A 45,718-nucleotide genomic window follows, 5' to 3' on the forward strand; every position below is an offset into this window, starting at 1 on the left:
TGCGCCGGGAGGCCAGTCAGGCTGCGGTCGCTCACAAGCGGGCGCCCAGCGAAGTAAGTTTCAAGTTTGCCTGTCAGTACATTGCCAGTCATCTGGTGGTCATGGCCGGGGCCGTGTCGCCATCACATACGCCGAGGCGCCTGGAGGAACTGCGTGGCAGCATTGGTGTGCTCTTCATAACAAAACGCCCTAGGCCAGCGAGGCCCAGAGTGGTGAAGATGTCAAAAACCCGGTATCCGGTTAACCGCAAGGCTGCTCCGCTTAAGTGAACAGCATTGCGCAACTGAGCAGGCATTTTTGTTAGTCAACACAGGTCCCTTAGGGGGCGTAGGCTCACTCCCACTCTATTATCAATTGAACAGAAAAGTCCTTATAATACAGGAAATTCATAGATAAAACAGTCAAAAAACCATGAAAAGTGCCATGATAGAACCAAAGCCCGCTCAAGAATCCGAGCTTGCCTCTCTCATGGCAGAGGCAGCCGATAGCTGACGCTTTAGGATGGCCCACTCATCCGCATCACCGTCACGAACAACCTCGGCCAGCAGCTCAATCGCGTACGACGGATCAACCCGGAAAAGCTCTGCCATTGCCTCATCGTGACTACCGTCTTTCATGAATCGCCCCTAGTTTATAGATACCCTCAGCCTCAAGAATAGCCTACTCAGACCACGACAAAACCGTCCGACTCTGGCCGGTACTGCATGCATATATGACTGATAGAAACCGGCCAAAAACTGCCTGTCGGCCGGCTGCAAGCGAGTGCCTCTGAGCGCCTAGCTAAAAAGGACCTCGTAAGGCATCATCGCTCGGACGAGATGCCTTCATCAAAGGCTGAAATGCTTGCCCTCTGATTAGCCAAATTTGTCTAAATACACATAGGATGTGAAATGACATTAGTGGTAGCCCATCTTACTTGGCTCAAGCAAATCAATACTTATAAATCAGCTTGTGGGCGGCCTATCCCAGTCTATAAGCTTGAACATGATGCTTTGGACAGCGAAATTATGTCAGCATGGGCAAAGCACTTCAGAAACCATTACTGCCAAGATGAAGAACTCCAGTTTCTTAAAAACCCATTAAAAACAAACTCTGAATACTTATTGACTGAAAAATTCCCACATCAGTCAGTTGCTCCCGGCCCGAGCACACGAGCAGGTGATTTCGCTGAGATATTGGTAGCCGATTACCTCGAATATATCCAAAGCTATCAGGTTCCCCGGACGCGATATGATCGCAAGGGTATAGCCAATGAATCAACCAAAGGCTCTGATGTTATTGCTTTCAAGAAAACACCAGATGTTATTAGTGACAATGATGAGTTGTTGATTTTCGAAGTTAAAGCCAAGGCAAGTGAAAACACCAAGCTAAATGTCCTTCAGGATGCAATTGATCATTCAGTCAAAGATGAAATGCGCTTAGCAGAATCTTTGAACGCGATGCGACAAAAATTATTCGACAGAAAAGATTTCGACGGATTGCAAATGGTCGATCGTTTTCAAAGAGAGCCAGATCATCCCTGCAAGCGTAGGTACGGAGCCGCGGCAGTCTATACAGAGTCATCAATGCACGAAACCGTAGTGGCTACGTCGACTACTAACAACCACCCCAATTCAGAAAAATTGGAATTGCTGATCATAAGCGGAAGCCAATTGATGACACTTATTCACGAGCTTTACCGGAGAGCCGCAGATGAAGCTTGAAGTTAAAGCACGCGTCATTCTTGACGTTACTCGCGCCAAAGCAAAGCAGTACGAGTTCGGGATCGATGAAAAGCACCATATTGAACTCCCCCAAGACCCTAAGCGGCTACTTGTATTTACCGTAGGTATCCTTGGTGAGTTAGCCGCCCTTGAGTCCAGAGAGGACGATAAGCGACACGAATACAGGCTAATACTCAAAGAGCAGTTGGTACTAGCGGGGCAGTATTTTGAGTCGATGAGTACAGCCAGACTGACTCCTGAAACAGACGAATATCTAAGAATTTTAAGCTCCGCCTCTTATTATCTGGCGGACATGCCAGGCAGCTCATTAGTATTGGCTCGTTCGATATCAGACACTCCTAACGACTTAACCAATAGCAAGTTGGAGCGGCTTCTGACTTGGTTGTTAAAGTCGGAACTTAACAGAAATTTTAGCCTATCCCCAACTGGCGCCTATAATCATCAGATACGAAGTGTTGCCTTAGCCTATCGAGCTTTTACAAACTTGGATGCTGACCTTTTAGATGTAGAAGATGAGCTTTCAAACATTCGTAGATTGGTCTATTCCAGTGGAACAGATCGCGAATTGTTGCTCGTAGACACCATCGTGGCATTGATAAAGAGGAAGATTGATAACTCTTCGCTTGTATGCCTCCCGAAATATTCCGGCCTGTCGGTAGATCATTGGAAACAAACACTTGCTAATGATCGTTTTATTAAAGAGTTTTGGCCTGGGCAGCGTCTCGTTGGGGAACTAGGAGTGTTGAGAGGTGCTTCAGCAGTCATGCAGATGCCCACTAGCGCAGGAAAGACTAAATCAGCGGAATTGATAATTCGGAGCGCCTTCCTTTCAGGACGAGCAAAACTCGCAATCATAGTGGCCCCGTTTCGAGCGCTGTGCCGTGAAATCACTCAGGGATTCATGCATACTTTTGAATATGACTCGGTTAATGTCAATGAGCTTAGAGATATTACCAATGTTGATGATGACGAGCAGGAATTTCTAAAATTTCTCTTGGGCGAAGCTTATAAAGGAAGGTACGACCATACCATAATCGTCTCCACACCTGAGAAGCTAGTATATTTACTACGCCATGAGCCATCGCTTGCTGAAAAAATCGATCTTCTTATATTCGATGAAGGACACCAGTTTGACAGCGGAAAACGCGGGGTCACTTACGAGCTTCTTATCGCTTCCCTAAAAGAGACTATTCCATCCAATACTCAGAAAGTGCTGATTTCTGCTGTAATGTCTAACGCGGAAACTATTGGGGAGTGGCTTAACGGCGAGTCCAGCGTAAACATTCAAGGTAGCAACTGGCTCCCATCCATAAAGAGCGTGGCGTTCCTCAGCTGGATTACAGACATGGGTCAACTGAGCTATCTCGGACGAGATAACAAATACGACAGCGGACTCTATGTACCTAAAATTATTCAACAGGTAAATCTTGGCCGTCGCGGACTCGAGAAAAAAGATTTTATATTTCCAATCAGAGAGAAGACCCAAACAATTTCATGTTATCTCGGCTTAAAACTCTGCCATCAAGGGCCTGTAGCTATTTTTTGTGGGGACAAAAGGTCTATTGTCACTCTATGCAAAACAGTGGTCAAAGTTTACGACCGTGGTCTGTCGACTCCAAAACCCAGCGAAATATCCGATGAGAAGGAACTGTCGAAAATCGCATTCCTGTCAAAGCTACACTTTTCAGACAAACACATTTTTTCGGAAGCGATCCCTCTAGGAGTTCTGCCACACAGCTCAGCCGTGCCAAATGGTTTGAGAATAGCTATCGAATGGGCAATGGATAAAAAAGCTGCCCATCTCGTGATATGTACCTCAACCCTGGCACAAGGTGTAAATCTTCCAATTAAGTATTTGCTTGTATCAAGCGTAATGCAGGCAGGACGGCGGATCTCCACGAGAGAGTTTCAAAATTTGATCGGGCGCGCTGGACGATCAGGGTATCACACGGAGGGGGGTATAATCTTCACCGATCCCAAAGTCTACGATGGTCGCCACAATTGGAAAGGAAGGTTTAAGTGGAATGACACTCTCAAATTGTTAGACTTCAACAATTCGGAAGCTTGCCTAAGCAGCCTAATTGACATTATAAAGCCTTTCACATTTGAACAAGCCAAAGATGACCTTCTAGAGTTTGTTCAAAGGCCTGCGGCTCGGCGGACTGAATGGTGGCAATGGGGACTCGCGAGTAAAAATGATGTAACTGAACTCATGAAAGAAATGGATACAAAAGAACAAACACTCAATGCAATAGAAAGTTATTTTCTATCAATGCTTAAGGATGACGACTCTCTACTTAAACTAGAAGTATTCTTAGATCTCGCCAAAGAAACTCTAGCCTACTACCTTGCTGAGGACGATGAGAAGGCGCAATTACTAGCAATTTTCGCAATAATCCATACACGCCTACAATCCGTGCCGTCTGAAAAATTTCCATACTACGGAAAAACTTTACTCGGCCTCGACCAACTTAGGTTTATTGAGAACTGGATTGATGAAAACTTATGGGATCTTGAGCTCAGTGAATCACCGCAAGAGTTACTCAATGTTTGCTGGCCACTAATAGCAAAATTTTCCATCAGCAAAGTTATTTCCAATATACGCCCAGAAAACCATGCTGTAGAAATTGCGAAGCGTTGGTGCAATGGCGATAGCTACCACAGTATATTGACCTACGCAAAAAAAAGCGCCATAAAGGTGCAAGCCAAAACACAAATTCGCACCATCACTCAAGAGCATATTGTGGATTTTTGCTCTGCCCTTTCCTATGATGGGATGCTCTTAGTTGGTGGATTAGCCGATATAGTCGAAGGGAAATCTATAGGCGACGTAATTTTAACCAATGCCAGATCGCTTCAAAATCAGCTGAAGCTCGGTTTATCAGACGAATTTCATATGTGGCTGTATGGCCAAGGATACTCGGACAGAGAAGTATCGAAGCATATTGCAGAAAATTTGGAAAAAGTTATGAGCGCAAACAATACTTTTGATTTTAAGATACTTAAAGCAAATCAAGGGCTTTTGGCTGATATACTATCTAACCTGCCCACTGTTTTCTCCGAGGTAAAGGTTCGCTAAGATTCTATCGCTGTGACTTTGGCTTACTAAAAAATTAAGAGTTTTAGAGTTTTAGATAGTAGTTGTTCATAGTGACTGCGCTTTGGGGTTGCCGAACGTCCGCTTCTGGCCGTTTTTAGCCCATGGTGAGCGACAGCTTTGCTTTGCCCGCTGCCTATCACAATAGGGCAGCAGTTAGCGGATATTTGCCTATCGTGACCGTCAGCTATGGGTTTATAGCGGTCACCAGCGGCTGGCAGCTTTCAACCATAGTAGTCTCCTGCCCTTGCCGCCTGTTGATCTATAAATTTAGTATCTGGCAAAATCTGGATAGGAGAAAAGCTCGCCACTCCTAGATCTTTCAAGCCATTTGAGTGATGAATCAACTTGATATCTATCAACAACAGCTTCAGCCAAAACATTATGACCTAACGCATAAAGCGAAGTTACCATGCTGGACATTGCATTTGTTTTATCATAAATATGCATAAAGCTTTCTTTCACACTTTGAATGCCAAGTCTAAAATCTCCATTAATTTCCCGGAGCGTATTTTCATATAGCTCTTCGTAAAACTCTATGTATAACCTGTCGCGCGCAAAATAAAACAAAGTATGCAATCCTGCGAGATATTCAGGCGTCAGCCTCGTCTCAAATTCACTCCAAACTAAACTCCTAGTGCTGACTCTTTCCTTTATGCTATCAAGCATTGACTCCGTTCGATCCCAGTAATCTAGACCAAGGCTTGGTGCTTCTGGGATTAAGCTCTTGGCATTCTGAGGTGCCCACTGATCAAAGAAGAAAAATAGCTGATCTGGGATTATGCCTTTAAGTGGTAACGGGTCGCCTATCAGAGAAGAAAGAAAATAATGCGATTTTATTTTTTCAACAGCTTTCGACAGATCTCTGCTACCAATACCGTACTTACACATAATCTGTTGTTTGATATCTTTAAATCCTGGTGTTGCCCATTCAGATTTCGGAGGTAGATCTCTGGCCAGTCTATAAATCATTGGGCGTGAAAGCCTTGATATAAAAGTTCCTTGAGCATATTCATCCTTAAGCCACAGATTCAAATTATGTAGTTTATCCAAGTTGCTTTCTAGCTGCCCAAATTTTTCTTTTAAACGAAAAAAATTAATAGATGCGACGTCAGTCAGGTGTTTTTTGCTTTCATTGCTTAAAGGGTAACGAAACGTCTGCCCGGTGGCGTCTACCTCTGCAATATCCGAGATGGTTTCGGCAATTAGGTTGTTAATATCTTCATAACGGCCATCCAGAATCTCAGAGTTAAGCTTGAAAAAGCTCCAAATGTTTCCAATATCATGCGACCCGGATAAATCGAACGAAAATTCGTATTTTTTCGCTTTGGCTACGAACGACAGTTCCTGAATTGCTCCTTTCAGCCTTAACTCCACCGAATGGCGCATATTAAAACAAACGGGATATACTAGATCATCAATTTCCATATCCATTTTCTTGGAAAGAACTTGATCAATCAGTAAGTTAGCAGCGGTGGAAAAACCTTTGGAATACTCAAAATATCCTGGGCTGCCGTTGTCTCCTACGCAGGCATTTGCCCATGTAGGCTCCGAACCACAGAAAGTTGAATTTTTATTTCCGACCATGATTAAACCCTATTTTTACTTAGGCGAGTTTGGACAGTGCTCAGCTAATGATTTTGCCAAAAGCAGCTAGCCGCGACTATGATTCCGTTCAGTGCTTGCGATGGTCATCAGCGTAGCTGACTTTGCCCTGTAGCGGTCACCCGTGAGGGGCAGCTATTGGCCGATAGCCGCCTCTTACTGGCGTCCGCTATTCGCCAAAACCAGCTGTTAATAAGTTCACCCTTTATCTATAGCGTCCTGGCGGATGCCACGCGTCAATTGCTCGACTAGATTAAGCGCTTCAGCCACAGCCTCGCGCTTGATTACCAACCGCTGCCCAGATTTATACCGTGTGTCACCGGTTTTTCGGATGTAATCATCATCAACAACACCCTGCGTGTGCGCGAGCAGATGACGCTGCTGGAAGACAGTTGTCAGTTGTTCCATCTCGACGACCGTAAGATGCTTGTCGTAACCGCCTCCTGTTGCGGCCGCCCAGAGAGCTGAACCCTCGGCAAGATTCTGAAATGCGTTGCGCCGGGTCTTCGCTGTCGGCGCTACGCGCGCGTGAAGCGCTTCTGTAACCCTCTGAAATGCCGTCACCGCGTTCTGCAAAGCGCTCTAAACGATCAGACGGCACGTGTTCTCAGCAGTATCCGCGTCTGCTATAGCAACTCTGATGGCGTTAACTGCTTCAAGCGACTGCCGGATGCCCTGTGCCGTGAGGTCGAAGACAAGTTCCGCAGCGTTTGTCCCGCAAGATGGACAGAAATACGCCGCCCCGACAACGGCATACCGACATCTGCATTCGCCACAGGTGATCTTGAGACGCATGGGCGCTGCCGCTGCATAGGGGATCGGAACATTTTGAGGCCTGCTGTCCACTTTCATGCTCATGGAGATGAATCCACCGCTAGGCTGCCTCTGATTAAATCTCTGCGCATCAACGCGAAGCGCCCCCCCTATAGCCGCTTGAACATTCGCTAGAGCAGCGTCCCGCACATGATTCAGTTGTTCCTGGGCCCACCAACTCTGAGCATCAGCGGTATGGCCGCAGAACGGGCAAAAGACCTCCTCGTCCCTAACTTTGTCCTCCCAATCTGCCATCAGAACCTTGAACTGAGCTAGGCATTCTGGGGCGGGACACTCGCGATCAAAGTAGTTCTCATCGTCTGCGGAAATGGCGACAGTAGATTTTTCTTCGCCAAGCTTTTTTAATGCACGGATTGTTTCTTCGAACATCGCCAGCCTCCCAGCAGCGGCACCGTGAGTAAGCAGTCGCAGTACCGATCCGATCCATGTACTGGTACATCAGCGGAATTTCATCAGGCGTCAACGCCCGGTCGCGTGGCTCGAATTTAGCGATGCTGGCAGGCCTTACTAGATCCGCGGGGTTTTCAACCTTCTGACCACGCTCAACGGCCCAACGAAAGACCTGCAGCACGATCTCACGCGAATGGACAGCGGTTGCAGGCGCACCCCGCTCCACTATCGCGTCGGTCAGTGCTCGCAGATCCTCATGAGTGATTTCAGCGAGCTTCTGATTGCCAAACTTCGGCTTCAATTCGCGCTCATAGACTGACCGGCGCATATCTCGTGTCGAGTCCGCCATCTGATAGCCGCGCAGCCATTTTTCAGCCCAATCATCAAAGGTCTCTGCGCCCTTCGTGCGAGCCTTCGCACGCGCTTTCTCCTTTGCCGGAGACTTGCCAGTGGCGATTATCTTCTTCGCCTCCCCTAGCAGCTCGCGGGCCTCTGCCAGCGTGATCCCCCCTAAGCCATAACGACCGAAGGTGCTGGTCTCCTGCCGGCCGTTGATGGAGTAGTTGTAGCGAAAGCAGATCAAGCCGGCCGGGGTGACGACTACGTACAAACCGTCACGGTCAATCACCTTGTAGAGCTTGTCCTGGGGCTTGAGATTTCGAAGCTTGGTATCGGTGAGCATGGCTTCCACTATTCCCATAAAGAAGTACCATGCCCTGAAAAGCGCGGAAAATTGGGTCTATCCCCAGTAAAACCGGGACTTTACTCGATACCATGCCAGCACTGGGAGAATGAACATGATATCGAGCACCAAGCATGGCATTTGGCTCAGTCAATACCCCGTACCATGCCACATAAACACGGTGCTTGGCGATGCACAAAACTGCCGGAATTTGCCAGACCCAAAAAGCCAAAAGCCCGCAATTACGCGGGCTCCAGGGCGTTTATTGCTAGATCGTGCCCGGCAATGCCGGACGCCCAATCATTCCCACTCAATAGTAGCCGGCGGCTTGCTGCTCACGTCGTACGTCACCCGCGAAATCCCCTCAATCTCGTTGATGATCCGCCCACTGACTTTTTCCAGCAGTTCATACGGCAAATGTGCCCAGCGGGCGGTCATGAAGTCGATGGTTTCTACCGCGCGCAGCGCCACGACCCAGGCGTAACGGCGGCCGTCGCCGACCACGCCTACGGATTTCACGGGCTGGAACACCACGAACGCCTGGCTGACTTTGTGGTACCAGTCGGCGTTGCGCAGTTCTTCGATAAAGATATGGTCGGCCTGGCGCAGCAGGTCGGCGTATTCCTTTTTCACCTCACCGAGGATGCGCACGCCCAGGCCTGGGCCTGGGAAGGGGTGGCGGTAGACCATGTCGTAGGGCAGGCCGAGTTCCAGGCCAAGGCGGCGGACCTCGTCCTTGAACAGCTCGCGCAGGGGTTCTACCAGCTTGAGGTTCATTTCCTCCGGCAGGCCGCCCACGTTGTGGTGGGACTTGATCACGTGCGCCTTGCCGCTTTTGGCGCCAGCGGACTCGATTACATCGGGGTAGATGGTGCCTTGGGCCAGGAACTGAATATTGTGCAACTGGCTCGCCTGGGCGTCGAACACGTCGATAAAGGTGCGGCCGATGATCTTGCGCTTTTTCTCTGGGTCCGCTTCGCCGGCCAGGTTGTCCAGGAACTGCTGTTCGGCGTTGGCGCGGATGACCTTCACACCCATGTTCTCGGCGAACATGGCCATCACCTGCTCACCTTCGTGCAGGCGCAGCAGGCCGTTGTCTACAAATACGCAGGTGAGCTGGTCACCGATGGCCTTATGTAGCAAGGCCGCGACTACTGAAGAATCCACGCCGCCGGAGAGGCCCAGCAGTACGTTGGCATCGCCTACCTGGGCGCGCACGTGTTCAATGGCGTCGTCGGCGATGCGTGAAGGGGTCCACAGGGCTTCACAGCCGCAGATGTCCAGCACGAAGCGCGAGAGGATGCGCCCGCCTTGCTTGGTGTGGGTGACTTCTGGGTGGAACTGCACGCCGTAGTAGCCACGCTCGTCGTCGGCCATGCCGGCGATGGGGCAGCTTGGGGTGCTGGCCAGCACGTGGAAGCTGGGCGGGATTTCGGTGACCTTGTCGCCGTGGCTCATCCACACGTCCAGGCCCAATACGCCGTCGGCGTCGATATGGTCTTCGATCCCGCCGAGCAAGCGGCTTTTGCCGACCACGTCTACGCGAGCGTAGCCGAATTCACGCAGGCTGGAGCCCTCTACCCGGCCGCCGAGCTGTTCGGCCATGGTTTGCATGCCGTAGCAGATACCGAACAGCGGCACGCCCAGGTCGAACACGGCCTGGGGCGCGCGTGGGCTGTTGGCCATGTGTACGGATTCCGGGCCACCGGCGAGGATGATCCCACGCGGCGCGAATTCGCGGATCGCTTCATCGCTCATGTCAAACGGATGCAGCTCGCAATACACGCCGATTTCCCGCACGCGGCGGGCGATCAGCTGAGTGTACTGGGAACCGAAATCGAGGATCAGGATACGGTGGGCGTGAATATCGAGGGCCATGGGGAAACCTTGGAGGGCAGCTGCAAGCCATAAGCCGCAAGCTGCAAGTAGTGTGAATAGCGGCAGGCAGCCCTGCTCGGACCACTTGCCGCTTGAAGCTTATGGCTTGAAGCTGTCAGCCTTAGCCGACCCTGTAGTTGGGCGCTTCCTTGGTGATCTGCACGTCATGCACGTGGGACTCGGCCATGCCGGCACCGGTGATGCGTACGAATTCCGGCTTGGTGCGCATCTCGTGGATGTTGGCGCTGCCAGTGTAGCCCATGGAAGACCGCAGGCCGCCCATCAACTGATGGATGATGGCTGACAGTACGCCCTTGTAGGGCACGCGGCCTTCGATGCCTTCAGGGACCAGCTTCTCGGCGCCTTCGGAGGAATCCTGGAAGTAGCGGTCCGAAGAGCCTTGTGCCTGCGCCATGGCGCCCAGGGAGCCCATGCCACGGTAGGCCTTATAGGAGCGGCCCTGGAACAGCTCCACTTCGCCCGGGGCTTCTTCGGTACCGGCGAACATCGAGCCCATCATCACGCAATAGGCGCCGGCTACAATAGCCTTGGAGAGGTCACCGGAGAAACGGATGCCGCCGTCGGCGATCAGGGGAACGTCAGTGCCTTTCAGGGCTTCGGCCACGTTGGCCACGGCGCTGATTTGCGGCACGCCAACCCCTGCGACGATACGGGTGGTGCAGATGGAGCCCGGGCCGATACCGACCTTCACGCCATCAGCGCCTGCCTCTACCAACGCGCGAGCGGCGGCGCCGGTGGCGATGTTGCCGCCGATCACCTGCACCTGTGGGAAGGTTTGCTTGACCCAGCGAACGCGATCGATCACGCCCTTGGAATGGCCGTGGGCGGTGTCCACCACCACGACGTCCACGCCAGCGGCGACCAAGGCGGCAACACGGTCACCGGTGTCTTTGCCGGTACCGACCGCGGCGCCCACGCGCAAGCGACCCTGGTCGTCCTTGCTGGCCAGCGGATAGGCCTTGGCTTTCTCGATGTCCTTGACGGTCATCATGCCCTTGAGCTGGAAGTCGCCATCGACGATCAGGACCTTCTCCAGGCGGTGCTTGTGCAGCAGCTGGCGAACTTCTTCCTTGGTGGCGCCTTCACGCACGGTCACCAAGCGATCGCGCGGGGTCATCACTTCGCGCACCGGGATGTCCAGGCGGTTTTCGAAGCGCACATCGCGGGAAGTGACGATACCGACCAGGTCCCCATCATGCAGCACGGGTACGCCAGAGATATTGTGCAGGCGGGTAAGCTCGAACAGGTCACGTACCGTGGCGTCGGCCTCGATGGTGATCGGGTCCTTTACCACGCCGGCCTCGAACTTCTTGACCTTGCGCACTTCCGCGGCCTGTTGTTCGACGGTCATGTTCTTGTGGATGATACCGATGCCACCTTCTTGGGCCATGGCAATGGCCAAACGGGCCTCGGTCACCGTGTCCATGGCAGCGGACACCAGAGGGATATTCAGTTCGATGCCACGGGTCAAACGGGTCTTGAGGCTGACTTCATTGGGCAGTACCTCGGAATAACCGGGGACCAACAGAATGTCATCGAAAGTCAGGGCTTCTTGGCTGATACGCAGCATCGCGGGGGCTCCCGGGCGGGAAAATGGAAGCGCGTCATGATACCTGTTTATCCCCACAGGCTCAATGCGCGCATGCTTTACAGTTGCACGTCGACCAAGCGCACCGGCCAATCCAGCCGCTGCGCGAAGGCCTCTACGAAGGCCTCGGTAAACCCGGCTTCGCTCCAGCCTTCGAAGATAAACCCCAGGTTGGAGAAGCCACAGGGTTGCAGGAACAGAAAGCCGTTGATGTCGTCCTCGAAGCCGCACAAGGGGCAAGTGAAGTTATCGGTCACGCCGGGGTACCACTCATCCAGGCTCTCGAACAATGGCTCCCCCACTTCGCGCCGGCATTTGGGGCAACCGGCCTCTTCGAGAAAGCCTTTTTGCGGCGTATAGATGCAGCGCTTGGTTACGATACGTACACCGTTGAAGCGCTCCTTGAAGGGTAGCAGCTCCGGGCGCTTGACCACGCGCCGGGCACCTTCGGTGATGGCATAGCCCATGCCGTTGCCGCCTCGGCAGCAGGTGGTGGCCTGACCGTCAACGATGTTTTTATGCACCAGCCAGCGCAGCATCAGGCTAGCGGCGCCTTCGTTGCCGGGAACGGAAGAGAGTTGTGGAACCAGAATGCTTTGCGAAGCCATGTGAACGCCATACAACGACGGAACGGTTGGTGATTCTACCATCAGCAGCCGCGACAGCCGACCTGCTTGGCATTATCATCGGCTTATGAATACCGACCCCTTTGCCAGGCTAGGCCTGGACCGCCAAGTCCTCACCGTTTCCCAACTCAACGGGCGCGCCCGGGTGTTGCTGGAGGATGTGTTCAGCAGCGTCTGGGTGGAAGGCGAGATCTCCAACCTCGCGCGCCCGGCCTCGGGCCATTTGTACTTCACCTTGAAAGACGCCAGCGCCCAAGTGCGTTGCGCGCTGTTCCGGCAGAACACTACGCGGGTGCGCCAGGCGCTGCGCGATGGGCTCGCGGTCAAGGTGCGTGGCAAGGTGTCATTGTTCGAAGGCCGAGGCGATTACCAGCTGATACTCGATACCGTGGAGCCTGCAGGGGATGGCGCGCTACGCCTGGCGTTTGAGGCGCTGAAAGATAAGCTTAGCGCCGAGGGCCTGTTCAGCGCCGAGCGTAAGCAAGCCTTGCCAGCGCACCCTCGCCGCATCGGCATTGTGACCTCCCCAGGCGGGGCGGTTATTCGGGACATCATCAGTGTATTCCGCCGCCGGGCACCCCAAGTTCAGCTCACGGTCATCCCCACCGCCGTGCAAGGGCGCGAGGCCATTGGGCAGATTGTAAAAGCCCTAAGCTTGGCGGACCGGCACGGCTTCGATGCAATCATCCTCGCGCGGGGCGGCGGCTCGCTGGAGGACCTCTGGTGTTTTAACGAAGAAGCCGTGGCACGGGCGATTGACGCCTGCGTCACACCAGTGGTCAGCGCCGTAGGGCATGAAACCGATGTCTCCATCAGTGACTTTGTAGCGGACGTGCGTGCCCCAACGCCCACGGCTGCCGCCGAACTGCTGGCGCCGGACAGCAACGACCTGCAACGCCAATTGGCCAGCCTCAAACGCCGCCTGTTACTGCGCATGCAGCACCGCCTGGCCCATGATCGCCTGCAGTTGGAAGGCCTTACCCGCCGCTTGCGCCACCCTGGCGAAAAGCTGCGCCAGCAGGCGCAACGGCTTGATGACCTGGACATGCGCCTGCGCCGCGCCTTCACCGCCGCGCTGGCGCACCGCCGCCAACGCCTGACGCACCTGGATGCGCGCCTGGCCGCGCAGCACCCCGGGCGCACCCTGGCCCTGCTGGGCCAACGCCTGGAGCAATTGCGCCAGCGGCTTCCCAAGGCGATCCAGGCCCGGCTGCATCGGGATCGCCTTCGCCTGCAAGCGCAGGCCCAAGCGCTCAATATCATCAGCCCGCTGGCCACCTTGGGGCGCGGCTACAGCATTTTGCTAGACGCTCGCGGACAGGCGATCCGCGGCGCTAGCCAGGCCCAGCCCGGCCAGCGGTTGACGGCAAGGCTGGGCGAAGGGGAATTGACCGTGCGGGTGGAAGACAACAGCCACACACCCGTGACCCTGCCCTTGTTCGATTGATCTACGGTGGCGACGGGCTTCATAACCGTGTCGCCCCGGGCGCGGGTAACCCCGCCGCTACGCGGGCGGGGCCGAACAATAAAGCCTGGGCATGGCGATAGCGCCCAACGCGCGGGCATGCTCCCCGACCCTCATCACTTGCAGGTAGTAATCGCTGTCCGGCTCATGAAAATACTCCAGCGCCCACTTGGCCGGCATGGTATCCCCCATTCCGCGGGCGACCTTGTCTATGCGTTTTTTCAGGTAAGGGCCGGCCTGGCCATAGGCGAACTCGGCTACGCGATGGAACGTGCGCGCCTGTAATGGCATGCCCTGCGTAAGGGTTTCCACGCGCCCATTGAGCCGTTCCAGGCCGCGCCCGTTGGGATGGTAGTACTGGCTGAGCCGGGCGAACACCCGGATTTGCTGGCCTTGGGGCGTGAGCCGCAGCACCTCGAAGGGTGTATCGCACTGCCACTGGAGCCTTGCTGGCGTGAACACCCCGGTGGCCAGTACCCATGGGGCAATGGCCAACAGCAGCACGCAACCTACGCGCAGTACATTGAGCGCGCTCATTGAACACGCTCATCGACGATCAGGTACGACAGGCAGGCGGCCTGGGCATGGTCAATAGGCGCGTCGCACAGGAAATAACTGTACACATCGTCGCGCAGCGTGCCGTTGATATACACGTAAGGGCGCTCGGCCAAAGGCATGGCGCCGGGCGGCAGCCGTTGCAACCTGCGGATGTGCCGCCCTATAGCCTCGGGCTTGCCCGCCAAGGTAGCCCCTGCAAAGAAGCGCGGCGGGCCATGGCTTGCCACCGGCATATACGGGGCAAGCACTTCGCTGCCTAAGGGGGATGCACTGCGCCGCGCCTCCCAATTGAACGCAAGCGCGGTATTGAGCCCCAGGAACGCACCGGTGTAGGCCAGCAGGCGAACGCGCCGCCACAGGGCCCGGGCACGTGCGCCTCGAACGATGCCAGGGCGTCTTGCCCTTCCAGGCACGGCCGGAGGATCAAGTTCGGCGGGCAGTACCTTCGCCACGGTCGGAACGGCCACCGGCGCTTGCGTACGCTCGCCGTCCAGCTTGTCGATAGGCAGGCAGTCGGCCACTTTGTAGCCGATGCGTGGCACGGTCACCAGCCAGTCCGGCGACTGCCCCAGGCTTACCAGGCAGCGCCGGATCTGCGCCACCGACTGGTTGACGCTATTGCCAGACACCTGCTGCCCATAGCGTTCCCAGCCTTTATAAAGCAGCTCTTTTTTCGTGACGATAGTGCCTTGCGCCTCAAGCAGCGCCGTCAGGCAGCGGCTGGCCGCCGCGCCCAGCAGCACCATGGCAGTTGGGTCTGCAACACAAGACAATTCAAACGCTTCATCGTCGAAGAGGGTAGTTTGGTCTATCACATAGCGCGTCACGCGGCCTCCCAAGACATTCAAACGTCAAGCCGCACTCCCTGGCCCATCATCCTGTCTAGGAACCTACCGCGCGGCCCTCGGCACCCGCTCACCTAGAGGCTGGCGTCGAACACGACCGTGGCTACCCCTGTGTAGGTTTGCCCGGCGTACGCCGCCATCTGCGCGGTGGCGCTGGCCGCCATATCATAGTAAAGCGTGGCCGTGCGATCGAACTGAACCACCTTGGTCTGAAACACCTGGGCATTGTTGCTGCCCATGAGCAGCCTGTGGCGTTGCACCGGTTGCTGGCTATCCCGCGCCACCACCCCGTAGGGCAAGCTCAGTGAAATATCCACCGGGACTTTCGATTGCCCACTCGGCTCCTGTATCGCGCAGGTGCCCGCTACGGTGTATTCGCACTCAAGGTGCACGCTGAACGCCCCGGAGCTGGACAGCTTGAAGCGCTGCTGCGCCGCCAATGATGGGGCGTTTTTACCGGTATTGATCCACGCTTGCCAGCCCCCAGGGGGCTGCAAGATCGCGCGGTCCGAGCCGGGCGGGAAATCCACCTTGAGCAGGTGATTCACCGCCAGGTCGAAATTGATGGTGAGCTCTTCGTCCGAGGGCAGCGAATTGTCGCCAAAGTCGAAGTCCCGCCCTGGGCCAACCCCCAGGGTCAGGCTGCCATGGTAGCGGCCAAGGTCCATATTGAGCGGGTCTGGCGTGATCAGCTCGTAGGCAATCGATAGCGTTCTGTACATAAAGGGCGCGGGAATGGTCATCCTCGCCTTTTTGATACACGCGCCCACCCCTTCGGGGACTCGCCAGAACCACCCATACCACCTTAACCCGTAGTACCCCACTCCTGAATACCGGCAGGGCGCTGGGGTGTTAACCCAGGTGTAGTCCCACATATCCCTGTGGGCGGGAACCGGATCAGGCATGGACACCTGATATTCGCCCCCAAAGCCCGACACCCTGAATTTGAGTTCCGCCGTGGCCCCGGTCTTTTCGTGGGTAACCCTAACGGTACGGAAACTCGACGGCAGCTGAAAATACGCACCCTTGCGCGGATCGGGCTCAACGTCCGGCGGCTCGATGGGGGTTGTGGTCTGAAAGGTCACGGGTAACAAAATGCTGAACATGTCCGGGCACTGCCCAGGGTACCGATCACAATACCCCTCGTTGGGCGTGGTGTTCACAAACCTGTTATGGGCAGGGTTAGCCTTGTCCGGGGAGTACACCGCCGTGACGTTCAGCTGCGCCGCCTGGGCAACGGGTGCGAACAGCGTGGTGAAGCCGCTGGCCATGACCAGCGCGATAGCGGTACGCATCATCGCTCCCCTTGTTCCATTGGCCAGGCCGCTGAGTTGGCGCCCGAAAGCGCCTTTTGCAATAAGCAGGTTGCGCACTTTAACCCTCCTGCCGCGCGACCGCCGGGGCGTTTGGCCGGCAAGTGAGGTCCGCGACCATCAATACGTCGTTTTCACGCCTGTGCTGGCCTGGGTCGAGCACGATGGTGCACGCCGGTCGGCCGCCATGACTCACCTCCAGGGTGGGCGTGGATTCGCTCATTTCCAGCACGAAGAAGCCGTCGGCCTCGGTCACGCCGGAGCTGGCGTGGTTGTTGATGCGCGCGCCACGCATGGGGCGGCCTTGAGGGTCGAGCAGGCGGCCAAGTACCGAGACCGTCTTGAAGACCCGCACCTGTTGGTACTGCACCGCGCCCTTGTTCAGGTGATAGCGGCTCAGGGACGGCTGGATATGCGCGGCATAGGCGTCGGCCGTGGCAAAGTCGAATTGCACCGCACCGCTCTTGAAGGCCCCTACCGGGATGAGGTTGCGCCCTGGCTTGAGTTCGCCACTGTGGCCGCCGCCCAGGTCATCGGCGCGCAAAGCCAGGCCGGGCAGGTCGGAGTCAACATCCACGATCATCGCCGCCTGGTTCCCGTAATACCGCCCGCTGACCGCCACCTGGCCGCCACCCAGCGCCAGGGTGCTGTCCAGGTTCAGGCCGCCGCTCAGGTCATCGTTATAAGACGAGCGCTGGGCATAGAGGTCGCCGTTGAACTGCGACGTCTGGAAATACGCCTGGCCCGCGAGGCCCGTGCCGTAGGTATCGGCCGTAAGCGTGCCGGAATAGCCACGCAGCAATCCATCGTCATAATGGCGCTGGTAGCCCAGCGAGGCATTGAGGTCGCGGCTGCCATCCGGGCCAGTACGGCTACCGAGGCTGGCGGAAATATTACTGCCGGCACCGCCCAGCGCCATATTGATACCTACCTCCACGCCCCGGTTGCGTTGGCTGCCGGTGGTCACGGTGGCGGGCCGGTCAAACAGCGATACCCGCCAGTTGACGTTGCTGCCAAACAACTTGCCGTTGCGCAGCCAGCTCAGGTCCAGGGCGACACCCTGTACATTACCGGTGCTGTGAGCAATCCGGGCATTGAGGCTGCTGTCCAGATTCAACCGGTGGTTGATCGAGAACGACGTGGTTTGGGTGCGGCCGGTGTAATTGTTGCGACGGCGTACCCTCACGCCGTCGAGGTAATCATAGGTCTTGCGAGTATCGAGCCAGGCGCGGTTGTGGTTGAACGAGAGGCTGCCGCTGCCGTACCGGTAAATGCCTTGCACGTCCATGCCGGTGCCGTACTGGCGGGTCTGGTACAGGTTGGCGTACAGGCTGCCCCTGTCGCTGACGGTCCAGTCCATGGACGTGCCCAACTGGTTTTTCTCCGCGATGCGCTGGGCAGAGAGCCCCAGCACAAGCCGTGGGTGGGCCAGGTAGTTGAATAGCCCGCCAAAGGTCGCGCTCTGATTGGGCGTGTCGTCCCAATTATTGAGCAGTTGGGCATTGCGGCCCGCGTAAAGGTTATAGCGCCAGCGCTGTTCGGCGTTATGCCAGTTGTTAGGCTTGTAGATCACTTCTTCGGTAGTGGAGGTCACCGTGCCATCTTCCACTACCCGTACTTCAACCGGGTAGATGCCGCCGGGCAGCTTGCGGGTATCGATCGCTTGCAGCCCCGTTTGCACGGCCTGACTGTTGATCAATACTCCGTTGCGATAGATCTCGACCACGCCTGGGCGGGCCGGGGTGACATAGACCGGGTAGGTACTGGGGCTGGCGGTTTCGACGGCCAGGCTGTCGCTGCTGCCGTACATCAGCCCCAAGGTGGTGTCTGGGCTGCCACCGAACTGGCGTGGACGTTGGTACAGGCCCAGCGCGTCAGGGGTGAAATAACCCAGGCGGAAAAACTGCCCTTGCAGTTCGCGCTGGGTGTAAAGCTCGTTGATCGAATGGTACAGCGGCGCGCCCGGCTCGCCGGTCTTGGCGAGCTGCGCGGTGGCCGTCTGGCTCCAGTCGCCCAGGCTGCCGCTGGCTTGCAGGTAGTAGCGCCCGGCGTTCTCGTCGCTACCGCCGGCGATGTTCAATTGGTTTTGCAGCACCAGGCCATAGGTGCCTGCTTCGGGCAGGCTGTTGAACCGCGCTGGAACCGCGCCCCTTTCCACGTTTTGCGTGAGAATAAACAGCTGGGAGTCTTCGAGTTGGTAGTGAAGGGCAATCAGCCCGTTCGGGCAATTGCTGGCACAGGTGCCCAGTGGCGTGTCTTCGGCCAGCGCTTGAGCCCAGAGCTGACGCTCCGTCTCCGGGATGCTGCTGTCCTGGGTATCGGTAAAGCTGAGCAAGCGAACGGTTTCATCGCGGCTGACCACGGCTAAGGCATCCCCCAGAAAGCGGCCGTCCACTTCAACGCGCATGGCCAGGGGCACGTCGAAAAAGTGCGCTTCGAAGCCTTCCGGCAAGTCGGCGGCCTGGTTAAGCACGGGCAAGTGGGCCTTGGCATTCCCGGCGTTTGCGAGGTCTATTGGCAGTACCGCCAGGCAATAGCACGCCAGCAAGGCACCTTTGAGTGCATTGTTGAACATTGTTTTCCCGTTTAGGCGTAAGTCGAGGGGCCCTTGCGAGGCGCTTGATTCATCAGCAGGGGCCCGCCGGCGTCGTTCTGCCGGGCGGGCCTGTTGCCAGAAGGTGCCGGTACCGTTACGGCGCCACCACGGCATCGAAGGTCATGTTGACGTTGCCCGAATACTCACCCGGCGCGAAGCCACCAGCAGGCTTGGCCCCTGGCGCGATCTCCAGGGTTACCCGTTGGCCGGCGGCGGCTTCGCTGGCGCTGGCCACTTCTATCGGCGTTGTGCTGCTCAGCACTTTGTCGTTGAACCTGACCACCAAGGGGATGGAGTTGGTGCCATTGCTCAGGTACGCGTCGGTATCCGTCAGGCGCGCCTGGATGGACCCGGCCGTATGCTTGATATCGAATGGCTTACGGAAGCGATCCAGGGTTTCCTGCACCAGGTTCCATTCCATGCGCTGGGGCAAGCCGATCCAGCCGCTGTCCGCTGGCTGTACATAGAACGAGGTGGTGGGCACGGTTGCAATCAGCTGCACCTGATGTTCCACCACGTCATCGGCCGCGACGGCGGTACCGGCGAACAGTCCCAGTGCCAGGGCTACGGCCAGTGGTGAGCGTTTGAGGGTATTGAACAGCATTGGTTACTTCCTTTTGGGTTGGGGGGTTGTGTGGGTGGCGACTGGCAAGCCGGCGGCTTCGCCGAGCGCCACGGGTTGTTCCTTCGCGCCCTCTTGCAGCACAAAGCTGTAGGTGCGGTCAGGTAACCTGGTGAACTGGTAGTGCCTGCCAGGCAGCACGTAATGCTGGGTAAGCGGCTTGCAGTTGGTAGGCTCGGCACGGGCGCAATCCTTGAACTGGTCCAGCACGACCACCGAGTTGCCGGCGTTCTCGACCGTATAAAGGCTGCCCTTGTCCAGTAGCCGGGTGTCGTAGGTCACCTGATCGGGCCGTACGAACAGCACGGTGCCAAAGCCGGACAGCACAGTGACGCCGGCGGACAGCGCCTTCTTATAGGCATCCTGCTGTGCGTCGCTCAGGTCGAAGCGCTCGGCGCGGTTGGGCAGCACAGGCATGAAGCGCACCCGGAAATAACGCTCCTTGGGGCGCGCGCCGAGAAACAACAAGCGTGTGGACTGCCTGCCGTTGGCTGGCACGATCAACCGCGCGGGGCTGGCGATAAGGGTGTTGTGCTGGAGCATGGCCGCGTCCCCCAGCGCCTGGGGCGCCAGCTCGCGTTGATTGCCCTGCTCGTCGATAACGATTTCCTGCACCGTGACCTTGATAAAGGCGGTGCTGGTGCCAGAGTTGTACACCCGCTTGAGCAAGGCGCTTTTGCCAGCATCCAAGAAATTAAACATCGCGCCAGGGTTGATCGCTGGCGACCCTGTCGCTGAACCATTGGCGCCGAGCAAGAGCGCCGCGAGCATGAAAAACCTGTGCATGGCATACCCATATGCAGTACGAGAACAGTGCGGAGCACAGGGTTGCGCTTGGGTAACACTTGCTGGCAGCAAGCGATGCGGCAACCCGGTGACCACGAATGGCGCACAGTGTTGCAGCGACGAACGGTCATGGGGAGCGACCGGCAGCACAGATCAGCGAGCACAGGCGTGCATCACGGCGTTTCATGGTTTCTTATGGGTTTACACAGGCTTCCCGTTCAACCCACTGCCCCCAGGCAAGCGCTTGACCGCTCGCCAGGCCAAGGGCGAGCATAGCGTTCGCGCCCAAGACCACCCGGTGGCTTCGGTCACCCCTTCGCTGTTGGACTGACCATGTACCGATCACTGCTCACCCTGCTGCTTGCCCTCTGTGCCCTGCCCGCCTGGGCCGACAGCTACCTCACCCGCCAGTTGAACGCACCGGTACCGGGCGGCGTGGCCGTGGTGGACCTCGGCAACGCGCCTGGCGCGCCCCAGGCCTTTCTAGGCAACAAGCCAGTGCTGGTGGTCAAGGAGCAGGACACCTGGCGGGCCGTGGTAGGCATCGCCTTGAACACCCCACCTGGGCCACTGGCCTTGCAGGTGCGTCAGGGAAGCAGCCAGCGCAGCGTGGCTTTTACCGTGGGCAGCAAGACCTACCCCGAGCAACGCATCACCCTTAAGAACAAACGGCAGGTCAACCCCGAGCCCGACGACCTTGTACGTATCAATAAAGAGTTGGCGGAACAAAACCGCGCCTATGCCAGCTTCAGCCCCGGTACGCCCAGCAACCTGCTGTTGGATAAACCCGTGAATGGCCCCCTGTCGAGCCGCTTCGGCGTACGCCGCTTCTTCAATGGCGAAGAGCGCAACCCTCACGCCGGTCTGGATTTCGCGGTGCCCGCAGGCACACCTATCAAAACCCCGGCCGCCGGGAAGGTCATCCTGGTGGGCAACTACTTCTTCAACGGCAACACGGTGTTCGTGGACCATGGTCAAGGCTTTATCAGCATGTTTTGCCATATGTCGAAGATAGGTGTCAGCGCTGGCCAGTTACTGGCGCGCGGCGCGGTGGTAGGCAAGGTGGGCAGCACAGGCCGCGCTACCGGGCCGCATATGCATTGGAATGTGAGCTTGAACGATGCGCGTGTGGACCCGGCGATCTTCATTGGCGCGCGATGAGTGGGTGCGCCAGGGATGCCAGACAGTACGCGATCTAGCCTGACAGAGTGCCAGGAATACCATGGGCCTATGAACTTGTATGCTGCGGGTTCAGAGTTTGTGGACCTATGGCCATGTTATTCATCACCGACACACTTGATACCGTAAATGCACTCCTGCCCTCCACACGTGAACGCCGCGCGGTCCCCCTGACGGCCTGGGGCCACAGGCGTCTGGACGCACCCAACCCTGGTTTGCATGGCGCCTGGTACGAATCAGGGGGTTATTATCTTCTAGGTAACGGCTACCGGATGTACTCGCCGCGGCTAATGCGTTTTACGTCCGCCGATAGCCTCAGCCCTTTTGGGAAGGGCGGGCTGAACGCTTATGGGTTTTGTTCAGGCGATCCCCTGAATGTAACTGACCCCACAGGGCACATGCCCCTACCTGTTACTGCTATAGCTCGCTCCCTTGATGAAGTGCTTGAGGTAAGCCGGACGATTGCGTCGCATCTAGACCCTGTAAGCGTCATGGCGCTGAGCTCTACATCGAAAGCCTGGAGGGGGGCATTACAGGTAGAGCGCACAGCGGCTATACGCGCCGGTCAATACGCCCAGTACGCGCGTGAACTCGCCGAACCCTATGTCATCTCTCGACTTAGCCGCGCAGGCGTGCCCAGCGATAAATTACTGACCAGTTATCGATATGGCGGTCGGGGCATGTCCGGCAAGGCGCGCAGCTTTTTAGAAGGTCGGGAAGGAAGGCATCTGGCTAATGGCAGTAACGTCAAACGTCTGGATACCGCTCATGAGGTGCTAACCACGGAATTCCCACTGTCACAAACGGCCGAAGGACGGCTTGGCTACGTTGTTACGCGAACCAGGGCCAACAAGGCCAAGATTGAGACAGTACGTTACTACGCCAGCCAGCTCGACTTTTGGTACAGCCGATTACCACCTCTCTACTAGCCGGGAATTCGTCATTGCATTTTTTACAGTGTTGAGAGAACGAGAGCCTGGGCCAAACATACGCTTGGCGCGTTACCTCCCTTGCTCAGGAAGGACGCAACACCCCTCTGTTTTTCAGTGATTAATAAGATTTTCTGCCTAAAAATCGAATTAAATTGGCTTCTTCTACTAATTTTTATGACGTACTTGCGACTCCTCCCTGCACTGGTTAGGGTTTGAGGCATGAGTAATCCCACTACCCACATTCTGCTTCGCCAGCACCTGAGCCTGAACCTGGTCAGTGACCGACTGCCGGGCTAAACAGTTGCGCCTCGCCTTACTCAGCCTATTGAAGCCAAGCCGACCCGTTGCCGTCGTTGCGAAAGGATTTTCACCCCATGACCATGCTCAAGAACCCCTCCAGCAAGTACCGCGCCTTCCCTACCATTGACCTGCCTAACCGCACCTGGCCCTCCAAGGCCATCACCACGGCGCCTATCTGGTGCAGTTCGGACCTGCGTGATGGCAATCAGTCTCTGATTGAGCCAATGGATGCCGAGAAAAAGCTGCGGTTCTGGAAAACCCTGGTCAAGGTAGGGGTCAAGGAAATTGAAGCCGCCTTCCCTTCCGCCTCGCAAACCGATTTCGACTTTATCCGCACCCTGATCGAGGACGGCCACGTACCCGAGGACACCACCATTCAAGTGCTGACCCAGGCTCGTGAAGACCTGATTGCACGCACGTTCGAATCCTTGCGCGGTGCCAAGAAGGCCATTGTTCACCTATACAACGCCACCTCGCCTTCCTTCCGCCGCATCGTGTTCAACCAGGACAAACACGGCGTGAAGGACATCGCGGTCAGCGCCGCCAAGCTGTTTGTGAAATACGCCGAACAGCAGCCGGATACCGAATGGACTTTCCAGTACTCACCAGAAACCTTCAGCGCAACCGAGCTGGAATTCGCCAAAGAGGTGTGCGACGCGGTGATCGAGGTGTGGAACCCCACGCCCGAGAAGAAAATCATTCTTAACTTGCCGGCCACCGTGGAAGTGTCCACGCCCAATGTGTATGCCGACCAGATCGAGTGGTTCTGCCGGAACATCAACCGCCGCGACAGCGTGTTGATCAGCCTGCATACCCACAACGACCGTGGCACTGGCGTAGCGGCCACCGAGCTGGGCTTGATGGCCGGTGCCGATCGCGTGGAAGGCTGCCTGTTCGGTAACGGCGAGCGTACCGGTAACGTAGACCTGGTGACCCTTGGGCTGAACCTCTATACCCAGGGCATTGACCCGTTGCTGGACTTTTCGGACATCGACGGCGTGCGCAAGGTGGTCGAGGAATGCAACCAGTTGCCCGTACACCCGCGCCACCCCTACGTGGGGGACCTGGTCCACACCGCGTTCTCCGGCTCCCACCAGGACGCTATCCGCAAGGGCTTTACCCAGCAGAAAGAAGGCAGCTTGTGGGAGGTGCCCTATCTGCCCATCGACCCGGCGGACATTGGCCGCAGCTATGAGGCGGTGATCCGCGTGAACAGCCAGTCCGGCAAGGGCGGCATCACCTACTTGCTGGAACAGGAATACGGCATCAACCTGCCGCGCCGCATGCAGATCGAATTCAGCCAGGTCGTGCAGGGCGAGACCGACCGCCTGGGCCTGGAAATGACCGCCGAGCAACTCTACAAGTTGCTGCAAAAGGAATATCTGCAAGCCAACCTGCCTTACGCTTTGGTCAGCCATCGGTTGAGCGAAGAGAATGGTAACAGCCAGGTATTCGTGGAGATCAGCAGCGAGGGCGAAACCCTGCACTGGCACGGCAAAGGCAACGGTGCGCTGGAAGCGCTGGTCACCAGCCTGCCGGTGGACGTGGAAATCATGGATTACAACGAGCACGCTATTAGTTCGGGCACCAATGCCAAGGCCGCGGCCTATATTGAATTGCGCGTGGCGGGCGAACGCCCCGTGCATGGCATTGGCATAGACGAGAACATCACCACCGCCAGCTTCAAAGCCCTGTTCAGCGCCCTTAACCGCTCCTTGAGCCAGCGCGCCGCACAGGCCGCTTGATACGAGGGCGTGCTGGTATCGCTACAACCATCCGCGCGCATCCCATAATGGGTAATCCGCTACCGACGTCGCCAACCTTGCCCTTAAGGGGTTGGCGATGATGTATCGGGCCGCAGCCCTTACGGAGTCTTCCGCGCGTAGGGCGCGGTCATGGTAGCCCTTTTGCCATAAGCGCCCTTGGTTGCCCATTTCCCTGTTATAGGCCACCGTTGATCGCGACTTCAATCGCGCTATAACGGTACTCAGGGTATGGCGTTCAAGTGAAAACAGCCAATGAAGATGGTCTGGCATTATTACCCACGCGTGGGTGATGGTATGGCCTTCTGTATCCGCAGCCTGGAATGCGCGAACAACGGGCCGGGCGCTAGGCCAGTCCAAGAATCGCTCGCGGCGCCTGTCGGTCGTGATCGTAACGAGGTAGATGCGGCCTTCTTCGGAAAAGCGGCCTTTGCGCAAGGTATGCGTCCTATACATGCCCGGGCCTCCCTGCCCGCTTCGTTTGCGAAACAAACCCTAGCATGACCGCAAGCCATTCTGGCAACCAACCGTGTTACACCCTATGGCTGGGCTCTAAGGTATAGCAGCCAGGCTTGCCTGCGACTGGGCATACAACGTGGTGAGGCCGGTCGCCGGCAAGCCGGGCTGCTACGGGGCGAGGGTGTGCCTAGCGTCGGATGTGAACGTGGCCATTCCGTAGCAGCCAGGCTTGCCTGCGACTGGGCATACAACCGTGGTGAGGCCGGTCGCCGGCAAGCCGGGCTGCTACAGGGCGGGGCGTGCCTAGCGTCGGGTGTGAACGCGGCCATTCCGTAGCAGCCAGGCTTGCCTGCGACTGGGCATACAACGTGGTGAGGCTGGTCGCCGGCAAGCCGGGCTGCTACGGGGGCGGATTCGTGTGAGGTTTATGTTATCTCGAACCGGTCTGCATCCAAATGGGCAGGAAAGCGGGTGCGGTAGGCGGCCAGTTCGGCGCTGCTTAGGCTCAGGTGGAACACCCCCTCCGCTTCTCCGGCGTTGAGCAAGGTTTCCCCCTGAAAATCCAGCACCTGGCTGTCCCCGGTATAGCCATAGCCCTTACCGTCCGTACCCACACGGTTCACTGCCGCCACATAGCAGAGGTTCTCGATAGCGCGGGCAGGCAGCAGCCGGTTCCAATGATGGCGGCGTGCACCGGGCCAGTTGGCGGTGTACAGCAACAGGTCAGTGTCGTGGGGGTCGCGGCTCCATACGGGGAAGCGCAGGTCGTAGCAAATCAGTGGGCGTACTCGCCAACCCTTGAGTTCCAGGCGTACCTGTCGCTCGCCGGCCGCGTAATGCTCATGCTCGCCTGCCATGCGGAATAAATGGCGCTTATCGTAGTGCAGCAGGGTGCCATCTGGTCGGGCCCACAACAAGCGGTTGCGGTAACTGCCGTCCGCGGCCTGGATGATCACACTGCCGGTGACCACCGCGTCCAAGGCTTCGGCCTGGGCCCGAAGCCAATCACTGGTGGGGCCCTCCTCCGGCTCCGCCCATTCAGCCGACGCCATGGAAAACCCGGTGGTAAACATCTCTGGCAGAATCACCAGGTCTGCGCCACGGGCATCTTTCAACCGCTCGGCAAACTGTTCCAGGTTGGCCTGGCGGTCGTGCCAGGCCAGGTCGCATTGCACCAAGGCCAGTTTAAGGTCGGGTAGTTCGCTCAAATCGCGCATAGTTTCTCCGCCGCTGCTCGCAAGGTGTCTTCGCGTTTAGCAAAGCATAGGCGCACCAAGCGCTGGCCTTCCACCGGGGTGTGGTAGAACACCGAGATCGGGATGGTGGCCACGCCGTGTTCCCTAGTCAGCCAGAGGGCCATGTCCACGTCGTTCAAGTCAGGGCGAATGGCGGAATAGTCCACCGTCTGGAAATACGTGCCAGGGGTGCGGCTGAAGGTAAAGCGCGAGCGGTCCAGCAGGTCGCAGAACAGGTCGCGCTTAGCCTGGTAGAAGTCAGGCAATTCGCTCACGTGTTCCGGGTGCGCCGCCATGTAATCCGCCAACCCGCACTGCAAGGGCGTGACCGCGCAGAAATTCACATACTGGTGGATCTTGCGCAGCTCAGCGGTCAGCGCGGGTGGCGCTACCACATAACCGGTTTTCCACCCGGTCACGTGGTAGGTTTTGCCAAACGAACTCACCACGAAGCTGCGCTGGTACAACTCCGGGTGGGCCAGCACGCTGGCATGGTGGGCACCGTCGTACACCAGGTGCTCGTACACCTCATCACTGATCAGGTACAGCCCACGGGCTTCCACCAACACCGCCAGGCGATCCAGGTCCTCGCGGCTGGTCAGCGCACCGCTGGGGTTGTGGGGGCTATTGAGCATGATCAACCGAGTGCGCGGGCTCAAGGCCGCGTTCAGGCGCTCCCAGTCGATAGCAAAGGTATCCGGCGCCAACTGCACATGCACACAATGCCCACCGGCCAGTTCTACCGAAGGGGCATAGCAGTCGTACACCGGGTCGAACACGATGACCTCGTCCCCCGGCCGCACTACCGCTTGCACCGCGCAGAAAATCGCCTCGGTTGCCCCTGGGGTAATGGTCACTTCGTGGTCCGCGCTTACCTGGGCGCCATAGCCACGGGCAATCTGTGCAGCCACCTGCTCACGCAGCGCCGGCAAGCCCGCCATGGGGGCGTATTGGTTGTGCCCACCCATCACATACTTGGCCACGGCCTCGCGCAGGGCCAGGGGCCCGTCGAAGTCCGGAAAGCCCTGGCTTAGGTTGATAGCGCCAGTTTGCGCCGCCAACTGTGACATGGTGGTGAAGATGGTAGTGCCGACAGTGGGCAGTTTAGAAACGATCATCTGGGTTCCCCGCTAGCCTATCGCCCGTGGAACCGGGCGAAGGCGCAGGATAGCCGATCGCAACGGCCCTTAGCGCTTGTCCTTGCGCTTTTTCTCGGCTTTCTTGTGGTGCGACATCAAGCGGCGCTTCTTGTTGACCTGGCGGTCGGTCAGGGTGTTTTTCTTGCCCTCGTAGGGGTTTTCACCGCCCTTGTATTCAATGCGGATGGGCGTACCCACCAGCTTGAGCACGCGCCTGTAGGTGTTCTCCAGGAACCGCGTATAGGAGCGCGGGACTTTCTCCACCTGGTTGCCGTGGATCACGATCAGCGGCGGGTTGGCGCCGCCCAAGTGAGCGTAGCGCAGCTTGATACGGCGGCCATTGACCATCGGTGGCTGGTGGTCGCTCACCGCGTCTTCAAGGATCTGCGTCAAGCGGCTGGTAGGCCAGCGGGTGATGGCAGACTTGAACGCAGCTTGCACCGACCCGTACAGGTGGCCCACACCGGTACCGTGCAAGGCGGAGATAAAGTGAATGTCGGCGAAGTCCACGAAGAACAACCGGCGCTGCAGCTCGGTTTTCACGTACTCACGCTCACCGGGCTCCATGCCATCCCATTTGTTCAGGGCGATCACAATGGCCCGGCCGGTTTCCAGGGCAAAGCCCAGCAGGTTCAGGTCGTGGTCCACCACGCCTTCGCGGGCGTCCATCACGAAGATCACCACGTTGGCGTCCTTGATGGCTTGCAGGGTTTTTACCACGGAGAATTTTTCGACTTCCTCGTGGATCTTGCCGCGCTTACGCACCCCTGCCGTGTCGATCAGCGTGTACTTATCGCCATCGCGTTCGAAGGGGATATAGATACTGTCACGCGTGGTACCTGGCTCGTCATAGGTGATAACCCGGTCTTCGCCCAACATGCGGTTAACCAAGGTGGACTTGCCCACGTTTGGCCGGCCGATAATGGCAAGCTTTACACCGTCTTTTTCGCTAGGGCCCGGAATGCGGACTGCTTCCTCGCCCTCGGCGACGTCTTCACCCAGTTCGTCTTCAGAAGGGTCACGGGGGTATTGGCCCAGTGCCGCTTCCAGGAGCGCGTTCATGCCACGGCCTTGAGAGGCTGCAACCGGGACGGCATCACCCATGCCCAACGGCGCGAACTCGGCGCGGGCCATTTCCGGGTCGATATTGTCGACCTTGTTGGCTACCAGCAGCGAGCGCTTGTTTCGCTTGCGCAGGTGCTCGGCGATCATCTGGTCGGCCGCGGTGAAGCCGGCCTTGGCGTCCACCATGAACAGCACCAGGTCGGCTTCTTCGATGGCCATGAGCGACTGCTCGGCCATCTTCTCGTCCATGCCATGTTCGTCACCGGTAATACCACCGGTGTCGATCACGATATACGAACGGCCCTGCCACAGCGCTTCGCCGTATTGACGGTCACGGGTCAGGCCAGACAAGTCGCCGACGATGGCGTCGCGGCTCTTGGTCAGACGGTTGAACATGGTGGACTTGCCCACATTAGGGCGGCCAACCAGAGCGATTACGGGAACCATGCGGCTCTCCACTTTACAATTTCAGAAAGGCAAAGGCCGCTGCGGGGGCAGCGGCCATTAACGAATGCGGGATCGCCCCGCGCGCCTGGTGCCATTGGCGCCAAGCCTAGCAAGCATCACTTGATGGTCAGTGCCTCAAGCTTGCCGCTGTTGGCATACACGTACAGCATGTCGCCGACCACCAAGGGGCGAGCACGCAGGCCGTCGCCATCGACCTTGATACGGCCCACGAAGCGGCCGTCTACCTGGCTCAGCAGGTGCAGGTAACCTTCCATGTCGCCCACGGCGATATAGCTGGAGAACACTTCAGGCGCGGTCAGCTGGCGGCGCGCCAGGGCGTCGTTGCTCCATAACGCAGTGGTAGAGCGCTCGTCCACCCCTTCCACGGTACCCGTGGCACCGGCTACGTACACACTGCCAAAGCCTTGAGCAACGCCCGCGTAACTGGACGCATCGCGCTGCCACAGTACCCGGCCGCTTTCCAGTTCCAGGCCCGCCATGCGGCCCTGGTAGGTGGATACGTAGAGGGTGCCCCCGGACAGCAGCAAGCCACCGTCGATGTCCACTACCCGGTCCAGTTCGGACCGGCCTTGTGGAATGGCCACGCGGGTTTCCCATACCGGGCTACCGTTGCGAATGTCCAGGGCCACTACCTTGCCGGTGGACAGGCCAGCCACGGCCAGTTGGTTGGTTACCAAGGGCGCGCTGGTTCCACGCAGGGTGAGTACCGCCGGGGTGCTGTCGTAGACCCAGAGCTGGTTGCCGTTGCTGGCGTCCATACCGATCAGGCGATCGTCCTGGGTCTGGATCACCACTACGTCACCGTTGTTGGCAGGGGGCGCCAGTACCTCGGCTTTCACCCGGGCGTGCCAGCGCTCTTCGCCGCTGCTGGCGTCCAGGGCGACCACGTCACCGCGCAAGGTGCCGAACATAACCAGGCCACCCCCCACGCCCACGGCGCCGGAGATAGGCATTTCCATGTCTTTCTTCCACTGCACGTCGCCATTCATGCGGTCCACGGCCATGACCAGGCCATTGGTATCGGCGGCATAGAGGGTGTTGCCCTCTACCGCAGGCACCAGCATGTTGTAGGTTTCGCCCTGGCCGTCGCCGATGCCGCGGCTCCAGACCTTGCTCAGGGACACTTCTTCCTTGAAGTCTGTCAGCTCAGCGGGTGGCAGTTCTTTGTTGCTGTTGCTGCTGCAGCCCACGACCGTGACGGCCAATGCCAGCAATACCGCCTGTTTCCATCGAATCACGTCACGCATCCCCTTTGGCCAGGTCGTCGAGCTTAAGTTGGAGGTCGCCTACGGCTGCGTCATCGGCCAGCGCGCCCTTGGCCTTGCGATAAGCAGCGGCGGCGTCATCGGCGCGGCCAAGCTTCACCAGCAGGTCACCGCGCAGTTCCTCGCGGCTAGCCACGAAGGCTTTGTCGGCGTCGCCAGACAGCAATTTGAGGGCATCTTCGGCTTTGCCCTGTGCAGCCAACAATTGGGCCAAGCGCTCGCGCGCCACTTCACCAAGCGTGGGGTTGGCGGGCTTGTCGATCACCGCCTGCAATTGCCCCGCGGCGGCGTCCAGACGGCCAGCGTCCACGTTCACCTTGGCCTGGAAGAGCTTGCCGTATTGCGCATAGGCGGTGCCGCCGTAGGTTTTGTCCAGCTCACCGGCCAGGTAGTCCACCTTGGCCTGGTCTGGCTTGCCGCCAGGAGCAAGGGCTGTTTCCAACAACTGTTGGTACAGGTTGGAAGCTCCCTCGGCCTGGCTGCCCTGATACTTTTGCCAACCCTGCCAGCCCAGCACCACGACCAGCGCCAGCAGGCCGCCAGTCACCAAGGGCTTGCCGTTGCGCTGCCACCAGTCCTTTAACTGGACGACCTGTTCATCATCGCTACCCGACACCCCAATACTCCTGTGTGTTATTCACGTATGCCCACGGGGCAGTTGATCAGGCCTGCAAGGCACTGGCGAGATGATCGGCCAGCGCGCTCCAGGCGATGTCTTGTTGTTCACCCTGGCCGCGCAAGGGCTTGAACCCTATCATTTTGCGGGCCAGTTCGTCCTCTCCCAGTACCAGGGCGAAGAGCGCGTTGCTCTTGTCGGCCTTCTTGAACTGGCTTTTGAAGCTGCCACCGCCGGCATTGACCTGCAAGCGCAAGGTAGGCAGGGCGTCGCGCAGGCGCTCGCTCAGGGTAAGGGCTGCCAGCTCGGCGGCCTCTCCGATGGCGCACAGGTATACATCCACCTGGCGCGCCAAGGCTTCGGGTACCTGCTCCAAGGTTTCGAGCAGCAGGATCAAACGCTCGATACCCATGGCAAAGCCTACCCCAGGGGTGGCCTTGCCGCCCATTTGCTCGACCAGGCCATCATAACGGCCACCGGCGCACACCGTGCCTTGGGCACCGAGTCTGTCGGTCACCCATTCGAATACGGTTTTGGAATAGTAGTCCAGCCCGCGCACCAGCTTGGGGTTGATCACGTAGGGAATGCCAGCGGCATCCAGGCGCGCCTTAAGCCCGTCAAAGTGGACCTTGGACTCGTCATCCAGGTAATCCGCAAGCTTGGGTGCATCCACCAGCAGTGCCTGGGTTTCGGGCACCTTGCTGTCGAGAATACGCAGCGGATTGGTGTTCAGGCGGCGCTGGCTATCTTCATCCAGGGCGCTCAAACGCTCGGACAAGAACGCCACCAATGCATCACGATAGCGCGCGCGGGCTTCGCTGGTGCCCAGGCTATTGAGCTCCAGCTTTACCGCGTCACGGATGCCCAGCGCGCCCCATAGCCGCCAGGTAAGCGTGATCAGCTCGGCGTCGATATCGGGACCGGCAAGGTTGAACACTTCCACGCCGATTTGATGAAACTGGCGATAGCGGCCCTTTTGGGGGCGCTCGTGGCGAAACATGGGGCCGGCGTACCACAGCTTCTGGGGCTGGCCGCTGCCGGTAATGCCATGCTCCAGCACAGCCCGCACGCAGGCAGCGGTGCCTTCGGGGCGTAACGTCAGCGAATCCCCGTTACGGTCGGTAAAGGTGTACATCTCTTTTTCGACGATGTCGGTCACTTCACCAATGGAGCGCCTGAACAGCTCGGTGAATTCCACGATAGGCATGCGGATCTGGCGATAGCCATAGGCATCCAGCAGCCCAGCAACCGTGCTTTCGAAATAGCGCCAGAGGGGTGTCTGCTCGGGCAGGATGTCGTTCATGCCACGAATGGCTTGCAGAGACTTCGTCACAAGGTGTCCTTAACGATTCGATTAGCTACGGGCACTCAACCCAGGGCGCTTAGCCCCGGGCGATGAGGGCCGCGTCGGCTTCGGTTTTTTCCGCCGCCTTTTGGCGAATCAGCCGTTCGAGCTGTTCCGCCAGGTTGTCATTGGTCAGTTTTTGCGCAGGCTTGCCGTCGATGTACACCAGGTTAGGCGTGCCGCCGGTAAGCCCGATATGCGCTTCCTTAGCCTCGCCCGGCCCATTGACCACGCAGCCGATCACGGCCACATCCATAGGCACCAGCAAGTCTTCCAGGCGTTCTTCGAGTTCGTTCATGGTTTTGACCACATCGAAATTCTGCCGTGAGCAACTGGGGCATGCGATGAAATTGATGCCCCGCGAGCGCAGCCGCAAGGACTTGAGAATGTCGAACCCGACTTTCACCTCCTCGACCGGGTCTGCCGCCAGAGAGATACGAATGGTATCGCCGATCCCGTCAGCCAGCAGCATGCCCAGGCCCACCGACGACTTCACGGTGCCGGCCCGCAGGCCACCGGCTTCTGTAATGCCCAAGTGCAATGGCTGGATGATCTGCCCGGCCAGTTGACGGTAGGCCGCCACGGCCATGAACACATCGGACGCCTTTACGCTGACCTTGAAATCCTGAAAGTTCAGGCGATCCAGGTGCTCGACGTGGCGTAGGGCGGATTCCACCAAGGCTTCGGGCGTAGGCTCGCCGTATTTCTTTTGCAGGTCTTTTTCCAGGGAGCCTGCGTTCACGCCGATACGAATCGGGATACCACGGTCGCGTGCGGCGTCTACCACGGCGCGGACTCGGTCTTCACGGCCGATATTGCCCGGGTTGATGCGCAAGCAATCCACGCCCAACTCGGCTACCCGCAGGGCGATCCGGTAGTCGAAGTGAATGTCGGCCACCAAGGGCACGTTCACGTGCTGTTTAATCTTGCCAAAGGCCTCGGCGGCGTCCATGTCCGGCACGGACACGCGCACGATATCGGCACCGGCCGCTTCCAGCCGGGCGATTTGCGCCACCGTGGACATCACATCCAGGGTGTCGGTGTTGGTCATGCTCTGTACCGCGATGGGCGCATCGCCCCCCACAGGCACGGAGCCTACCCAGATTTTGCGAGAAACGCGCCTTTTGATCGGAGATTCGCCGTGCATGAATTATTGCCCCAGTTTCAGGCGAGCCGTTTCGCCCGAGATAAAGGGCGCTACGTTCACGGCCTGACCGTTATAGGTAACCTGCGCGGCCCGGGCATAGCCCAGGCGCACTTGAAGAGGTGGCTTGCCGTTCACGTCCAGGCTGTCGCCCTTGCGCTTGAGCCCGCTGGACAGCACCTTGCCGGTGGCATCGGTGACCTGGGCCCAGCAGTCGGCGGTGAATTGAATCTGTACCTGACCCGCCCCAGGCGCAAGGGCCGGTGCTGTTGCAGCCTCAGTGGCTGTGGCAGGCACTGTAGGCTGAGCAATGGCGGGTGCGTTGGCGGTTGCAGCAGGCGCGGGCGCGTGAGCGGTGGCCGGTACCGAAGGGCTTGCCAGAGCACTGGCCGCTGGCGCAACGGGCCCCTGCCCGGTGGTGGTCGAGGGCGCGGTGCCAGCCTGGGCGGGCGCTACGTCAACCTGCGGGGCCGGGGTGGGCGCGGCCTGGCTATCGGTTACGGCCTGATCCTCGGGCTCGTCAATGGGGTGAATTTGCGTGGTGCCGTCGGCGCTTTCTACCTCGACGTGCTCCATGGCAAGGCCGGTTTGATCCTTGCCGCGGGAGGCGTTCTGATCCTGCCACCACAGGAAGCCACCGCCGATCACCAGTACCAGCAGTAACAGGCTGACGATGCGCAGGATGTTGTGGGACAGCCGCACCGGTTCCTCGATGCGGCCCAGGCCGTGAACGCTCGAGCCCTGGGCATTGGTGCCAGTGTAATAGTCGAAGGCTTGCACCAAGGGAGTTTGGTCCATGCCTAGCAATTTGGCATAGGCGCGGATATAGCCGCGGGCAAAGGTGTGCCCTGGCAGCCGTTCGAAAGCGCCGGATTCCAGGTTGGCCAGCGACGTGGGGGTGAGGTTCAGCCGCGCCGCGACCTCCTGCAACGACCAGTTTCTGCTTTCGCGGGCCTGGCGCAAGGTTTCGCCGGGATTGGTGCGAGCCGCTGCTACAACTTCGGGATGCGCCGCTTTCATCATTGCTCCGACAGGTATTGCTGATATTCCGGCGTGCCGGGATAAAGCCGTTTCAGTTGCAGGCCAAAGCTCGCGGCCTGGTTCTTGTCATCGAACAACCGTGCCAGGCGGGTACCCAGCAGAAGGCTGCGGGCGTTCTGTTCGCTGAGCTGGCTAAAGCGCTCATAGTAATCGCGCGCCGGTACAAATTGCTTGGCTTGATACGATAGCTCGGCCATCTCAAGTAGCGCACGCGGCTGCTGACGATTTAACCGCAGGGCTTTATCCAGCAGTTGCCTGGCCTCGTCCTTTTTGCCCAGCATCAAGGCCGTGATGCCCAGGTTTTCGAATACCCGCGAGCGCTCTGGGTAAAGGGCGTCTTGGGAGGCCTGGCTGAATTTCTCGTAGGCTTCCTGATAGCGTTTGCGCTCGTACAGGAAGCCACCGTAGTTATTGAGAATACGCGCATCGCCCGGCCGACCGGACAACGCCTTGCGAAACTGCTGTTCCGCCAATTCCCCTTCGCCTTCAGCCTGGAACACCACCGCCAGCGCGGCATTGGCGTCCGGGTCGCTGGCGTCCAGCTCCAGGGCTTTCTTCAAGGGGACCTTGGCCCGCTCGGTTTCACCTTGTTGAAGGTAGCCCAGCCCCAACTGGGTATATGCGTCCCGCGCCTGGTCCCTGCCCTGCCGGGTTTCCATTGGGTTCACCTTGCCAGTCGTGACGCAGCCCGTAAGCATCAGGGCCAGAACAAGCATAAGCGCGTGGCGCGGGGTCATTGAGTTCCTCTCTCGGGGGGGCCGCTCAGAGCTGGCTGCCAGTGAATTGCAGCGCCCCGGCGTCGGCTTCCAGCTGACGCACGGCAATGTAACGTTCACTACGGCGAGTGCGGTCCATGACCTGCCCCACCAATTGCCCACAGGCGGCGTCGATGTCTTCGCCGCGGGTAGTACGCACGGTCACGTTGTAACCGGCCTGATGCAGCGCATCCTGGAAACGGCGAATGGCATTGTTGCTAGGCCGCTCGTAGCCAGAGTGCGGGAACGGGTTGAAGGGAATGAGGTTGATCTTGCAGGGCGTGTTACGCAACAGCTCGATCATTTCCTCGGCATGCTCGGGGCGGTCGTTCACATCCTTGAGCAGGGTGTATTCAACGGTGAGCACGCGCTTCTCGCCCAGCGAGGACATATACCGCTGGCAGGATTCAAGCAGCACCTTCAAGGGGTATTTCTTGTTGATGGGCACCAGTTCGTTGCGCAAGGCATCGTTGGGCGCATGCAGCGACAGCGCCAGAGACACATCGATGTGCTTGGCGAGTTCGTCGATCATCGGTACCACGCCTGAAGTGGACAGGGTCACCCGGCGCTTGGAGATACCGTAGCCCAGGTCATCCATCATCAGATGCATGGCGGCCACGACGTTGTCAAAGTTCAGCAACGGCTCACCCATGCCCATCATCACCACGTTGGTGATGGCACGGTCGACGGTTGCCGGGACGCTGCCAAAGGATTTGTTGGCAATCCACACCTGGCCGATCACTTCGGCGGCGGTGAGGTTGCTATTGAAGCCTTGTTTACCGGTAGAGCAGAACGAACAGTCCAGCGCACAGCCGGCCTGGGAAGACACGCACAAGGTACCGCGCTTGCCTTGGGGAATGTACACGGTCTCCACGCAACTGCCAGAGGCCACGCGTACCACCCACTTGCGGGTGCCATCGGCGGAGATGTCTTCGCTGACCACTTCGGGGCCACGGATTTGCGCGCAGGCCTTGAGCTTGGCGCGCAAGACCTTGCCGAAGTCGGTCATGGCGTCGAAGTCATCGACGCCAAAGTGGTGAATCCATTTCATCGCCTGACCGGCGCGGAAGCGCTTTTCCCCGAGCGTGTCGAAGAACTTTTCCATTTCCTGGCGGGTAAGGCCCAGCAGGTTGATCTTGTCGGCTGACGTTGTCATGAATTCACCCTTCACTCGTAAGCCTTCGCTTAGCGAGTGGTTACCTCGGTAGCAGCGAAGAAGTAAGCGATTTCGCGAGCGGCCGCGGCTTCGGAGTCCGAACCGTGAACGGCGTTGGCGTCGATGGAATCGGCGAAATCGGCGCGGATGGTGCCAGCGTCGGCTTTCTTGGGGTCGGTAGCGCCCATCAGCTCGCGGTTCTTGGCGATGGCGTTTTCGCCTTCGAGTACCTGAACAACCACAGGGCCGGAGGTCATGAAGGCAACCAGGTCGCCGAAGAAGCCGCGCTCGCTGTGCTCGGCGTAGAAGCCTTCAGCCTCGGCCTTGGACAGTTGCTTGAGCTTGGAGGCGACAACGCGCAGGCCAGCGTCTTCGAAGCGGGTAGTGATCTTGCCGATTACGTTCTTGGCAACGGCATCGGGCTTGATGATAGAGAAGGTACGTTGAACAGCCATGTGACACTCCAGCAAACAGTGAGTTAAGCAAAAATTAAACCCGCGAATTATACGCGGGTTCGGAGGTATTTCCTAACGACCAAGCATTTCAATCCACTTCTTCGATCCACAAGGCCTGGATCGCTTCCAAAACCTTCTCGCCAGAACGACCGGGGTCGTCGTCGAACGTTGGCAGGTCGATCACCCATTGGCGCAACCTGGGGAAACTCAAGGTGCGGGGATCGACCTCTGGCATGGCTTCGGCCAGCTGGATGGCGATCTCCTGCACATCCACCCATTTAAGACCCATGATCGGCTCCTGTCTCAGTGCGGCGCTTCAGCGGCGTGGTTGAGGGAGTACTTGGGGATCTCGATGGTCAGGTCGGCAGTGCCAACGATGACCTGGCACCCCAGGCGCGACTGAGCCTCCAGGCCCCAGGCTTTATCGAGCATGTCTTCTTCCATCTCGTCGGCCTCTGTCAGCGAAGCGAAGCCTTCACGCACGATGCAATGGCATGTGGTGCAGGCGCACACCCCGCCGCAGGCACTTTCCATTTCGATATGGTGTTCGTGAGCCAGCTCAAGGATGTTGGTCCCTGGCGGTACCTCCACCACCAGCCCCTGCGGGCAGAACTTCTCATGCGGCAGGAATTTCACCTGGGGCATCGGTTACTCCTCGATCTCATTCAGGTTGCGCCCGGCCAACGCGGCTTTAACCGTCGAATCCAGTCGGCGGGCGGCAAAAGCATCGGTCACTTGCGACAGACGGCGAGTCTGCTGCTCGATGGCATCGCCATCGGTACCTGTCATCAAATCACGTAGTTCTTGCATCTGGTCTTCGATGGCCATGCGCTCTTCGACATCGAGCAAACGCTCGCCATCGGCTTCTATCGCACCTTGCACGGCTTCGAGCAACCGCTCGGCGTCTACCTGATGCTCACGCAACTGGCGCGCTTGCTTATCGTGGCCAGCGAAGTCAAAGGAATCCCTAAGCATACGGGCAACTTCGCCATCAGTGAGGCCATACGAAGGCTTGACCTGGATGCTGGACTCAACCCCGGAGGCCATTTCCCGCGCCGCCACATTGAGCAGGCCGTCGGCGTCTACCTGGAAGGTCACGCGAATTTTCGCGGCGCCCGCCACCATCGGGGGGATGCCACGCAACTCGAAGCGGGCCAGGGAGCGGCAGTCGCTGACCAGCTCACGCTCACCTTGCAGCACATGGATGACCATGGCCGTTTGGCCGTCTTTATAGGTGGTGAATTCCTGGCCACGGGCCACGGGAATGGTGGTATTGCGCGGGATGACCTTTTCCATCAGCCCGCCCATGGTTTCCAGGCCCAGGGACAGTGGAATCACATCGAGCAGCAGCAGGGCTTCGCCGTCGCGCTGGTTACCGGCCAGGGTATCGGCCTGGATGGCCGCGCCAATGGCGACTACTTGATCCGGGTCGATATTGGTCAGTGGCTCGCGGCCGAACAATTGGCCCACCGCCTGACGCACACGCGGTACACGGGTAGACCCCCCGACCATCACCACCGCGCCAATCTCTTCGAGTTCAACCCCCGAATCACGCACCGCGCGACGGCACGCCTTAAGGCTGCGCGCAAGCAAGGGCTCGATCAGCGCTTCAAACGTTTTTCGGGGCAACTCCCCTGCCCAACCGCCATAGGTAATGGCCACGCTGGGCGCGGCGCTGAGGGATTCCTTTGCGGCGCAGGCTGCCTGCAGCAGTTCACGCTGAGCCGCCGGGGCAAGGTCCGTGGACAGGCCCGCCTGCTGCAGCACCCAGGTGGCGATGGCATGGTCGAAATCATCGCCGCCCAGGGCACTGTCGCCGCCGGTGGCCAACACTTCGAACACACCCCGGGACAGGCGCAGGATGGAAATATCGAAGGTACCGCCACCCAGGTCGTAGATGGCCACGAGCCCCTCGGCCTGCTGATCCAGCCCATAGGCCACGGCAGCGGCGGTAGGCTCGTTGAGCAGGCGCAGCACGTTCAAACCTGCCAGGCGGGCAGCGTCTTTGGTGGCTTGCCGCTGGGCGTCGTCGAAGTACGCAGGCACCGTTATCACCGCGCCTACCAGTTCGCCACCCAAGCTGGCTTCGGCGCGCAGCCGCAGTGAACGGAGAATTTCCGCTGACACTTCCACCGGGCTCTTGAGCCCCTGCACCGTTTCAATGAACGGCATGTGGGACTCGCCTTCGGCGAAACGGTAGGGCAACTGTTCACCGAGCTGATGTACGTCGGCGATGCCGCGGCCCATAAGCCGCTTGACGGAAAGGATGGTATTGAAAGGGTCCGACGCGGCCGCCTGACGGGCAGCCAGGCCCACCTCCACGCGATCGGGGTGGTAGCGCACCGCGGACGGCAGTATTACCTCGCCCTCAGTGTCGGCCAGGGGTTCGGACAGCCCGCTGCGCAAGGCCGCGACCAGTGAGTTGGTGGTACCTAAGTCAATCCCGACCGCCAGCCTGCGCTGATGCGGTTGAGGGCTCAGGCCGGGTTCAGCGATCTGAAGTAGAGCCATGCTTGTCTGTTATCAGGCGTGCGACCAAGGCGGCACGGGGTTAATCGTCAAGGCGCTCTTCTAACTGGCGCACTTCCTGTGAAAGCTTGTCGAGGAACTGCATGCGGCGCATCAGGCGTTCGGCCTGCTCGCGTTCGGCAGGCTGATCCCAGCAGGCGGCAAAATCATCATCCAGGGTAGCCTGCGCGGCTTTGAGCCGCTGCTTGAAGCGCGCCACGCCAGGCAGGTCGGCGCTGTCCTGCAAGTCTTCAAGCTCTTCGCGCCACTGCATTTGCTGCAAGAGGAAGCCTGGGTCGTGCACGGTCACTTCCTGAGGCACTTCCTGGCCTGCTACCTGTAAGAGGTAACGGGCGCGGCGCGGCGTACTCTTAAGGGTCTGATAGGCCTCGTTCAGCGCAGCGGACTTCTCCAGCGCCTGGCGTTGCTCAGCGGCGGGCGCATCGGCGAAGCGGTCCGGATGCACCACCCGGGCCAACTCGCGATAGCGCTCGGCCAACAGGGCTTGGTCCAGGCGGAACGCCGGCGTTAGATCGAACAGGGCAAAATGACAGGGCGTACCCACAGGCGACCTCAAACGTTGAAGCTTTCGCCGCAGCCACATTCGCCGCGCACGTTGGGATTGTTGAACTTGAAGCCTTCGTTCAACCCTTCGCGAACGAAGTCCAGCTCGGTACCGTCCAGGTACACCAGGCTCTTGGGATCAATGATCACCTTGACGCCATGGCTTTCGAATACCTGATCTTCGGATACGGTTTCGTCGACAAACTCAAGCACATACGCCAACCCGGAACAGCCCGTGGTACGGACGCCCAGGCGAATACCTTCGCCCTTGCCGCGCCCTTGGAGGGAACGACGAACGTGGTTGGCGGCGGCTTCGGTCATGCTGATGGCCATCGGAACTCCTAGCGTGCAAGCGTGTGTTTCAAGCGATTAAACCAAGCCTTTCTTCTGCTTGTAGTCGCGAACAGCCGCCTTGATGGCGTCTTCGGCAAGTACCGAACAGTGGATCTTCACCGGCGGCAACGCCAGTTCTTCGGCCAACTGGGTATTTTTGATGGTTTCGGCTTCATCCAGGGTTTTGCCCTTCATCCACTCGGTGGCCAAGGAGCTGGAGGCGATAGCCGAGCCGCAGCCGTAGGTCTTGAACTTGGCGTCTTCGATCACGCCCTGCTCGTTGACCTTGATCTGCAGGCGCATCACGTCACCGCATGCCGGCGCGCCGACCATGCCGGTGCCCACGTCTGGATCTTCTGCGTCCATCTTGCCGACGTTACGTGGGTTTTCGTAGTGGTCGATGACCTTTTCGCTGTAAGCCATGTCAGGTACTCCTCATCATTCAGTAAAGGCCGCTCTCAAGGGCGGCCCTGGTCGTCAGTGCGCCGCCCACTCGATTTTCGAGATGTCGACACCGTCCTTGTACATGTCCCACAGCGGCGACAATGCGCGCAGCTTGGTGACTGCCTCGCACACCTTGGCGGCGGCGTAGTCGATGTCATCCTCGGTGGTGAAGCGCCCGAAGGTAAAGCGAATGGAGCTATGCGCCAACTCGTCGTTGCGGCCCAAGGCGCGAAGCACGTAAGACGGCTCCAGCGACGCTGAGGTACAGGCCGAACCGGAGGACACCGCCAGGTCTTTCAAGGCCATGATCAGCGATTCGCCTTCAACATAGTTGAAGCTCAGGTTCAGGTTGTGAGGCACGCGGGCTACTTGGCTGCCGTTCACGTACAGCTCTTCGAGCTGCTCGACCTGCTTGAAGAAGCGATCGCTCAGGGCCTGCACATGGGCACGGTCCTTGACCATGTCTTGCTTGGCGAGGCGGAAGGCTTCACCCATGCCGACGATCTGGTGCGTGGCCAGGGTGCCGGAACGCATGCCGCGCTCATGGCCACCGCCGTGCATCTGCGCTTCAAGGCGCACACGCGGCTTGCGGCTTACATAAAGTGCGCCGATGCCTTTGGGGCCGTAGGTTTTGTGGGCCGAGAAGGACATTAGGTCCACTTTCAGCGCCGCCAGGTCGATGTCTACCTTGCCGGTAGACTGAGCGGCGTCCACATGGAAAAGCACGCCACGGGAACGGGTCAGCTCGCCAATGGCCGCGATATCGTTAATGGTGCCAACTTCGTTGTTCACATGCATGATCGACACCAGAATCGTGTCGTCACGCAGGGCGCCTTCGACCATGGCCGGGGTAATCAGACCGTCTTCGGTCGGGTCCAGGTAGGTGACTTCAAAACCTTCACGCTCGAGCTGGCGGGTAGTGTCCAACACTGCCTTGTGCTCGATTTTGCTGGTGATGATGTGCTTGCCCTTGCTGGCATAGAAGTGCGCAACGCCCTTGATGGCCAGGTTGTCCGACTCGGTAGCGCCGGAGGTCCAGACGATTTCACGCGGGTCGGCGTTGACCAGGTCGGCCACTTGACGACGGGCATTTTCCACCGCCTCTTCGGCTTTCCAGCCAAACACATGGGAGCGCGACGCCGGGTTACCGAAGTTCGTTTCCATGGTCAGGCAGTCGATCATCTTCGCGGCAACCCGCGGGTCGACCGGGGTGGTCGCTGAGTAGTCCAGGTAAATCGGCATTTTCATCGGGTATCTCCTAATCAGGCGCGCTCCGCTCTACGGCGGTTAGTCGACGGCAGATGTTTCAATCTTTTCGAGAACGGGCTTGTCCGGCATCGCGGCGTGGCTACCACAGCGGCGTTGATCCTGACGCTGGGCGACTTCTTGCACTTCACGGCGGCCGACCAAATCGGCCAAGCTGATGCCGCTGAGAAATTCGTGTATCTGTTCGCTCAGGTCGCACCACAGATGGTGGGTAAGGCAGGTATCGCCTGCGTGGCAATCCCCCAGCCCTTGGCAACGGGTAGCGTCAACGGATTCGTTGACTGCATCGATTACCTGGGCCACCTGGATGCCCTGCATGTTCCGGGACAGCTGGTAGCCGCCACCGGGGCCGCGCACGCTGGAAACCAGGTTGCCGCGGCGCAGCTTGGCGAACAGTTGCTCAAGGTAAGACAGCGAGATGCCCTGGCGCTCGGAAATATCGGCCAGCGACACCGGCCCGCGCTGCGCATGCAACGCCAAGTCGAGCATGGCGGTCACGGCATATCGGCCTTTGGTAGTGAGTCGCATGGTTCTGTTACCACGGTTTGCGGAAGGGACGCGATGAGGCAAGTATGCGATTCCCGAGTGTTTAAGTCAACTATAAGACCGACTAATTTACTCGGGATTAAGCCAGAAACGGAGGCGAATGATAGCACACAGTGGCGCGACCGGTCGCGCGGTGGCGCTGCGTGGGATTGTCGGCCCTGTTCGCCAGCTGCGCTGGCTCCTACACGATGACCTGGCACCTGCCCAACCTTTGGGTGCATCAGTGCGCAGGAGTGAGCGAAGCTGGCGAAAGCTGCACCGCGAGGGTGGCTGTCAGGCATCATGCACCTTTGTTTGCTGCGCGACAGCGCGGCGCCTTGGCGGCGAGGCGGCTCCTACAAGCGCAAGCGCAGCTCCCACCCTTGTAACGATCCCTAGCCCTTGGCCTCTTTCACCGGCGCAAAATCTGCCTCTTTAAGCTCGGGCAGGTCTTTGGCGCAGTAATCACTGCCCAAGCGGTTAAGTGCGCCGCACATGCCCTCTAGCCGGCTATCCACCGCCTGCAGGTGGTCGAGCATCTGGCCAATGGCGCGGGCCACCGGGTCGGGCATGTCCTGCCCTACTCCATAGGCGTCGAAGCCGATCTTCTCGGCCATGGCCTTGCGGCGGCTTTCCTGTGTGTCGCTCTGCTTGACGATGATGCGCGCCGGAATGCCCACGGCGGTAGCGCCGGCCGGTACTGGCTTGGTGACCACGGCATTGGAGCCGATTTTAGCGCCCGCACCCACGGTAAAGGGCCCCAACACCTTGGCTCCGCCGCCTACCACCACGTTGTCTTCCAAGGTAGGGTGGCGCTTGCCTGCATTCCAGGTGGTACCTCCCAGGGTTACGCCCTGATAGAGGGTAACGTCATTGCCGATCTCGGCGGTTTCACCGATAACGATGCCCATGCCGTGGTCGATAAAGAACCGCCGCCCAATGCGCGCGCCAGGGTGAATCTCCACACCGGTGAGCCAACGATTGAAATTGGATACGCAGCGAGCCAGCCATTTCCACCCCGCTTGCCACAGCCTATGCGCGACCCGATGCAACCAGATGGCGTGCAGCCCTGGGTAGCAGGTCAGCACCTCCAGGGTATTGCGCGCGGCTGGGTCCCGGTGGAATACGCTCTGGATGTCCTCTCGGATGCGCTCGAACATTTATTGATCCTTTCGTTTATAGGGCTCGCCTCGGGCGGCTTTGCGGGTTTCCGTGAGGATGCCACGCAAAATGCTCACTTCAGTGCGCTCCAGCCGACAGCGGCTATATAAACGACGCAGGCGCGCCATCAGGTGCCGAGGCTTTTCAGGGTCAAGAAAGCCAATGTCCACAAGGGCGGCTTCCATATGCCCATAGAAGCCTTCGAGTTCTTCGGTGGTGGCCAGCTCCACTGGAGGTTCTGCCTGCGCTGGCGCCACGGTGGCCAGCGCCAGGAACGCCAGCCGCACCTCATAAGCCAATACCTGCACCGCGGCGGCCAGGTTCAGGGAGCTGAATTCCGGCGCGGATGGAATATGCACATGGAAGTGGCAACGCTGCAGCTCCTCGTTGGTGAGCCCTGCATGCTCTCGGCCGAATACCAGTGCCACCTCACCGCCAGCCTGGGCGTCTTCCATGGCCTTGGCGGCGCAGGCGCGGGGGTCCAGCAGTGGCCAAGGCAGGCTACGGTCTCGGGCGCTGGTGCCCATGACCAGGCTGCAGCCCACCAGCGCTTCTTCGAGGGTAGTCACCACCACGGCGTTGGCCAGAATGTCATCGGCCCCTGAGGCACGGGCGCTTGCCTCTGCCGAGGGAAAGACATTGGGGTCGACCAGCACCAGGCGCGACAGGCCCATGTTCTTCATGGCGCGGGCCGCCCCGCCAATGTTGCCGGGATGGCTGGTGTTGACCAAAACGATGCGGATGTTTTGCAGCACCTTGGGCGCTCCCGTAGAGGAAAAGGGGGCAAATTCTACAGAAGCGACGAAAGCAATGCCATGAAGGCCCAAGGCCCACTTCTTAGCGGCGGCTTTTCTGGTAGAATGCCCGGCTCTTTTTAATGACCTAGGTGAAAGAATATCCATGCAGCCCATGCTGAATATCGCGCTGCGCGCCGCCCGCAGCGCCAGTGAACTGATCTTCCGCTCCATCGAGCGGCTGGATAGCATCAAGGTAGATGAGAAAGACGCCAAGGATTACGTCAGCGAAGTGGACCGCGCCGCGGAACAGACCATCATTACCGCGCTGCGCAAGGCCTACCCGAACCACGGCATCCTCGGTGAGGAAAGCGGCTTGCACGCGGGCAGCGGCGAGGGTGAAGACTACCTGTGGATCATCGACCCGCTGGATGGCACCACTAACTTCGTGCGCGGCGTGCCCCACTTTGCCGTGAGCATCGCCTGCAAATACCGTGGCCGCCTTGAGCACGCCGTGGTGCTGGACCCAGTACGCCAAGAAGAATTCACCGCCAGCCGTGGCCGTGGCGCCGCCGTGAACGGCCGCCGTATCCGTGTAAGCGCACGCCGCAGCCTGGAAGGCGCCCTGCTGGGCACCGGCTTCCCGTTCCGGGACAACCAGATGGAACACCTGGACAACTACTTGGGTATGTTCCGCGCCCTGGTCGGCGAAACCGCTGGCATTCGTCGCGCTGGCGCCGCTAGCCTGGACCTGGCTTACGTGGCCGCCGGCCGCTTCGATGCCTTCTGGGAATCAGGGCTGTCCGAATGGGACATGGCCGCGGGGGCGTTGCTGATTCAAGAAGCAGGCGGTTTGGTGAGTGACTTCACCGGTGGCCACGACTTCTTGGAAAAAGGCCATGTGGTGGCAGGCAACACCAAGTGCTTCAAGGCAGTACTGACGGCTATCCAGCCGCACCTGCCGGCGGCCATCAAGCGCTAATCCTCCGCCACGCCGGAAATAAAAAATCCGATGCCTGCACGGCATCGGATTTTTTTTGCCCTACAACAGTGTGTGCTTAGAACGCGTACCGCGCTTTGAACATGACCGTGTCGGCGTCGTACATTTGAGCATTCTGGGGGCTTCTAGAGGTTCGCTAGCTTTGCTAGCTCCTACAAAATGAACTGCGCCCCAAAACCTGGACAGTGATCGTTAAGCCGTTTGAGCCTGGGCCCTGTACGCTACAGGGCTTAGGT

42 protein-coding genes and 3 pseudogenes are annotated in these 45,718 nt (G+C 58.8%); 9 read left to right on the top strand and 36 right to left on the bottom strand.

From position 1 onward, the window contains the following. A pseudogene (locus tag ACWKV4_RS19440) lies at positions 1 to 269 on the top strand (IS4 family transposase); the annotation flags it as partial. Between the two features lie 174 nt (positions 270 to 443). Here the strand turns inward: ACWKV4_RS19440 and ACWKV4_RS19445 are convergent. Next, positions 444 to 617: a hypothetical protein gene (locus ACWKV4_RS19445; protein ID WP_483833842.1), complete on the bottom strand. Its 174-nt coding sequence runs from the start codon at positions 615 to 617 to the stop codon at positions 444 to 446. A gap of 273 nt (positions 618 to 890) precedes the next feature. Between ACWKV4_RS19445 and ACWKV4_RS19450 the strand changes: the two genes are divergently transcribed. Both ACWKV4_RS19450 and ACWKV4_RS19455 read left to right on the top strand, forming a co-directional pair. Next, complete coding sequence (locus ACWKV4_RS19450; RefSeq protein WP_242788595.1) at positions 891 to 1,703, top strand: Hachiman antiphage defense system protein HamA; 813 nt, start codon at positions 891 to 893, stop codon at positions 1,701 to 1,703. Continuing rightward, positions 1,693 to 4,803, top strand: coding sequence for a DEAD/DEAH box helicase (locus tag ACWKV4_RS19455; RefSeq protein WP_483833841.1), 3,111 nt, complete (start codon positions 1,693 to 1,695; stop codon positions 4,801 to 4,803). The genes ACWKV4_RS19450 and ACWKV4_RS19455 overlap by 11 nt, the downstream gene beginning before the upstream one ends. Positions 4,804 to 5,091: 288 nt before the next feature. Here the strand turns inward: ACWKV4_RS19455 and ACWKV4_RS19460 are convergent, their stop codons facing one another. The 7 genes and pseudogenes from ACWKV4_RS19460 to ACWKV4_RS19490 form a co-directional block, all read right to left on the bottom strand. Further along, positions 5,092 to 6,408: a hypothetical protein gene (locus ACWKV4_RS19460; protein WP_483833840.1), complete on the bottom strand. Its 1,317-nt coding sequence runs from the start codon at positions 6,406 to 6,408 to the stop codon at positions 5,092 to 5,094. Between the two features lie 216 nt (positions 6,409 to 6,624). Further along, complete coding sequence (locus ACWKV4_RS19465) at positions 6,625 to 7,002, bottom strand: hypothetical protein (protein WP_483833839.1); 378 nt, start codon at positions 7,000 to 7,002, stop codon at positions 6,625 to 6,627. Between the two features lie 6 nt (positions 7,003 to 7,008). Further along, positions 7,009 to 7,629 carry a hypothetical protein gene (locus tag ACWKV4_RS19470; RefSeq protein WP_483839552.1) on the bottom strand — a complete coding sequence of 207 codons (621 nt, stop codon included), beginning with the start codon at positions 7,627 to 7,629 and terminating at the stop codon, positions 7,009 to 7,011. A 37-nt stretch (positions 7,630 to 7,666) separates the two neighbouring features. Further along, a pseudogene (locus ACWKV4_RS19475) lies at positions 7,667 to 8,332 on the bottom strand (tyrosine-type recombinase/integrase); the annotation flags it as partial. A gap of 300 nt (positions 8,333 to 8,632) precedes the next feature. Next, a complete protein-coding gene (guaA, locus tag ACWKV4_RS19480) occupies positions 8,633 to 10,210 on the bottom strand; it encodes a glutamine-hydrolyzing GMP synthase (protein ID WP_483833838.1) in 1,578 nt (525 codons plus the stop codon). 121 nt (positions 10,211 to 10,331) lie between these two features. Continuing rightward, positions 10,332 to 11,801 (bottom strand): IMP dehydrogenase, encoded by a 1,470-nt coding sequence (gene guaB / locus ACWKV4_RS19485; RefSeq protein ID WP_483833837.1) that lies wholly within the window; start codon positions 11,799 to 11,801, stop codon positions 10,332 to 10,334. Positions 11,802 to 11,878: 77 nt separating this feature from the next. Next, positions 11,879 to 12,427, bottom strand: coding sequence for a sugar ABC transporter ATPase (locus ACWKV4_RS19490; RefSeq protein ID WP_483833836.1), 549 nt, complete (start codon positions 12,425 to 12,427; stop codon positions 11,879 to 11,881). An 85-nt stretch (positions 12,428 to 12,512) separates the two neighbouring features. Here ACWKV4_RS19490 and xseA point away from each other — a divergent pair, with 85 nt between their 5' ends. Then, positions 12,513 to 13,892 (top strand): exodeoxyribonuclease VII large subunit, encoded by a 1,380-nt coding sequence (gene xseA / locus ACWKV4_RS19495; protein WP_483833835.1) that lies wholly within the window; start codon positions 12,513 to 12,515, stop codon positions 13,890 to 13,892. Between the two features lie 57 nt (positions 13,893 to 13,949). Here the strand turns inward: xseA and ACWKV4_RS19500 are convergent, their stop codons facing one another. The 6 genes from ACWKV4_RS19500 to ACWKV4_RS19525 all read right to left on the bottom strand — a co-directional run bounded on the left by ACWKV4_RS19500 (position 13,950) and on the right by ACWKV4_RS19525 (position 20,630). After that, positions 13,950 to 14,447, bottom strand: coding sequence for a hypothetical protein (locus ACWKV4_RS19500; RefSeq protein ID WP_483833834.1), 498 nt, complete (start codon positions 14,445 to 14,447; stop codon positions 13,950 to 13,952). Further along, complete coding sequence (locus ACWKV4_RS19505) at positions 14,444 to 15,295, bottom strand: winged helix-turn-helix domain-containing protein (protein ID WP_483833833.1); 852 nt, start codon at positions 15,293 to 15,295, stop codon at positions 14,444 to 14,446. Before ACWKV4_RS19505 ends, ACWKV4_RS19500 begins: the two co-directional genes overlap by 4 nt. 92 nt (positions 15,296 to 15,387) lie before the next feature. After that, positions 15,388 to 16,686, bottom strand: a complete 1,299-nt coding sequence (locus ACWKV4_RS19510; RefSeq protein WP_483833832.1) for a hypothetical protein — start codon at positions 16,684 to 16,686, stop codon at positions 15,388 to 15,390. A gap of 1 nt (position 16,687) precedes the next feature. Continuing rightward, positions 16,688 to 19,201, bottom strand: a complete 2,514-nt coding sequence (locus ACWKV4_RS19515; RefSeq protein ID WP_483833831.1) for a TcfC E-set like domain-containing protein — start codon at positions 19,199 to 19,201, stop codon at positions 16,688 to 16,690. A 115-nt stretch (positions 19,202 to 19,316) separates the two neighbouring features. Next, positions 19,317 to 19,826 (bottom strand): CS1 type fimbrial major subunit, encoded by a 510-nt coding sequence (locus tag ACWKV4_RS19520; protein WP_483833830.1) that lies wholly within the window; start codon positions 19,824 to 19,826, stop codon positions 19,317 to 19,319. Between the two features lie 3 nt (positions 19,827 to 19,829). Next, entirely contained in the window at positions 19,830 to 20,630 is an 801-nt protein-coding gene (locus ACWKV4_RS19525) for a hypothetical protein (RefSeq protein ID WP_483833829.1), read from the bottom strand. An 88-nt stretch (positions 20,631 to 20,718) separates the two neighbouring features. Here ACWKV4_RS19525 and ACWKV4_RS19530 point away from each other — a divergent pair, with 88 nt between their 5' ends. The 4 genes and pseudogenes from ACWKV4_RS19530 (at position 20,719) to leuA (ending at position 24,786) form a co-directional block, all read left to right on the top strand. Continuing rightward, on the top strand, positions 20,719 to 20,961 hold the full coding sequence (locus tag ACWKV4_RS19530; protein WP_483833828.1) for a hypothetical protein: 243 nt from the start codon (positions 20,719 to 20,721) through the stop codon (positions 20,959 to 20,961). Positions 20,962 to 20,963: 2 nt separating this feature from the next. Next, entirely contained in the window at positions 20,964 to 21,791 is an 828-nt protein-coding gene (locus ACWKV4_RS19535; protein ID WP_483833827.1) for a peptidoglycan DD-metalloendopeptidase family protein, read from the top strand. Positions 21,792 to 22,051: 260 nt separating this feature from the next. Beyond that, a pseudogene (locus ACWKV4_RS19540) lies at positions 22,052 to 22,210 on the top strand (RHS repeat-associated core domain-containing protein); the annotation flags it as partial. Between the two features lie 905 nt (positions 22,211 to 23,115). Next, entirely contained in the window at positions 23,116 to 24,786 is a 1,671-nt protein-coding gene (leuA, locus tag ACWKV4_RS19545; protein WP_483833826.1) for a 2-isopropylmalate synthase, read from the top strand. Between the two features lie 21 nt (positions 24,787 to 24,807). On the opposite strand, the gene ACWKV4_RS19550 is transcribed toward leuA, so the two are convergent. The 22 genes from ACWKV4_RS19550 to trmJ form a co-directional block, all read right to left on the bottom strand. Further along, positions 24,808 to 25,260 carry an REP-associated tyrosine transposase gene (locus ACWKV4_RS19550; RefSeq protein ID WP_483833825.1) on the bottom strand — a complete coding sequence of 151 codons (453 nt, stop codon included), beginning with the start codon at positions 25,258 to 25,260 and terminating at the stop codon, positions 24,808 to 24,810. 428 nt (positions 25,261 to 25,688) lie between these two features. Beyond that, complete coding sequence (locus ACWKV4_RS19555; RefSeq protein ID WP_483833824.1) at positions 25,689 to 26,480, bottom strand: amidohydrolase; 792 nt, start codon at positions 26,478 to 26,480, stop codon at positions 25,689 to 25,691. Beyond that, a complete protein-coding gene (locus ACWKV4_RS19560) occupies positions 26,468 to 27,616 on the bottom strand; it encodes a pyridoxal phosphate-dependent aminotransferase (protein WP_483833823.1) in 1,149 nt (382 codons plus the stop codon). Before ACWKV4_RS19560 ends, ACWKV4_RS19555 begins: the two co-directional genes overlap by 13 nt. Before the next feature lie 69 nt (positions 27,617 to 27,685). Continuing rightward, positions 27,686 to 29,149, bottom strand: coding sequence for a ribosome biogenesis GTPase Der (gene der / locus ACWKV4_RS19565; protein WP_483833822.1), 1,464 nt, complete (start codon positions 29,147 to 29,149; stop codon positions 27,686 to 27,688). A gap of 116 nt (positions 29,150 to 29,265) precedes the next feature. Then, positions 29,266 to 30,417: an outer membrane protein assembly factor BamB gene (bamB, locus tag ACWKV4_RS19570; RefSeq protein ID WP_483833821.1), complete on the bottom strand. Its 1,152-nt coding sequence runs from the start codon at positions 30,415 to 30,417 to the stop codon at positions 29,266 to 29,268. Continuing rightward, entirely contained in the window at positions 30,410 to 31,051 is a 642-nt protein-coding gene (locus ACWKV4_RS19575) for a YfgM family protein (protein WP_483833820.1), read from the bottom strand. Before ACWKV4_RS19575 ends, bamB begins: the two co-directional genes overlap by 8 nt. Positions 31,052 to 31,097: 46 nt before the next feature. Next, on the bottom strand, positions 31,098 to 32,384 hold the full coding sequence (gene hisS, locus ACWKV4_RS19580) for a histidine--tRNA ligase (protein WP_483833819.1): 1,287 nt from the start codon (positions 32,382 to 32,384) through the stop codon (positions 31,098 to 31,100). A 49-nt stretch (positions 32,385 to 32,433) separates the two neighbouring features. Continuing rightward, positions 32,434 to 33,543 (bottom strand): flavodoxin-dependent (E)-4-hydroxy-3-methylbut-2-enyl-diphosphate synthase, encoded by a 1,110-nt coding sequence (gene ispG, locus ACWKV4_RS19585; protein ID WP_483833818.1) that lies wholly within the window; start codon positions 33,541 to 33,543, stop codon positions 32,434 to 32,436. A 3-nt stretch (positions 33,544 to 33,546) separates the two neighbouring features. Then, positions 33,547 to 34,560, bottom strand: coding sequence for a RodZ domain-containing protein (locus ACWKV4_RS19590; protein ID WP_483833817.1), 1,014 nt, complete (start codon positions 34,558 to 34,560; stop codon positions 33,547 to 33,549). Then, positions 34,560 to 35,318 (bottom strand): type IV pilus biogenesis/stability protein PilW, encoded by a 759-nt coding sequence (gene pilW, locus ACWKV4_RS19595; protein ID WP_483833816.1) that lies wholly within the window; start codon positions 35,316 to 35,318, stop codon positions 34,560 to 34,562. The genes ACWKV4_RS19590 and pilW overlap by 1 nt, the downstream gene beginning before the upstream one ends. A 25-nt stretch (positions 35,319 to 35,343) precedes the next feature. Then, entirely contained in the window at positions 35,344 to 36,492 is a 1,149-nt protein-coding gene (gene rlmN, locus ACWKV4_RS19600; protein WP_483833815.1) for a dual-specificity RNA methyltransferase RlmN, read from the bottom strand. Positions 36,493 to 36,521: 29 nt separating this feature from the next. Continuing rightward, positions 36,522 to 36,947 (bottom strand): nucleoside-diphosphate kinase, encoded by a 426-nt coding sequence (gene ndk, locus ACWKV4_RS19605; RefSeq protein WP_263260635.1) that lies wholly within the window; start codon positions 36,945 to 36,947, stop codon positions 36,522 to 36,524. An 88-nt stretch (positions 36,948 to 37,035) separates the two neighbouring features. After that, a complete protein-coding gene (gene iscX, locus ACWKV4_RS19610) occupies positions 37,036 to 37,236 on the bottom strand; it encodes a Fe-S cluster assembly protein IscX (protein ID WP_483833814.1) in 201 nt (66 codons plus the stop codon). Between the two features lie 14 nt (positions 37,237 to 37,250). Next, the gene (fdx, locus tag ACWKV4_RS19615; RefSeq protein WP_483833813.1) at positions 37,251 to 37,592 is read right to left on the bottom strand and encodes an ISC system 2Fe-2S type ferredoxin; all 342 of its coding nucleotides are present in this window, start codon (positions 37,590 to 37,592) and stop codon (positions 37,251 to 37,253) included. A gap of 3 nt (positions 37,593 to 37,595) precedes the next feature. Continuing rightward, positions 37,596 to 39,458 (bottom strand): Fe-S protein assembly chaperone HscA, encoded by a 1,863-nt coding sequence (hscA, locus tag ACWKV4_RS19620; RefSeq protein WP_483833812.1) that lies wholly within the window; start codon positions 39,456 to 39,458, stop codon positions 37,596 to 37,598. 40 nt (positions 39,459 to 39,498) lie between these two features. Then, complete coding sequence (gene hscB / locus ACWKV4_RS19625) at positions 39,499 to 40,020, bottom strand: co-chaperone HscB (RefSeq protein ID WP_483833811.1); 522 nt, start codon at positions 40,018 to 40,020, stop codon at positions 39,499 to 39,501. 8 nt (positions 40,021 to 40,028) lie between these two features. Then, the gene (gene iscA / locus ACWKV4_RS19630) at positions 40,029 to 40,352 is read right to left on the bottom strand and encodes an iron-sulfur cluster assembly protein IscA (protein WP_483833810.1); all 324 of its coding nucleotides are present in this window, start codon (positions 40,350 to 40,352) and stop codon (positions 40,029 to 40,031) included. A 36-nt stretch (positions 40,353 to 40,388) separates the two neighbouring features. Then, on the bottom strand, positions 40,389 to 40,775 hold the full coding sequence (gene iscU / locus ACWKV4_RS19635) for a Fe-S cluster assembly scaffold IscU (RefSeq protein WP_483833809.1): 387 nt from the start codon (positions 40,773 to 40,775) through the stop codon (positions 40,389 to 40,391). Between the two features lie 54 nt (positions 40,776 to 40,829). Then, positions 40,830 to 42,044, bottom strand: coding sequence for an IscS subfamily cysteine desulfurase (locus ACWKV4_RS19640; protein WP_483833808.1), 1,215 nt, complete (start codon positions 42,042 to 42,044; stop codon positions 40,830 to 40,832). Positions 42,045 to 42,083: 39 nt separating this feature from the next. Further along, complete coding sequence (gene iscR, locus ACWKV4_RS19645) at positions 42,084 to 42,590, bottom strand: Fe-S cluster assembly transcriptional regulator IscR (RefSeq protein ID WP_483833807.1); 507 nt, start codon at positions 42,588 to 42,590, stop codon at positions 42,084 to 42,086. 392 nt (positions 42,591 to 42,982) lie between these two features. Next, positions 42,983 to 43,747 carry a serine O-acetyltransferase gene (gene cysE / locus ACWKV4_RS19650; RefSeq protein ID WP_483833806.1) on the bottom strand — a complete coding sequence of 255 codons (765 nt, stop codon included), beginning with the start codon at positions 43,745 to 43,747 and terminating at the stop codon, positions 42,983 to 42,985. Then, complete coding sequence (gene trmJ, locus ACWKV4_RS19655; protein ID WP_483833805.1) at positions 43,748 to 44,503, bottom strand: tRNA (cytosine(32)/uridine(32)-2'-O)-methyltransferase TrmJ; 756 nt, start codon at positions 44,501 to 44,503, stop codon at positions 43,748 to 43,750. Between the two features lie 145 nt (positions 44,504 to 44,648). Between trmJ and suhB the strand changes: the two genes are divergently transcribed. Continuing rightward, on the top strand, positions 44,649 to 45,464 hold the full coding sequence (gene suhB, locus ACWKV4_RS19660; protein WP_483833804.1) for a type III secretion system regulator SuhB: 816 nt from the start codon (positions 44,649 to 44,651) through the stop codon (positions 45,462 to 45,464). Positions 45,465 to 45,718 lie beyond the last annotated feature (254 nt).

It is taken from the genome of Pseudomonas artemisiae (genome assembly GCF_057128685.1).

Excerpts from the sequence above, each read along its gene's own strand:
- iscU (WP_483833809.1), bottom strand. The coding sequence starts at position 40,775 with ATGGCTTACAGCGAAAAGGTCATCGACCACTACGAAAACCCACGTAAC.
- ACWKV4_RS19550 (WP_483833825.1), bottom strand. The coding sequence starts at position 25,260 with ATGTATAGGACGCATACCTTGCGCAAAGGCCGCTTTTCCGAAGAAGGC.
- ispG (WP_483833818.1), bottom strand. The coding sequence starts at position 33,543 with ATGCACGGCGAATCTCCGATCAAAAGGCGCGTTTCTCGCAAAATCTGG.
- ACWKV4_RS19445 (WP_483833842.1), bottom strand. The coding sequence starts at position 617 with ATGAAAGACGGTAGTCACGATGAGGCAATGGCAGAGCTTTTCCGGGTT.
- leuA (WP_483833826.1), top strand. The coding sequence starts at position 23,116 with ATGACCATGCTCAAGAACCCCTCCAGCAAGTACCGCGCCTTCCCTACC.
- suhB (WP_483833804.1), top strand. The coding sequence starts at position 44,649 with ATGCAGCCCATGCTGAATATCGCGCTGCGCGCCGCCCGCAGCGCCAGT.
- ACWKV4_RS19520 (WP_483833830.1), bottom strand. The coding sequence starts at position 19,826 with ATGCTGTTCAATACCCTCAAACGCTCACCACTGGCCGTAGCCCTGGCA.
- iscX (WP_483833814.1), bottom strand. The coding sequence starts at position 37,236 with ATGGGTCTTAAATGGGTGGATGTGCAGGAGATCGCCATCCAGCTGGCC.
- guaB (WP_483833837.1), bottom strand. The coding sequence starts at position 11,801 with ATGCTGCGTATCAGCCAAGAAGCCCTGACTTTCGATGACATTCTGTTG.
- ACWKV4_RS19640 (WP_483833808.1), bottom strand. The coding sequence starts at position 42,044 with ATGAAAATGCCGATTTACCTGGACTACTCAGCGACCACCCCGGTCGAC.
- ACWKV4_RS19460 (WP_483833840.1), bottom strand. The coding sequence starts at position 6,408 with ATGGTCGGAAATAAAAATTCAACTTTCTGTGGTTCGGAGCCTACATGG.
- ACWKV4_RS19450 (WP_242788595.1), top strand. The coding sequence starts at position 891 with ATGACATTAGTGGTAGCCCATCTTACTTGGCTCAAGCAAATCAATACT.
- ACWKV4_RS19555 (WP_483833824.1), bottom strand. The coding sequence starts at position 26,480 with ATGCGCGATTTGAGCGAACTACCCGACCTTAAACTGGCCTTGGTGCAA.
- cysE (WP_483833806.1), bottom strand. The coding sequence starts at position 43,747 with ATGTTCGAGCGCATCCGAGAGGACATCCAGAGCGTATTCCACCGGGAC.
- fdx (WP_483833813.1), bottom strand. The coding sequence starts at position 37,592 with ATGCCCCAGGTGAAATTCCTGCCGCATGAGAAGTTCTGCCCGCAGGGG.
- hscA (WP_483833812.1), bottom strand. The coding sequence starts at position 39,458 with ATGGCTCTACTTCAGATCGCTGAACCCGGCCTGAGCCCTCAACCGCAT.
- rlmN (WP_483833815.1), bottom strand. The coding sequence starts at position 36,492 with ATGACAACGTCAGCCGACAAGATCAACCTGCTGGGCCTTACCCGCCAG.
- guaA (WP_483833838.1), bottom strand. The coding sequence starts at position 10,210 with ATGGCCCTCGATATTCACGCCCACCGTATCCTGATCCTCGATTTCGGT.
- ACWKV4_RS19590 (WP_483833817.1), bottom strand. The coding sequence starts at position 34,560 with ATGAAAGCGGCGCATCCCGAAGTTGTAGCAGCGGCTCGCACCAATCCC.
- iscR (WP_483833807.1), bottom strand. The coding sequence starts at position 42,590 with ATGCGACTCACTACCAAAGGCCGATATGCCGTGACCGCCATGCTCGAC.
- xseA (WP_483833835.1), top strand. The coding sequence starts at position 12,513 with ATGAATACCGACCCCTTTGCCAGGCTAGGCCTGGACCGCCAAGTCCTC.
- ACWKV4_RS19455 (WP_483833841.1), top strand. The coding sequence starts at position 1,693 with ATGAAGCTTGAAGTTAAAGCACGCGTCATTCTTGACGTTACTCGCGCC.
- ndk (WP_263260635.1), bottom strand. The coding sequence starts at position 36,947 with ATGGCTGTTCAACGTACCTTCTCTATCATCAAGCCCGATGCCGTTGCC.
- bamB (WP_483833821.1), bottom strand. The coding sequence starts at position 30,417 with ATGCGTGACGTGATTCGATGGAAACAGGCGGTATTGCTGGCATTGGCC.
- ACWKV4_RS19560 (WP_483833823.1), bottom strand. The coding sequence starts at position 27,616 with ATGATCGTTTCTAAACTGCCCACTGTCGGCACTACCATCTTCACCACC.
- ACWKV4_RS19535 (WP_483833827.1), top strand. The coding sequence starts at position 20,964 with ATGTACCGATCACTGCTCACCCTGCTGCTTGCCCTCTGTGCCCTGCCC.
- der (WP_483833822.1), bottom strand. The coding sequence starts at position 29,149 with ATGGTTCCCGTAATCGCTCTGGTTGGCCGCCCTAATGTGGGCAAGTCC.
- ACWKV4_RS19500 (WP_483833834.1), bottom strand. The coding sequence starts at position 14,447 with ATGAGCGCGCTCAATGTACTGCGCGTAGGTTGCGTGCTGCTGTTGGCC.
- pilW (WP_483833816.1), bottom strand. The coding sequence starts at position 35,318 with ATGACCCCGCGCCACGCGCTTATGCTTGTTCTGGCCCTGATGCTTACG.
- iscA (WP_483833810.1), bottom strand. The coding sequence starts at position 40,352 with ATGGCCATCAGCATGACCGAAGCCGCCGCCAACCACGTTCGTCGTTCC.
- ACWKV4_RS19490 (WP_483833836.1), bottom strand. The coding sequence starts at position 12,427 with ATGGCTTCGCAAAGCATTCTGGTTCCACAACTCTCTTCCGTTCCCGGC.
- ACWKV4_RS19515 (WP_483833831.1), bottom strand. The coding sequence starts at position 19,201 with ATGTTCAACAATGCACTCAAAGGTGCCTTGCTGGCGTGCTATTGCCTG.
- ACWKV4_RS19470 (WP_483839552.1), bottom strand. The coding sequence starts at position 7,629 with ATGTTCGAAGAAACAATCCGTGCATTAAAAAAGCTTGGCGAAGAAAAA.
- ACWKV4_RS19525 (WP_483833829.1), bottom strand. The coding sequence starts at position 20,630 with ATGCACAGGTTTTTCATGCTCGCGGCGCTCTTGCTCGGCGCCAATGGT.